Source organism: Streptomyces stelliscabiei (assembly GCF_014873495.1).
Classification (GTDB): Bacteria; Actinomycetota; Actinomycetes; order Streptomycetales; family Streptomycetaceae; genus Streptomyces; species Streptomyces bottropensis.
The window spans coordinates 7330522-7388192 of sequence record NZ_JADBGF010000001.1; the positions used below are offsets into that span (position 1 = coordinate 7330522).

General features: G+C 72.4%; 42 protein-coding genes and 1 pseudogene (1 of these 43 running past the window's edge). 30 read left to right on the forward strand and 13 right to left on the reverse strand.

Translation table 11 applies throughout. The features are described from left to right. The 7 genes from gatB to H4687_RS48170 all read left to right on the forward strand — a co-directional run. Positions 1-875, forward strand: partial view of an Asp-tRNA(Asn)/Glu-tRNA(Gln) amidotransferase subunit GatB gene (gene gatB, locus H4687_RS32625; protein WP_046917232.1) — the 3' portion only. Its footprint begins 640 nt before the window's first position; only the last 875 of its 1515 coding nucleotides appear in the window; the start codon falls outside the window, past its left edge; its stop codon occupies positions 873-875. A gap of 259 nt (positions 876-1134) precedes the next feature. Further along, positions 1135-3414, forward strand: coding sequence for an MMPL family transporter (locus H4687_RS32630; RefSeq protein WP_046917231.1), 2280 nt, complete (start codon positions 1135-1137; stop codon positions 3412-3414). Beyond that, on the forward strand, positions 3392-3967 hold the full coding sequence (locus tag H4687_RS32635; RefSeq protein WP_046917230.1) for a GNAT family N-acetyltransferase: 576 nt from the start codon (positions 3392-3394) through the stop codon (positions 3965-3967). Before H4687_RS32630 ends, H4687_RS32635 begins: the two co-directional genes overlap by 23 nt. Before the next feature lie 35 nt (positions 3968-4002). Further along, entirely contained in the window at positions 4003-4611 is a 609-nt protein-coding gene (locus H4687_RS32640; protein WP_046917229.1) for a hypothetical protein, read from the forward strand. A gap of 185 nt (positions 4612-4796) precedes the next feature. Further along, positions 4797-5012, forward strand: coding sequence for a hypothetical protein (locus H4687_RS32645; protein ID WP_046917228.1), 216 nt, complete (start codon positions 4797-4799; stop codon positions 5010-5012). 149 nt (positions 5013-5161) lie between these two features. After that, a complete protein-coding gene (locus tag H4687_RS32650; protein WP_050398687.1) occupies positions 5162-8257 on the forward strand; it encodes a helix-turn-helix transcriptional regulator in 3096 nt (1031 codons plus the stop codon). Positions 8258-8339: 82 nt separating this feature from the next. Then, positions 8340-8543, forward strand: coding sequence for a DUF6191 domain-containing protein (locus tag H4687_RS48170; protein WP_046914525.1), 204 nt, complete (start codon positions 8340-8342; stop codon positions 8541-8543). 8 nt (positions 8544-8551) lie between these two features. Here the strand turns inward: H4687_RS48170 and H4687_RS32660 are convergent, their stop codons facing one another. Then, positions 8552-9700, reverse strand: a complete 1149-nt coding sequence (locus H4687_RS32660) for a PQQ-dependent sugar dehydrogenase (protein WP_046914526.1) — start codon at positions 9698-9700, stop codon at positions 8552-8554. 166 nt (positions 9701-9866) lie between these two features. After that, entirely contained in the window at positions 9867-10865 is a 999-nt protein-coding gene (locus H4687_RS32665; protein ID WP_046914527.1) for an aldo/keto reductase, read from the reverse strand. 76 nt (positions 10866-10941) lie between these two features. On the opposite strand from H4687_RS32665, the gene H4687_RS32670 reads away from it, so the two are divergent. From H4687_RS32670 to H4687_RS32700, 7 genes and pseudogenes are all read left to right on the forward strand, one after another. Next, positions 10942-11943: a 2-hydroxyacid dehydrogenase gene (locus tag H4687_RS32670; protein ID WP_179860007.1), complete on the forward strand. Its 1002-nt coding sequence runs from the start codon at positions 10942-10944 to the stop codon at positions 11941-11943. Between the two features lie 196 nt (positions 11944-12139). After that, positions 12140-15494: pseudogene (locus tag H4687_RS32675) on the forward strand (EAL domain-containing protein). Between the two features lie 246 nt (positions 15495-15740). Continuing rightward, complete coding sequence (locus tag H4687_RS32680) at positions 15741-17603, forward strand: acetolactate synthase large subunit (protein WP_097251327.1); 1863 nt, start codon at positions 15741-15743, stop codon at positions 17601-17603. A 21-nt stretch (positions 17604-17624) separates the two neighbouring features. Beyond that, on the forward strand, positions 17625-18152 hold the full coding sequence (ilvN, locus tag H4687_RS32685; protein ID WP_005479969.1) for an acetolactate synthase small subunit: 528 nt from the start codon (positions 17625-17627) through the stop codon (positions 18150-18152). Positions 18153-18270: 118 nt separating this feature from the next. Beyond that, positions 18271-19272: a ketol-acid reductoisomerase gene (gene ilvC / locus H4687_RS32690; RefSeq protein ID WP_045562452.1), complete on the forward strand. Its 1002-nt coding sequence runs from the start codon at positions 18271-18273 to the stop codon at positions 19270-19272. A gap of 257 nt (positions 19273-19529) precedes the next feature. Further along, the gene (gene serA, locus H4687_RS32695; protein ID WP_046914530.1) at positions 19530-21119 is read left to right on the forward strand and encodes a phosphoglycerate dehydrogenase; all 1590 of its coding nucleotides are present in this window, start codon (positions 19530-19532) and stop codon (positions 21117-21119) included. A 187-nt stretch (positions 21120-21306) separates the two neighbouring features. Next, positions 21307-24231, forward strand: a complete 2925-nt coding sequence (locus H4687_RS32700; RefSeq protein ID WP_050398693.1) for a helix-turn-helix transcriptional regulator — start codon at positions 21307-21309, stop codon at positions 24229-24231. A gap of 105 nt (positions 24232-24336) precedes the next feature. On the opposite strand, the gene H4687_RS32705 is transcribed toward H4687_RS32700, so the two are convergent. After that, positions 24337-26049 carry a serine/threonine-protein kinase gene (locus tag H4687_RS32705; protein ID WP_078907344.1) on the reverse strand — a complete coding sequence of 571 codons (1713 nt, stop codon included), beginning with the start codon at positions 26047-26049 and terminating at the stop codon, positions 24337-24339. 139 nt (positions 26050-26188) lie between these two features. Beyond that, positions 26189-27373 carry a PucR family transcriptional regulator gene (locus H4687_RS32710; protein WP_046913513.1) on the reverse strand — a complete coding sequence of 395 codons (1185 nt, stop codon included), beginning with the start codon at positions 27371-27373 and terminating at the stop codon, positions 26189-26191. A gap of 145 nt (positions 27374-27518) precedes the next feature. On the opposite strand from H4687_RS32710, the gene H4687_RS32715 reads away from it, so the two are divergent. The 3 genes from H4687_RS32715 (at position 27519) to H4687_RS47600 (ending at position 30592) form a co-directional block, all read left to right on the forward strand. Continuing rightward, positions 27519-28445, forward strand: coding sequence for a proline dehydrogenase family protein (locus H4687_RS32715; RefSeq protein WP_046913512.1), 927 nt, complete (start codon positions 27519-27521; stop codon positions 28443-28445). Between the two features lie 52 nt (positions 28446-28497). Continuing rightward, positions 28498-30129 carry an L-glutamate gamma-semialdehyde dehydrogenase gene (pruA, locus tag H4687_RS32720; protein WP_046913511.1) on the forward strand — a complete coding sequence of 544 codons (1632 nt, stop codon included), beginning with the start codon at positions 28498-28500 and terminating at the stop codon, positions 30127-30129. A gap of 331 nt (positions 30130-30460) precedes the next feature. Continuing rightward, on the forward strand, positions 30461-30592 hold the full coding sequence (locus H4687_RS47600; RefSeq protein ID WP_005479955.1) for a hypothetical protein: 132 nt from the start codon (positions 30461-30463) through the stop codon (positions 30590-30592). 58 nt (positions 30593-30650) lie between these two features. Here H4687_RS47600 and H4687_RS32725 read toward each other — a convergent pair whose 3' ends face one another. Then, a complete protein-coding gene (locus H4687_RS32725; RefSeq protein WP_046913510.1) occupies positions 30651-32225 on the reverse strand; it encodes a purple acid phosphatase family protein in 1575 nt (524 codons plus the stop codon). 142 nt (positions 32226-32367) lie between these two features. Here H4687_RS32725 and H4687_RS32730 point away from each other — a divergent pair, with 142 nt between their 5' ends. After that, entirely contained in the window at positions 32368-33411 is a 1044-nt protein-coding gene (locus H4687_RS32730; RefSeq protein WP_046913509.1) for a 3-isopropylmalate dehydrogenase, read from the forward strand. A 261-nt stretch (positions 33412-33672) separates the two neighbouring features. After that, complete coding sequence (locus tag H4687_RS32735; protein ID WP_046913508.1) at positions 33673-34761, forward strand: branched-chain amino acid aminotransferase; 1089 nt, start codon at positions 33673-33675, stop codon at positions 34759-34761. A 112-nt stretch (positions 34762-34873) separates the two neighbouring features. Here the strand turns inward: H4687_RS32735 and H4687_RS32740 are convergent, their stop codons facing one another. Continuing rightward, on the reverse strand, positions 34874-36037 hold the full coding sequence (locus H4687_RS32740) for a serine hydrolase domain-containing protein (RefSeq protein WP_264086505.1): 1164 nt from the start codon (positions 36035-36037) through the stop codon (positions 34874-34876). 132 nt (positions 36038-36169) lie between these two features. Between H4687_RS32740 and H4687_RS32745 the strand changes: the two genes are divergently transcribed. From H4687_RS32745 to cimA, 6 genes are all read left to right on the forward strand, one after another. After that, a complete protein-coding gene (locus H4687_RS32745) occupies positions 36170-36634 on the forward strand; it encodes a hypothetical protein (protein ID WP_046913506.1) in 465 nt (154 codons plus the stop codon). Between the two features lie 151 nt (positions 36635-36785). After that, entirely contained in the window at positions 36786-37466 is a 681-nt protein-coding gene (gene ureA, locus H4687_RS32750; protein ID WP_046913505.1) for an urease subunit gamma, read from the forward strand. Then, the gene (locus H4687_RS32755) at positions 37463-39142 is read left to right on the forward strand and encodes an urease subunit alpha (protein WP_046913504.1); all 1680 of its coding nucleotides are present in this window, start codon (positions 37463-37465) and stop codon (positions 39140-39142) included. Before ureA ends, H4687_RS32755 begins: the two co-directional genes overlap by 4 nt. Positions 39143-39153: 11 nt before the next feature. Then, positions 39154-40200 carry an agmatine deiminase family protein gene (locus H4687_RS32760; protein WP_046913503.1) on the forward strand — a complete coding sequence of 349 codons (1047 nt, stop codon included), beginning with the start codon at positions 39154-39156 and terminating at the stop codon, positions 40198-40200. A 232-nt stretch (positions 40201-40432) separates the two neighbouring features. Further along, positions 40433-40969 carry a TetR/AcrR family transcriptional regulator gene (locus tag H4687_RS32765; RefSeq protein WP_046913502.1) on the forward strand — a complete coding sequence of 179 codons (537 nt, stop codon included), beginning with the start codon at positions 40433-40435 and terminating at the stop codon, positions 40967-40969. 352 nt (positions 40970-41321) lie between these two features. After that, on the forward strand, positions 41322-42926 hold the full coding sequence (gene cimA, locus H4687_RS32770; protein ID WP_046913501.1) for a citramalate synthase: 1605 nt from the start codon (positions 41322-41324) through the stop codon (positions 42924-42926). A 250-nt stretch (positions 42927-43176) separates the two neighbouring features. Here cimA and H4687_RS32775 read toward each other — a convergent pair whose 3' ends face one another. Then, positions 43177-43674 carry a lipoprotein gene (locus H4687_RS32775; protein WP_046913500.1) on the reverse strand — a complete coding sequence of 166 codons (498 nt, stop codon included), beginning with the start codon at positions 43672-43674 and terminating at the stop codon, positions 43177-43179. 159 nt (positions 43675-43833) lie between these two features. Here H4687_RS32775 and H4687_RS32780 point away from each other — a divergent pair, with 159 nt between their 5' ends. Next, the gene (locus H4687_RS32780) at positions 43834-45189 is read left to right on the forward strand and encodes a hypothetical protein (RefSeq protein WP_050398696.1); all 1356 of its coding nucleotides are present in this window, start codon (positions 43834-43836) and stop codon (positions 45187-45189) included. An 89-nt stretch (positions 45190-45278) separates the two neighbouring features. Here H4687_RS32780 and H4687_RS32785 read toward each other — a convergent pair whose 3' ends face one another. Beyond that, on the reverse strand, positions 45279-46064 hold the full coding sequence (locus H4687_RS32785; protein ID WP_050398699.1) for a S1 family peptidase: 786 nt from the start codon (positions 46062-46064) through the stop codon (positions 45279-45281). Between the two features lie 679 nt (positions 46065-46743). On the opposite strand from H4687_RS32785, the gene H4687_RS32790 reads away from it, so the two are divergent. Beyond that, positions 46744-47634: a hypothetical protein gene (locus H4687_RS32790; protein ID WP_306459011.1), complete on the forward strand. Its 891-nt coding sequence runs from the start codon at positions 46744-46746 to the stop codon at positions 47632-47634. Between the two features lie 22 nt (positions 47635-47656). Here H4687_RS32790 and H4687_RS32795 read toward each other — a convergent pair whose 3' ends face one another. Continuing rightward, on the reverse strand, positions 47657-48277 hold the full coding sequence (locus H4687_RS32795) for a YceI family protein (RefSeq protein WP_046916133.1): 621 nt from the start codon (positions 48275-48277) through the stop codon (positions 47657-47659). 148 nt (positions 48278-48425) lie between these two features. Between H4687_RS32795 and H4687_RS32800 the strand changes: the two genes are divergently transcribed. The 3 genes from H4687_RS32800 (at position 48426) to H4687_RS32810 (ending at position 52802) form a co-directional block, all read left to right on the forward strand. Continuing rightward, on the forward strand, positions 48426-50801 hold the full coding sequence (locus H4687_RS32800; RefSeq protein WP_046916134.1) for a polysaccharide lyase 8 family protein: 2376 nt from the start codon (positions 48426-48428) through the stop codon (positions 50799-50801). A 165-nt stretch (positions 50802-50966) separates the two neighbouring features. Next, a complete protein-coding gene (locus H4687_RS32805) occupies positions 50967-52550 on the forward strand; it encodes an acyl-CoA carboxylase subunit beta (protein WP_046916135.1) in 1584 nt (527 codons plus the stop codon). 57 nt (positions 52551-52607) lie between these two features. Then, entirely contained in the window at positions 52608-52802 is a 195-nt protein-coding gene (locus tag H4687_RS32810) for an acyl-CoA carboxylase epsilon subunit (RefSeq protein WP_046916136.1), read from the forward strand. 81 nt (positions 52803-52883) lie between these two features. On the opposite strand, the gene H4687_RS32815 is transcribed toward H4687_RS32810, so the two are convergent. The 4 genes from H4687_RS32815 to H4687_RS32830 all read right to left on the reverse strand — a co-directional run bounded on the left by H4687_RS32815 (position 52884) and on the right by H4687_RS32830 (position 56627). After that, on the reverse strand, positions 52884-54494 hold the full coding sequence (locus tag H4687_RS32815) for a hypothetical protein (RefSeq protein ID WP_159392203.1): 1611 nt from the start codon (positions 54492-54494) through the stop codon (positions 52884-52886). Further along, positions 54491-55270 (reverse strand): PP2C family serine/threonine-protein phosphatase, encoded by a 780-nt coding sequence (locus H4687_RS32820; protein WP_046917206.1) that lies wholly within the window; start codon positions 55268-55270, stop codon positions 54491-54493. The genes H4687_RS32815 and H4687_RS32820 overlap by 4 nt, the downstream gene beginning before the upstream one ends. Next, positions 55267-56055, reverse strand: coding sequence for a vWA domain-containing protein (locus H4687_RS48175; RefSeq protein ID WP_046917207.1), 789 nt, complete (start codon positions 56053-56055; stop codon positions 55267-55269). Before H4687_RS48175 ends, H4687_RS32820 begins: the two co-directional genes overlap by 4 nt. Positions 56056-56120: 65 nt before the next feature. Next, positions 56121-56627 carry a hypothetical protein gene (locus H4687_RS32830; protein WP_050398702.1) on the reverse strand — a complete coding sequence of 169 codons (507 nt, stop codon included), beginning with the start codon at positions 56625-56627 and terminating at the stop codon, positions 56121-56123. Positions 56628-57671: the final 1044 nt, after the last annotated feature.

Here is a 57671-nt window from a genome sequence, read left to right on the forward strand (position 1 = left end):
TGGGCCAGATGCGCTGCGACGTGAACCTGTCGCTGCGCCCGCACGGCCGCGAGAAGTTCGGCACGCGCTCCGAGACGAAGAACGTGAACTCGCTGCGCAGCGTCGAGCGCGCCGCCCGCTTCGAGATCCAGCGGCACGCCGCCGTCCTGAACGGCGGCGGGACGATCATCCAGGAGACCCGGCACTTCCACGAGGACACGGGGTCCACGACCTCGGGCCGTGTGAAGGAGGAGGCCGAGGACTACCGGTACTTCCCCGAGCCGGACCTCGTTCCGGTCGCCCCCTCGCGCGAGTGGGTCGAGGAGATCCGGGCCGCGCTGCCCGAGCTGCCGCTGGTGCGCCGCAGCCGGCTCCTCGCGGAGTGGGGCATCTCGGGCACCGAGATGCAGGCGATCCTCAACGCCGGCGCGCTGGACCTCATCGTCGCCACCATCGACGCCGGGGCGGATGCCGCCTCGGCCCGCAAGTGGTGGATGGGCGAGCTGGCCCGCAGCGCCAACGAGTCCGGCACGGCGCTGGACGAGCTGGCCATCACGCCGGAGCAGGTCGCCCGCGTCACCGAGCTGGTCACGAAGGGCGATCTGAACGACAAGCTCGCCCGCCAGGTCATCGAGGGCGTCCTCGCGGGCGAGGGCACCCCCGACGAGGTCGTCGACAAGCGCGGTCTGAAGGTCGTCTCCGACGAGGGCGCCCTGACGACGGCCGTCGAGGAGGCCATCGCCGGCAACCCGGGCATCGCCGACAAGATCCGCGGCGGCAAGGTCGCCGCGGCCGGAGCCCTGGTCGGCGCGGTCATGAAGGCCACCCGCGGCCAGGCGGACGCGGCCCGCGTCAAGGAGCTGATCCTGGAGAAGCTGGGCGTCTCCGAAGGCTGAGTCGAGGGCTGGGCCGAGGGCTGGGCCGAGGGGTGAACGGACCCCCGGCTCCCCGCGTATCCCTGAGGGCGGCACATCACTGCGATGGGCCGCCCTCAGGCGTGCGCACGGCGGTGACCCGGGGTGACAGAGTGCCGCGATCTGTCCTGTGAGGTGGCTCCCATCCCATGTGAGGAGACCCTCAAAGGGGCCAAACGATCACATTGTGGTGCAACAGTTGCCAGGAATTGCTCAGTCTCCCCCCTCAGGAGAACGATCCGTGGCCGCTCTTGCACGCTGGTGTGTCCGGCACCGCCTTGTCGCCGTCCTGCTGTGGCTTCTCGCCTTCGCGGGCACGGCCGCCGGAGCCGCCGTGGCGGGAGCCGCGTACTCCAACGACTACAAGACCCCCGGAACCGAGTCCAGCCGCGCCACCGAACTCCTGAGCGAGGGCTTCCCGGGCGTCGGCGGCGACAGTGCCGCCGTCGTCTGGCACACGAGCGACGGCACCGCGAGCGTGCGGGCCGCCGCTGTCGAGCAGACCATGACGAAGACCCTCGACACGATCGCCGGCCTGCCGGGCGTCGCCGGCGTCACCGACCCGTACGACGGCGCCGACGGCGGCCGGATCAGCGAGGACGGCCGTACGGCGTACGCCACCGTCACCTTCGACCGGCCGGCCGAGGACGTGACCGAGGCGCAGGCCGAGGCCGTCGTCGACACCGCGAAGGGCGCCGAGGGGGCCGGGCTCCAGGTGGAACTGGGCGGCACCTCGATCGGCCTCACCGAGGCCTCCGGCGGACATCTCGCCGAGATCGTCGGTGTACTCGTCGCCGCCGTGGTCCTCTTCCTGGCGTTCGGCTCGCTCGCCGCCAGCCTGCTGCCGATCGCGACCGCCCTGGTCGGTGTGGGCACCGCCTACGCGGGGATCACGCTGCTCGGGCACGCCATGACGGTGGCCGACTTCGCGCCCATGCTGGGCACCCTGATCGGCCTCGGCGTCGGCATCGACTACGCGCTGTTCATCGTGACCCGGCACCGCCGGGGGCTGAAACGTGGCCTGTCCGTCGAGGAGGCCGCGCGGAACGCGGTCGCGACCACCGGGCGGGCCGTCGTCTTCGCGGGCGCCACCGTCTGCATAGCACTGCTGGGCATGCTGATCCTGCGGCTCGGCTTCCTCAACGGCGTGGCGATCGCCGCCTCCCTCACCGTCGTCCTCACCGTCGCCGCCTCCGTGACGCTGCTGCCGGCCCTGCTGTCGTTCATCGGCATGCGCGCGCTCAGCCGCCGCGAGCGCCGCCGCCTCGCCGAGCACGGCCCCGAACCCGAGCTGCCCACCGGCTTCGCCGCCCGCTGGTCCGCCTTCGTGGAGCGGCACCCCAAGAAGCTCGGCGCGATCGCCCTCGTCGTCATGACCCTGCTCGCCCTGCCCACGCTCGGACTGCGCCTCGGCACCTCCGACCAGGGCAACGACCCGGCGGCGACGACCACCCGCCAGGCCTACGACCTCCTGGCCGACGGCTTCGGCCCGGGCGTGAACGGACCGCTCACCCTCGTCACCGAGGTCGACGGCGCGGCCGACAAGCTCGCGCTCGACAACCTCGACACCACGCTCAGGACCACCGAGGGCGTCTCCGCGGTGACCGCGGTGACGTACAACACCGGCGGCGACACCGCGTACCTCACCGTCGTACCGGCGTCCTCCCCGCAGTCGGCGAAGACCAGCGACCTCGTCGAACGGCTGCGCGACGAGGTGCTGCCGAGGGCCGAGACCGGCACCACGCTCGATCTGCACGTCGGCGGGGTGACCGCCGGATACGACGACTTCGCGGACGTCATCGTCGGCAAGCTGCCCCTGTTCGTGGGCGCCGTCATCGGCCTCGGCTGTCTGCTGCTCCTGCTCGCCTTCCGGTCCCTCGGGATACCGCTCAAGGCCGCCGCGATGAACGTCGCCGCCGTCGCCGCCGCCTTCGGTGTGGTCGTCGCGATCTTCCAGTGGGGCTGGGGGAGCGAACTGCTGGGCCTCGGCCGCGCCGGGCCGATCGAGCCCTTCCTCCCCGTGATCATGGTCTCGGTCCTCTTCGGGCTCTCCATGGACTACCAGGTGTTCCTGGTCAGCCGGATGTACGAGGAGTGGCTGGAGACCGGCGACAACCGGCGCGCGGTGCGGGTCGGCCTCGCCGAGACCAGCCGGGTGATCAACTCCGCGGCGGTCATCATGATCTCCGTCTTCCTCGCCTTCGTCCTCAGCGGCGACCGCGTGATCGCGATGTTCGGCATCGCGCTCGCCGCCGCCGTCGCCCTGGACGCCTTCGTCCTGCGCACGCTCCTCGTCCCCGCCCTCATGCACCTGCTCGGCGGCGCCAACTGGTGGCTGCCCCGCTGGCTCGACCGGCGCATGCCCCGCATCAGCATCGAGCCGCCCGAGTCCCGCGCCGCCCATGAGAGGCTGGCCGCCGCGACGGACGCCGAGGCGGCGGACGTACTGGCGGGGGACGCCGACGCGACGGACGTACGGGCGAAGGAGCGACAGCCGGATGTACGCGATATCCCTGGGTGACGACGGGGCCGAACTGCGGCCCCTGGAACCCTGGCACGCCGAGGAGTTCCTCACGCACCTGGAGCGGGGGCGGGACTTCATCAACACCTACGTCCCCTTCGGCCAGAGCGCCACGGACACCGACGGCGCGCGTGCCGTCCTCCAGCGGTACGCCGACATGCGCGCCGCCGACACCGGCTCCCTGCACGGCATCTGGCTCGACGGCACGCTCGTCGGCGGGGTGCTGTTCCTCAACTTCGACGCGGCGAACGCCAACTGCGAGGTCGGCTGCTGGCTGGAGCCCGCGGGCACCGGACGGGGGCTCGTCACCCGCGCGATGCGGATCCTCATCGACTGGGCCGTCGACGTCCGCGCGATCCACCGCGTCGAGTGGATCGCGTCCTCCGGCAACACTCCGAGCCTGAACGTGGCACGGCGGCTCGGCATGGTCAGGGACGGTGTGCAGCGGGAGCGGTATCCCCATCGAGGTGTCCGCCACGACGTGGAGATATGGTCCGTCCTGGCGCCCGAATGGCGCGGGGCACGTGATCGCGGCGCTCACAGCGATCATTAAGAGACCTCTCAGACAACATTCGTACGGTGCGAGGTATGGGAACCACAACAACTGACGAGACCGGTGCCGACACGGGCGCCGAGGCCAGGAACGACGACGAGTCGGTGAAGGCCGACGTCACCAAGGACGACGCGGCGAAGCAGGCGGACCACACCGCCGCGACGGACACCGGCGACACGGCCGGGGCCGACGGCTCCGAGGAGGCCGCGGAGTTCGAGGACGAGTTCCCGCCGGCCGTCGCCAGGACGCCGGGTGTGGGACAGGGTGCCGCCGGCATCGTGTCCGTGGTGCTGGGCCTGGTGTCGCTGACCGGCGGCTGGGTCGGCACGGTCGCCTCCGCGCGCGAGGGGATCGCGGGCCAGCTGGAGATGCAGGCCGCGACGAACGCCGACGTCGCCACACAGCTCCAGGCGGTCTACGGCGACGCCTGGCAGGCCTCCGCGCTGTGGGGCGGCATCTTCGCGCTGTTCGGGCTGCTCGTCGGCGTGGTCGTGCTGGTGCGGCCCGCGTTCGGTGACCCCGACCAGGTACAGGCACCGTGGATCAAGTCGGTGGCCTGGGCCGGCGTCTCGGTCGGCGTCATCGGGCTGGTGCTCGCCGCCCTGAAGTACACCGACCTGCTGCTGGCGCTGCCGAGCACCTGACGCCCGCTCCGCCAGGCCGGCTTCTGAGGGGCCTTAGGTCCGTCGTAGGCATCCCTACGACGGACCTAAGGCCCCTCGCGCGTTCAAGATGCGGAACTCTCCCGATGTGGCCACCCCGCCTGGGAGACGAAGGTTGAGGCATCGCAGCAAGCGAGCCCACACCGACTCTTCACCAGGGGTACGAGATGTTCGAGTACGAACTCCAGCAGATCCGGTCCGCGGAGATGATCCGCGAGGCGGAGCACTACCGCCAGGTACGCGAGGCCCGCCGCGCCCGCCGCGAGGCCGCACACGACTCCGGGACGGCGGCGAGGTCCGCCTCCGGGGAGGGGGACACGGACGCCGAACGGCCGGTACTCGGAGAACGGATACGCCGGCTCCGCTTCCCGCGCGCCGCGTGAGCGGGCAGCAGCGCCGCGAGGGCGGGAACGCCGACGGAGGCGCGGCCACCGGGCGCAGGAGCCCACAAGCCGGACGGGCGGCGGACGACCGCCGTCCGGCTCTCGGGGGCCTGCGGATAATCGGTGCCGGAGGGTCCGAGGGTCGTGCGATGCTCGGCGATGTGGAGACCAGGTCCGTCAGTCCCGTGTTCGTCGGTCGCGCCGACGAACTGGAGGTGTTGCGCGAGGCATTGACCCGCGCCGGGGAAGGCGCCGCGCGCGCGGCGGTGAGCGGGGGAGACGGGGGTGACGGGGGCGGGCCGCAGGCGCTGCTGCTCGGCGGTGAGGCCGGGGTGGGCAAGACCCGCCTGGTCGAGGAGTTCGCCGCCGAGGCCGCGCGCGGGGGCGCGGTCGTCGCGCCCGGCGGCTGCGTCGAGATCGGCGCCGACGGACTGCCCTTCGCCCCCTTCTCCACCGCGCTGCGCGCCCTGCGCCGCCGGCTGCCCGACGAACTCGCCGCCGCTGCCGCCGGACAGGAGCAGGAACTGGCCCGGCTGCTCCCAGAGTTGGGCGAGACCCCGCGCACACGGCACGACGAGGAAGGCACCGCCCGCCTCTTCGAACTCACCGCCCGCCTCCTGGAACGCCTCGCCGCCGACCGCACGATCGTGCTCGTCCTGGAGGACCTGCACTGGGCCGACGCCTCCACCCGGCACCTCCTCTCCTACCTCCTGCGCACCCTGCGCACCGGCCGCCTCGTCGTCCTCGCCACCTATCGCTCGGACGACATCCACCGACGCCACCCGCTGCGCCCCCTCCTCGCCGAACTCGACCGCCTGCGCACGGTCCGCCGCATCGAACTGCCCCGCTTCAACCGCGCCGAGGTCGGCCACCAGCTCGCCGGCATCCTCGCCGCCGAACCCGACCCGGACCGCGCCGACGAGATCTTCGAACGCTCCGACGGCAACGCCTTCTTCGTCGAGGAACTCGCCGCGGCCGCCCACGACGGCGGCGGCTGCCCCGGCCTCACCGACACCCTGCGCGACCTCCTCCTCGTCCGCGTCGAACGCCTCCCCGAGGAGGCCCAGCGGATCGCCCGCATCGTGGCCGAGGGCGGCTCCACGGTGGAGTACGCCCTGCTCGCGGCCGTCGCCCGGCTCCCCGAGGACGAACTCATCGAAGCCCTGCGGGCCGCCGTCGGCGCCAACATCCTGCTCGCCGCCCCCGGCGACGACGGCTACCGCTTCCGGCACTCCCTGGTCCGCGAGGCCGTCAGCGACGACCTGCTGCCCGGCGAACGCTCCCGCCTCAACCGCCGCTACGCCGAGGCCCTGGAAGCCGACCCCGCGCTCGTCCCCGCCGACGGCCGCGCCACCCGCCTGGCCAGCTACTGGTACCACGCCCACGACGCCGCCAAGGCCCTGCCCGCCGTCCTCGACGCCGCGGCCGAGGCCCGCTCCCGGCACGCCCACGCCGAGCAACTGCGCCTGCTGGAACGGGCGATGGAGCTGTGGGACGCCGCCCCCGACGCCGTACGGGCCGCACTGCGCCCCGTCGACCACACCGAGGTCTACCCGCCCTGCGGCTGCGCCCCGGGCACCCACCCCCTGCGCTACCTCGACCTGATGGCCGAGGCCGCCGTCGCCGGACGGCTGTGCGGAGAGCGTGAGCGGGCCCTGAGGATCACCCGGCGGGCACTCGACCGGCTGGCGGACACGGACAACCCCCTGCGGGCCGCCTGGTTCTGGGTGCAGCGCTCCATGCTGACCGAGGGCCTGGCCCGGGGCGACGGCTGGAAGGAACTCGCCACCGCCCAGGAACTGGTCCGCGGCCAGCCCCCGTCCGAGGTGCACGCCGAGGTCCTCTCCCGCGTCGCCTGCTGGTCCATGCTCCACGCCCCGGGACCCGAGGCGCTCTCCGACGCCCAGCGCGCCGTCGACTACGCCCGCATGGTCGGCGCCGAGGACATCGAACTCAACGCCCGCCTCACCCTCGGCGGCCTGATGGCCGACGCCGGTCACGTCGAGACCGGCATCGACGAGATGAAGGCCGTCCTCCAGCGCTCGCTCGAACGCGGTCCCGCCGCCGTCGTGGGCCGCGCCCATGTGAACCTCCCGTCCTGTCTGGAAGGCGTCGGCCGCTCACAGGAGGCCGCGCACCTGTTGCGCTCCGGCCTCGACGTCACCCGGCGCATGGGCCTGCGGGACTCCGAGGCATGGATCTGGGGCAACCTCTCCGAATCGCTGTTCTCCCTCGGCCAGTGGGACGAGGCCACGGAAGCCGCCGTGCAGGCCGGATGCGCCGGGAACAGCACCAAGAGCCGCGGCGGCAGCGCCCTCTCCCTCGCCGCCCTCGCCCTCGCCCGCGGCGACACCGTCGAAGCCCGGCGCCAACTGGCCGCCGCCCACAGCTACTTCGGCACACACAACCCCATGCCCCAGAACAACCTGCCGCTGTCCAGCCTCACCCTCGGCATCGCCGTCGCCGAAGGCCGCCTCCCGGAGGCCCGCGCCGAACTGGCCCGCGTCCTCGACACCGGCTTCCCCGTCGGCACCCAGCGCTACGCCTGGCCCCTGCTGCTCACCGCCGCCACCGCCGAGGCCGATGCCCGCGCCCTGCCGGCCGCCGGACCCGGCCGCGCCGAGACACTCGACCGGATCCTCACCGTGGTCAGGAAGCTCACCACCGGCGCACCGCTCTGGCACGCCCACGACCACTGGGTCCGCGCCGAACTCCAGCGCGCCGAGGGTCTGACGGATCCCGACACGTGGTCCGACGTCGTCACCGCCTTCGAGCCCCTGGAGCGGCCCTACGACCTCGCCCGCGTCCGGCACCGTCTCGCCGAGGCGCTGCTGGCCCACGGCGCGGACGACGAGGCCCGGGACCGCGCGACGGAGCTGCTGCGGCTGGCCGCCGCCGTCGCCGACCACCTCGGCGCCCGCCCGCTCGGCGACGAGGTCGCCCTCCTCGCCCGCCGCGCCCGCCTCACCCTGAGCCGCGCCCCCGAACCGGCTCTGGCCCCCGCCGACCCCGTCACCGCGCTCGGCCTCACCGGGCGTGAACACGACGTCCTGTGCCTGGTGGCCGTCGGCCGCACCAACCGCCAGATCGCCGAGGAACTCTTCATCTCCCCGAAGACGGCCAGCGTCCACGTCTCCAACATCCTCGCCAAGCTGGGCGTCTCGGGCCGTGGCGAGGCGGCGGCGGTGGCCCATCGGGTGGGGTTGTCCCCGGCGGGGTCCGGGGAACGGCTGGCAGCGGGATGATGGAAGGCAGGACCGCCGAGGCTCCGTCGCACGACAGGGACCGACCGCCCGCCGCCTCGCGGCCCCCGGGGGAGGGAGCACCGTGTTCAACGCCTTCGAGGAACTCTTCGCACCTGGCCGCAAGCACACGCGGGACGAGGAGAACCGGCTGGCACTGACCCGCGAGGACGTCGGGGACAACGACCCGGGACGCGGACCGATAGACCTCGCGTCCGGGAAGGTCGTCGTACGCCCGCCCGAGCCGGTCGAGGAGGAGGCCGGGACGGACCGGGAGGACGAGGAGTAGGCGGCGGGTCACTTCACCCGCAGCTCCAGGATCTTGTCGTCGCCGTCCTGCGGGGATCCCCGGCCGTCCGTCTCACTGGTCACCAGCCACAGCCTGTCACCACCGGCGGAGACGACCGTGCGGAGGCGTCCGTGGTCGCCCTCCAGGAACGCCTGGGGGGCGGCGGCCGTCTTCGTGCCGTCGAGGGGGACGCGCCACAGCCGCCGGCCCTTCAGCCCCGCCATCCAGACCGAGCCCTCCGCTATGGCGATACCGCTCGGGGAGGCCTCGTCCGTACGCCACACGGCCACCGGGTCGACGTAACCGGACTTGCCGCCCTTGCCCTCCACCTCCGGCCAGCCGTAGTTCCCGCCCGGCCGGATCTGGTTCAGCTCGTCCCAGGTGTTCTGGCCGAACTCCGAGGCCCACAGGCGCTGCTTGGCGTCCCACGCCAGGCCCTGGACGTTGCGATGGCCGTACGAGTACACGACCGAGTCGTCGAAGGGGTTGCCCGGGGCCGGCAGGCCCTCCGGGGTCATGCGGAGGATCTTGCCGCCGAGGGAGTCCTTGTCCTGGGCCAGGGGGCCCTCGTACCGCTCGCCGGTGCTCGCGTACAGCATCTGGTCCGGGCCGAAGGCGAGACGGCCGCCGTTGTGGTTCGTGCCCTTGGGGATGCCCCGGAGGATGGTGTCGGGGGCGCCGAGCTGCTCGCCCGCCGGCTTCTCGGGGTCGTACAGCATCCGCACGATCCTGTTGTCGGACGCCGAGGTGAAGTACGCGTAGATCATGTGGTCCGAGGCGTACTCCGGGGAGACCGCGAGGCCCAGGAGGCCGCCCTCGCCGGCCGGGGCCACGCCGGGGACCTCCCCGAGCACGGTCTTCTCGCCCGACTCCTCGTCGATCCTGCTGATCGTGGCATCGTCGCGGGAGGACACGAGGAGCCCGCCCTCGGGCAGGGGCGCGAGGCCCCAGGGGGTGTCGAGGTCCTCGGTGACGGTGCGCACCACCTTCACCGAGCCCTTGGCGGGGGGCGCCGTGTCCGCCGCCCGCTCGGGCGGAGGCGACTCGGCACTGCTGCTGCTCGGGGGTGAGCTGCCGGCCGTGTCCTTCTTCTCCCCGTCGTCGGAGGAGCAGCCGGTCGTCACCAGGAGAACGGCTGCGGCCAACGCGGCCGTCATCACTCGACGTTGCACCATCACGGTCCCTTCGGCGTGGAGCTTCTACCTGTCTTACACCGCGAGTGCCCCACAGGTTCCGCCTCCGCCCGATCAAGCAGATATTTCGCACGCCGCGCCGCGCCGGGCACCGCGGTGCACCGCCCGGCACACGGGCCGCCGCGTCCCCTCAGTCCCAGGATCCCCGGGCCGGAGGAAGGGCCGCCACCTCCGCCAGATCCGCGGCCGTGAGGCGCAGGGCGTGGGCGGCCGCGTTCTCCGTGGCCCACCGGGCCTGCTTGGTGCCCGGCACCGGCACCACGTGCGGGCCGAGGGACAGGATCCAGGCGAGGGCGACCTGGGCCGGGGTCACCTCCGCCCCGTGGCGGGCCGCGACGCGGCGCAGGCCGACGACCAGCGGCTGGTTGGCGGCCATCATGTCCGCGGTGAAACGGGGATGACGGGCGCGGAGGTCGTCGCGCTCGAAGCCCCCGCCGGGCGTCAGGGTGCCCGTGAGGAAACCGTTCCCCAGGGGCATGGCGGCGAGGAAGCCGATGCCACGGGCCACGCACCACGGAAGAAGGGAGTCCAGTGCCTCCCGCGACCAGACCGACAGCTCCGCCTGCACGGCGCTCACCGGGAAGATCTGCTGGACCCGCCGGAGCTGGCGGAGCGTGGTGTCGTACACGCCCGCGCCCGGCCGGCGCCCCGCCCGCGCGCCCACCGCGCACAGACCCAACGCCCTGACCTTCCCGGCCTGCACGAGTTCCGCCATGGCACCCCACGTCTCCTCCACGGGAACCTCGGGGTCCGCCCGGTGGAGCTGGTAGAGATCGATGACGTCGGTCTGGAGCCGGCGCAACGAGGCGTCGCAGGCACGCCTCACATAGCCGGGGCGTCCGTTGGCCACGATGTGCTGCTCACCCACCAGCAGACCCACCTTGGTGGAGACGAAGGCCTCCGCACGGCGTTCCCTCAGCACCCGGCCCACCAGCAGCTCGTTGGTGAAGGGGCCGTACATGTCGGCGGTGTCCAGCAGTGTGGTGCCGAGGTCGAGCGCCCGGTGCACCGTCCGCATCGACTCGTCGCCCCGTTGGCGCGACCCGGTGTACGCCCAGCTCATCGGCATGCACCCGAGTCCTACGGCCCCCACCTCGAGCGTCGCCGCGCCGATCGTCCTGCGCTCCACCTGGTCGTGACCCTCCCTCTCCCGAACCCCCAACCTAACCTCTGCCGTACCGGGTACCTGACATAGCCTCCGGAGCATGACTGCTGACGCGACTGGCGACCCGACCGCGGGCGTGACCGGCGATGTGTGGCTCTCCATCCCGCCGGACGAGATCGAGGGGCTCCCCAAGGGTCCCCGCTACCTTTTCTGGGACGGGGGCGACGACGGCACGGAGCCGTTCCCGGGCGACCCCGCGGACTGCGTCCTGTACGTGGTGCCCTACATGAAGCGCCGTCCGAGGAGCGTGAACCCGCTGGAGTCCATGCGCCATCTGCGGGTCGTCCAGACGCTCACGGCGGGTGTCGACGACGTCCTGGCCCGGATGTCCGTGCTCCCGCCCGGGGTCCAGCTCTGCAACGCGCGCGGGGTGCACGAGGCCAGCACGGCCGAACTCGCGCTCACCCTGACCCTCGCCTCGCTGCGCGGCGTCCCCGACTTCGTCCGTGACCAGCAACAGGAGCGCTGGCAGGGCGACTTCCGTCCCGCGCTCGCCGACAGGTCCGTCCTGATCGTCGGTTACGGCGCGATCGGTGCCGCCATCGAGGACCGGCTCGTGCCCTTCGAGGTGGCGCGGGTGGCGCGCGTCGCGCGCTCTGAGCGCACCACGGCGCGCGGACCGGTGCACTCGTTCACCGACCTGCCCTCCCTGCTGCCGACGGCGGATGTCGTGATCCTGTCCACTCCTCTCACGGAACAGACGAGAAAGCTGGTCGACGCCGACTTCCTGGCCCGTATGAAGAACGGGGCCCTCTTGGTGAATGTTGCCCGCGGAGGCGTCGTCGACACCAAGGCGCTGCTCGCGGAACTGGACGCCGGGCGCATCACCGCGGCCCTCGACGTCACCGACCCCGAGCCGCTGCCGCCCGGGCACCCGCTCTGGCGCGCGCCCGGGGTGCTCATCAGTCCGCACGTCGGCGGCCCCACGTCGGCCTTCCTGCCGCGTGCCAAAAGGTTGCTGGTGGACCAGTTGGGGCGATTCGTGAACCGGGAGCCTCTGCGCAACGTGGTCTTTACGACGGGCGGGACGGACGACGTGTAGTCCACTTCGGGCACCCTCCGCGTTCCTTCGGAAGCGGACCGTGCTCGTGTTGCCAGAGATGGTCACTGAGCGTAGAGGAACTATGTCCCTGAGTGACGAGACTGGTGTATCGTCCCGACAGGGGCTGCGCCGCGCACCGTTCGGCGCCGGGGACGAACTTGAGACAGCGAGGGGGGCGACGGGCGATGCACGGCCTATGGACGAACGATCCGACGCGGCGGAGCCGCCGACGACGGCCCTGGCGAGCTGCGACGCGGAGGCACCCGCACGGGAGCCACGGCGGCCACAGCGGTCAAGGTCATCACCGCGGGCACGGCAACCGCAGAAAGCACACCCACCCCGCACGCCGGGACCAGCAGGGCAGGGGAGTGGCGCTCACCGGGGAGACCCCGTGAGCCCCCGCCAGTCCTCCGCCCCCACACTGAGTCCCGCGCTGCGGGCGGCCAAGCCGCTGCCCGGTCCGCTGCCCGGCGGGCGGGCGCCCGACCGCGGTGGCGCGAGCCTGCGGGCCCAGATCGTCCTCGCCCTGCTCTGCGCGGCCTACGCCGTCGGCGCCGCGTTCGGCTGGGGCAATGAGCAAGTCGCCCTCGTCATGGGCGACTTCGGGCTCAGCGCCGCCGCCGCGGCGGCCGCCGTCTCCTGCTTCCGCTACGCGCGCAGCCGCCGCAGCCGCTTCCGGCCCGCCTGGCTGCTGTTCGCCCTCTCCTCCGCCATGGCCGCCCTGGGCAACGGCGTCTGGGGGTGGTACGAGGTCGTCCTGGAGCGGCCCGTGCCCGAGCCGAGCTACGCGGACCTGTTCTTCCTCTGCTTCGCGCCCCCCGCCATCGTCGGTCTGCTGGTGCTGGCCAAGAGGCCGGTGACCAAGGCCGGCTGGATCTGCCTCGCGCTGGACTCCTGGCTCATCGGCGGCTCCCTGGTCACCCTCTCCTGGAGCCTCGCGCTCGCGCAGAACGCCCAGATCGACGACAGCGACACCGCGCACACCGCGCTCTCGCTGGCCTACCCGCTGCTCGACATCGCCCTGGTCAGCATGGTGCTCGCGCTGCACTTCCGCCGCTCGTCGATGCATCGCTCCGCGGTGAACACCGCGATCGGCGCCCTCGCGCTCACCGTGATGTGCGACGCCCTGTTCACCTCCCCCCTGCTGCACACCAGCTACGAATCGGGCCAGCTCCTCGACGCCGGCTGGTTCGCGGGCTCCGTGCTCCTCGCCTACGCCCCCTGGGCCGGCCAGCGCCACGGACAGGGGGACGAGGGCGGGCACGCACGCGTGGTGCACGAACACATCCCGGGCCAGCGCCCCGACGTGCACCCGGGCCTGCGTCACGACGTACATCCGGGGCACCGCCACGAGGTCCACCCCGGGCACCGGCACGACAGCCCGCAGGGAGGGCACGCGCACGCGCTCCTCCAGGGCGGAGGCCACGGTCGGTATCCGGCCACCCGCCCCATCGCCGGATCCCTGGCCGCGCTCACTCCCTATCTGGCCGCCGCCGTCTGCACGCTGGGCATCCTCTACAACGTCCTCAACGGCCGCCGCGTCGACCGCGTGGTGCTCATCACCGCCTGCACCGTCGTGCTCGCCCTCGTGGTGCGCCAGGGCATCATGCTCCTCGACAACATCACCCTCACCCAGGAACTGGCCCAGAAGGAGAACCACTTCCGCTCCCTGGTGCAGGGCTCCAGCGACGTCATCATGATCGCCGCGCCGAACGGCATCCTCCGCTACGTCAGCCCGGCCGCCGCCGGGGTCTACGGACGCCCCGCGGAGGACCTGGTCGGCAAGGAGCTGGCCTCGATCATCCATCCCGAGGATCTCGGCTGCGTCGTCCACGAGGTGCGCCGCTTCCTCGCCGCCAGCCCCGCCGAGGAGCCCACCACCCGCATCGAGTGCCGCTTCAAGGCCGGCGCCGGGGGAGGCTGGCTGAACGTGGAGTCCACGGTCAACCGCCACCACGGCGGCCTCATCTTCAACAGCCGGGACGTCACCGAGCGCGTGCGCCTGCAGGCCCAGCTGCAGCACAACGCCGAGCACGACCCGCTCACCGACCTGCCCAACCGGGCCCTGTTCACCAAGCGCGTCCAGCAGGCGCTCTCCGGCCGTCGCTCCTCCGACCGCGGTGCCGCCCTGCGCAACACGGCGGTCCTCTTCATCGACCTCGACGGCTTCAAGGCCGTCAACGACACGATCGGTCACCAGGCCGGGGACGAACTGCTCGTCCAGGCCGCCCGCAGACTCCAGGACGCCGTAAGGCAGGGGGACACCGCCTCCCGCCTCGGCGGTGACGAGTTCGCCGCACTGATCGTCGGGGACGGCACCCACGACCGCGTCGCCCGGGAACGGCACATCGTGGAGCTGGCGGACCGGCTCCGGATCGCCCTCTCGCAGCCGTACACCATCGACGGCAACGATGTCCGGGTCGCCGCCTCCATCGGCGTCTCCTTCGCCGAGCCCGGCCTCGGCGCGGGCGAGCTGCTGCGCAACGCCGACCTGGCCATGTACCGGGCCAAGGCGTCCGGCAAGGGCCGCGTCGAGCTGTACAAGCCACAGATGCAGCAGGACGTCGTCCGCAGGGCCGAGCTGGCCACCCGGCTGCGGGCCGCGCTGCACGACGGCGAGTTCATGCTGCTCAACCAGCCCGTCGTGGAGCTGGCGACCGGCCGGATCTCGTCGGTCGCGACCGCCGCCCGCTGGCGCTCGTCCCAGGGGGTGCTGTTCACGCCCGCCGAGTTCCTGCGGGTCTCCGAGGGCAGCGAGAAGACCGCCGAGCTGGGCCGGTGGATGCTCGAACAGGCCGTCGAGCAGGCCGCCGACCGCCTCACCAGCGGGCTGAACGTCCCGGTGTCCGTCCGGATGAGCGCGAGGCGTCTGCTGGACCGCTCACTGCCCCCGGGCTCGCTGGAGACGCTCCTCACCCGCCACGGGCTGCCCTCCGGCTCCCTGGTCGTCGAGCTGTCCGACACCGAGCTGAAGGGCCCGCCGGACGAGCTGGAGCGCCGGCTGAACCAGCTGCGCCGCCTCGGCGTCAGAATCGCCCTGGACGGCCTCGGCAGTGGGCACGCGGCCATCACGGCCCTGCGCCGGCTCCCCGTCGACGTACTGAAGCTGGACCGTGGCCTCGTCGAGGGGATCGTGGAATCCACCCGGCTGCAGAAGATCACTCGCGGGCTGCTGCACATCGCCGACGACCTGGGGCTGCAGTCCGTCGCCGACGGGGTGGACCTGCCCGAGCAGGTTCTCGCCCTGCGTGCGATGGGCTGCACCCACGGTCAGGGCGCCGCGTTCTGCGGACCGCTGGACGAGTACCGCCTCCGCCGGGCCCTGTCCCTCGGCCACTTCCCGGTGCCCTCCGGACCGGCGGAACCCGCCTTCGCGGGCGGCACGAGAGAACAGGAGGGCCGCGTCGTGGCCTCGGCGCCGACCCTGGCGCCGCAGGGGTGAAGGAGCAGTGACGGGTGCGGGGGTGTACACAAGTGGTGTCACCGCTGTCCACCACGGAGCCGGACGTGCCCGTCGCTCACATGTTGAGACTCCCGTCCCACCCGCTTGACACGTGGTGCGCGCCGGAGAGAGGGTCATTGCCATGCGCACCCGAATCCTCGTACTTGGAAAGCGCGTCGGCTGAAGCTGGGACCCACCGGACGACGATCCGGAATCCCCAGCGACCGTACCCGACGCGCTCCCCTCGCTTGCCCTGTGGCAAGGAGGGGTTTTTTGTTGCACGGGCACCGGTCGGCGTGAGCCGCACACCGCACGAACCTCGCAAAACACCCTCAGCATCGAGAAGAGAATGCCGATGACCGAGCAGGCCACCGGGGCCCACCATCCGCAGCCGCGGCCCCGATCCGGAGGACCGTCCACCCCCGTCGAGCACGTCACGGGTGCGCAGTCCCTCATCCGCTCTCTCGAGGAGGTCGGGGCCGACACGGTGTTCGGCATTCCCGGGGGCACCATCCTGCCGGCGTACGACCCGATGATGGACTCCAAGCGGGTGCGCCACGTGCTGGTCCGCCACGAGCAGGGCGCCGGCCACGCGGCCACCGGTTACGCGCAGGCCACCGGCAAGGTCGGGGTGTGCATGGCGACCTCAGGGCCGGGCGCCACCAACCTGGTCACCCCGATCGCGGACGCGCACATGGACTCCGTGCCGCTCGTCGCGATCACCGGGCAGGTCGTGTCGAAGGCGATCGGCACGGACGCCTTCCAGGAGGCGGACATCGTCGGCATCACCATGCCGATCACCAAGCACAGCTTCCTGGTCACCAAGGCGGAGGACATCCCCCGGGCGATCGCGCAGGCGTTCCACATCGCCTCCACCGGCCGCCCGGGACCGGTCCTGGTCGACATCCCCAAGGACATCCTCCAGGCGAAGACCACCTTCAGCTGGCCGCCCACCATGGACCTGCCCGGCTACCGGCCCGTCACCAAGCCGCACGCCAAGCAGATCCGCGAGGCCGCCAAGCTGATCACCGCCGCCCACCGGCCCGTCCTGTACGTCGGTGGCGGTGTCCTCAAGGCGCACGCGACAGCCGAGCTGAAGGTGCTGGCCGAGCTGACCGGCGCGCCCGTCACGACCACCCTGATGGCGCTCGGCGCGTTCCCCGACAGCCACCCGCAGCACCTGGGCATGCCCGGGATGCACGGCTCCGTGGCCGCCGTCACCGCACTGCAGAAGGCCGACCTGATCGTCGCCCTCGGCGCCCGCTTCGACGACCGCGTCACCGGCAAGCTGGACAGCTTCGCGCCGTTCGCGAAGATCGTCCACGCGGACATCGACCCGGCCGAGATCGGCAAGAACCGCGCCGCCGACGTCCCGATCGTGGGTGACGCCCGCGAGGTCATCGCCGACCTGATCCAGGCGGTGCAGAGGGAGCACGGCGAGAGCGGACGGGACGAGGCCGAGGGCCCCCGCTACGCGGCCTGGTGGAAGGACCTCAACCGCTGGCGCGAGACCTACCCGCTCGGCTACGACCAGCCGGGCGACGGCTCGCTCTCCCCGCAGCACGTCATCGAGCGCATCGGACAGCTCGCCCCCGAGGGCACGATCTTCACGGCGGGCGTCGGCCAGCACCAGATGTGGGCCGCCCACTTCATCCAGTACGAGAAGCCCGCCACCTGGCTGAACTCCGGCGGCGCCGGGACGATGGGGTACGCGGTCCCGGCCGCCATGGGTGCCAAGGCCGGAGCCCCGGCCAACACCGTCTGGGCGATCGACGGCGACGGCTGCTTCCAGATGACCAACCAGGAACTCACCACCTGCGCCCTGAACAACATCCCGATCAAGGTCGCCATCATCAACAACGGCGCCCTCGGCATGGTCCGCCAGTGGCAGACCCTGTTCTACAACCAGCGCTACTCCAACACCGTCCTGCACAGCGGCCCGGACGACGTCAACCCCAACGCCCGCGGCACCCGCGTCCCCGACTTCGTGAAGCTGTCGGAGGCCATGGGCTGCTACGCGATCCGCTGCGAGTCCCCGGACGACCTCGACAAGGTCATCGAGGAGGCGAACTCGATCAACGACCGTCCGGTCGTCGTCGACTTCGTCGTGCACGAGGACGCGATGGTGTGGCCGATGGTCGCCGCCGGCACCTCGAACGACACCATCATGGCCGCCCGGGACGTCCGCCCCGACTTCGGCGACAACGAAGACGACTGAGCGAGAGAGACCGAACCAGACATGTCCAAGCACACGCTCTCCGTCCTGGTGGAGAACACCCCCGGCATCCTGGCCCGGATCGCCGCGCTGTTCTCCCGTCGCGGCTTCAACATCGACTCGCTCGCGGTCGGTGTCACCGAGCACCCCGAGATCTCCCGTATCACCATCGTGGTGACGGTGGTCGAGGAACTGCCCCTGGAGCAGGTGACGAAGCAGCTCAACAAGCTCGTCAACGTCCTGAAGATCGTCGAGCTGGAACCGGGCTCCGCCGTTCAGCGGGAACTCGTTCTGGTGAAGGTGCGCGCCGACAACGAGACGCGCTCCCAGATCGTCGAGATCGTCCAGCTGTTCCGCGCCAAGACCGTCGACGTCTCCCCGGAGGCCGTCACCATCGAGGCCACCGGGTCCAGCGACAAGCTGACCGCCATGCTCAAGATGCTGGAGCCGTTCGGCATCAAGGAACTGGTCCAGTCCGGCACGATCGCGATCGGCCGCGGCTCCCGTTCGATCACGGACCGCTCGCTGCGCGCCCTGGACCGTTCGGCCTGACACACGACACGGGCGGCCGACGACGCGCGGCCGCCCGTATGCCGAGACCCGCGGACTTTCATCCCGCCCGCCGTCATACGGTGGGACGCAACACCTGCACTCAAGGAGAGAACCCAAAGTGGCCGAGCTGTTCTACGACGCCGACGCCGACCTGTCCATCATCCAGGGCCGCAAGGTCGCGGTCATCGGTTACGGCAGCCAGGGCCACGCCCACGCGCTGTCCCTGCGCGACTCGGGTGCGGACGTCCGCGTCGGTCTGCACGAGGGCTCCAAGTCCAAGGCGAAGGCCGAGGAGCAGGGCCTGCGCGTGGTGACTCCGGCGGAGGCCGCCGCCGAGGCCGACGTCATCATGATCCTCGTCCCGGACCCGATCCAGGCCCAGGTCTACGAGGACCACATCAAGGACAACCTGAACGACGGCGACGCGCTGTTCTTCGGCCACGGCCTGAACATCCGCTTCGGCTTCATCAAGCCCCCGGCCGGCGTCGACGTCTGCATGGTCGCCCCCAAGGGCCCCGGCCACCTCGTCCGCCGCCAGTACGAGGAGGGCCGCGGCGTTCCGTGTATCGCCGCCGTCGAGCAGGACGCGACCGGCAACGCCTTCGCGCTGGCGCTGTCGTACGCCAAGGGCATCGGTGGCACCCGCGCGGGTGTCATCAAGACGACCTTCACCGAGGAGACCGAGACCGACCTGTTCGGTGAGCAGGCCGTGCTCTGCGGTGGTACGGCCGCGCTGGTCAAGGCCGGTTTCGAGACGCTGACCGAGGCCGGCTACCAGCCGGAGATCGCGTACTTCGAGTGCCTGCACGAGCTGAAGCTGATCGTCGACCTCATGTACGAGGGCGGCCTGGAGAAGATGCGCTGGTCGATCTCCGAGACCGCCGAGTGGGGCGACTACGTCACCGGCCCCCGGATCATCACGGACGCCACCAAGGCCGAGATGAAGAAGGTCCTCGCCGAGATCCAGGACGGCACCTTCGCCCAGCAGTGGATGGACGAGTACCACGGCGGTCTGAAGAAGTACAACGAGTACAAGACCCAGGACTCCGAGCACCTGCTGGAGACCACGGGCAAGGAGCTGCGCAAGCTCATGAGCTGGGTCAACGACGAAGAGGCGTGATCCGGGGGGCCGGTCACGGCGGGGTTCACCCGGTGCCGTGACCGGCCTCGCTCTCACGTCCGGGTGACCTTTCCGCGGTGGCGTGGGACGACGCCTCCGGCGCCACTACACTGCTGCACTACATACGCGTCAGGCCCACAGCGTCGTGCGTCTTCCACGCGGCCAAGCGACACCGGGGGGATCCCGGGTGTCACTCCCCTCCACCGCCTGCGGCCGTCGGGACGGCCGTCCGCAGCATTGGACTTGTGAGGACTCACGTGAGCGCGAAACCAGTCGTACTGATCGCTGAAGAGCTGTCGCCCGCCACCGTCGACGCGTTGGGCCCGGACTTCGAGATCCGGAACGTCAACGGAGCGGACCGAGCCGAACTGCTCCCGGCCATCGCCGACGTCGACGCCATCCTGATCCGCTCGGCCACCAAGGTCGACGCCGAGGCGATCGCCGCCGCGAAGAAGCTGAAGGTCGTCGCGCGCGCCGGCGTCGGCCTGGACAACGTGGACGTCTCCGCCGCCACCAAGGCCGGCGTGATGGTCGTCAACGCCCCCACCTCGAACATCGTGACCGCCGCCGAGCTGGCCTGCGGTCTGCTCCTCGCCACCGCCCGCCACATCCCGCAGGCGAACACGGCGCTGAAGAACGGCGAGTGGAAGCGCAGCAAGTACACGGGTGTGGAGCTGGCCGAGAAGACCCTCGGCGTCGTCGGCCTCGGCCGCATCGGCGCCCTGGTGGCCCAGCGCATGTCCGCCTTCGGCATGAAGGTCGTCGCCTACGACCCCTACGTGCAGCCCGCGCGGGCCGCGCAGATGGGTGTCAAGGTCCTGTCGCTGGACGAGCTGCTGGAGGTCTCCGACTTCATCACCGTCCACCTGCCGAAGACCCCCGAGACGGTCGGTCTGATCGGCGCCGAGGCGCTGCAGAAGGTCAAGCCCTCGGTGCGCATCGTCAACGCCGCGCGCGGCGGGATCGTCGACGAGGCCGCCCTGTACTCGGCGCTCAAGGAGGGCCGGGTCGCGGGCGCGGGCCTCGACGTGTACGCCAAGGAGCCCTGCACCGACTCGCCGCTGTTCGAGCTGGACGAGGTCGTCTGCACCCCGCACCTCGGTGCCTCCACCGACGAGGCGCAGGAGAAGGCGGGCATCGCGGTGGCGCGGTCCGTGCGGCTCGCCCTCGCCGGTGAGCTGGTCCCGGACGCGGTGAACGTGCAGGGCGGGGTCATCGCCGAGGACGTCAAGCCGGGCCTGCCGCTCGCCGAGCGGCTCGGCCGGATCTTCACCGCGCTGGCCGGTGAGGTCGCGGTCCGCCTCGACGTCGAGGTGTACGGCGAGATCACCCAGCACGACGTGAAGGTGCTGGAGCTGTCCGCGCTCAAGGGTGTCTTCGAGGACGTCGTCGACGAGACGGTGTCGTACGTCAACGCTCCGCTGTTCGCGCAGGAGCGTGGCGTCGAGGTGCGGCTGACCACCAGCTCCGAGTCGCCCGACCACCGCAATGTCGTCACCGTGCGCGGCACGCTCGGCAGCGGCGAGGAGGTGTCGGTGTCCGGCACGCTCGCCGGGCCGAAGCACCACCAGAAGATCGTCGCGGTCGGTGAGTACGACGTGGACCTCGCGCTGGCCGACCACATGGTCGTCCTCAGCTACGTCGACCGGCCCGGTGTCGTCGGCACCGTGGGTCGCGTCTTCGGCGAGGCCGGGATCAACATCGCCGGCATGCAGGTCGCGCGGTCCGCCGCGGGCGGGGAGGCGCTGGCGGTGCTGACGGTGGACGACACCGTTCCCCCGGTGGTGCTCGCCGAGGTCGCCGAGGAGATCGGCGCGACGTCGGCGCGGTCGGTCAACCTGGTCTGAGGTTCGTTCCGTCCTGAAGGCGGGGTCCGGTCACCTGGGGTGGCCTGGGCCCCGCCTCCTTTTGGTGCGTTGTCGGGCGCAGCCCCTGCTTTTCAGGGGCCGCGGGGAACTGCGCGAGAAGCCCCACCGGACCCGCACCCGACAACGCACCCCCGGGGGGCGTACGCGGGCGTGCCAGGATGGCGGGGTGGCTCAGAGCATCGTGTACGCGCCGTTCGTCGGGCGGGACTCCGAGATGGCCCGGCTGAGGGACGTGCTGGACCGGGCCGGGGCCGGGGAGCCCCGGGCCGTGCTGGTCGCAGGGGACGCGGGGGTCGGCAAGAGCCGGACCCTCGCGGAGGCCGCGGCGTACGCGACGCGCAACGGCACCGTCGTGTTCACCGGCCACTGCGTGGACCTCGGCGACGTCGGACTGCCCTATCTGCCGTTCACCGAGATCCTCGGCGCCCTGGCCGCGGACGAGCGGTTCGCGCCGCTCCTTCAGGCGCACCCGGCGACCGGCCGTCTCCTCGGCGGCGGAGCCGACGGCGGCGACCGGCTCCAGCTCTTCGAGGGCATCGCCGCCCTGCTGACGGACCTCGCCGAGACGACCCCCGCCCTGCTCGTGCTGGAGGACCTGCACTGGGCCGACCAGTCCTCACGGGACCTGCTGCGTTTCCTGCTCAGCCGGGGTGTCCTCCAGCGCCCCACCCCAGGCGTGGCGCCCCACCGCCTCGCCGTCTTCGCCTCCTACCGCGCCGACGACCTGCACCGCCGCCACCCGCTGCGCCCGCTGCTCGCCGAACTGGTGCGGCTGCCCGCCGTGGAGCGGCTGGAGCTGCGGCCGATGCCGGACAAGGAGGTCGCCCGGCTGGTGCGTTCGCTGCGCGCCGAGCCGCTGTCCGAGGCCACGGTCGGCCGGATCGTCGAGCGGGCCGAGGGCAACGCCTTCTACGCGGAGGAACTGCTGGCCGCGACGACGGACGAGCCGGGGGCGGTCCTGCCGAGCGGGCTGGCCGACCTCCTGCTGATCCGGATCGAGCAACTGCCCGGCCCCGCCCAGCAGGTGCTGCGCACGGCGGCCGTGGCGGGCCGCCGGGTCGGGCACGACCTGCTGCGGGAGGCCGTCCAACTCCCCGACGAGGAGCTGGAGTCGGCGCTGCGGGAGGCGGTCGGCCGGCAACTGCTGCTGCCGGGTGAGGGGTCGACGTACGAGTTCCGGCACGCCCTCACCCGGGAGGCGGTCTACACGGATCTGCTGCCGGGCGAACGGGTGCGCCTGCACGGGGTGTTCGCGAAACTGCTGGCCCGCCGGGGCCGGCCGGGGGAGAGCGCCGAACGGGCGCACCACTCGCGCGAGAGCCATGACCTCGCCGACGCGCTGACCGCCTCCGTCGAGGCCGCCGATCACGCGCACGGCATCGGGGCGCCCGCCGAGGAGCTGCGGCATCTGGAGGCCGCCCTCGATCTGTGGTCGTCCGTGGAGTGCGCGGCCCTGCCCCGGGACCTCGACACGGTCACCCTCACCCTGCGCGCCTCGTCCGCGGCCGCGCGCGCCGGGGAGAACCACCGTGCCGTCTCCCTCTCCCGCTCGGCGCTCGCCGGAACCGGCCCGGACGCCGGCTCCGAACTGGCCGCCCGGGTGCGCTACACCCTCGCCGGTGACCTGATGCGCGTGGACAACCTGGAGGCCGCGTTCCGGTACAGCAGCGAGGCGCTGGCGATGATCCCCGCCGAGCCCCCGTCCCGTACCTGGGTGTGGGCGGCGGCCACGCATGTGATGGCGGCGCGGTACGTGGGGGAGGACGAGGAGGCCGGGCGGGTCGCGGAGGCGGCGCTGGGCGTCGCCGGGCGGCTCGGACTGGCCGACGCCGAGGCAGACCTGATCGTCTCCGTCGTCGGCCTCGACCCCCGGAGCAACCGGCGTACCCGGGCGGGCCGTGCGCGGCTGAAGGACGCCCGTGAGCTGGCCGGGCGGGCGGGGAACGTCCCGGTGGAGATGCGCGCCCTGTTCAACCTCGCCGTCGGCTGCTTCGAATCCGGCGACCTCGACGAATGCCTCGGCTGGCTCTCCGAGGGGCTGGACCGGGCGGGTCGCACCGGGCTGCTCTCCTCCCCGTACCCGGTGGAGATGCGTTATCTGCACTCCCTGTGCCTCTACACGCTGGGCCGCTGGGACGAGTGTGTCCGTTCGGCCGCCGAGGCCGACCGGCTCCCCGTGGCTGGCGGTTACGCGGTCGGTCCCGCCCTGTACGTGGGCCTCGCGCGCGGCGACGAGGGTGCCGCGGAGCGGGCACGGGCGCTCCTGGACGGGCCGCCCGACTTCATGACCTGCCTCGTCGGGGGCATCGTCCTCACCGAGGCGGCCCTGCTGCGGCACGACCCCGAGGCCGCGGTCGCCCAGTACCGTTCGAGCGTCGCCACCCTCACCGAGCTGGCCGGGGTCCGGCCCGACGCGACGGTCCGGCTGGCGGCGCTCACCCTGGGGGCGATCGCGGACGCGGTGGCGCGGCTGCGGTCGGCCGGCGACGAGGAGGGCGTACGGCGCTGGGCCGCCACCGGCGAGGAACTGGTGCGGGCCGCGCGGGTCACCGCCGCCGAGGGAGAGGACGGGGGCCGGCAGGGGCCGGAGGGGCTGGCGTGGCTCAGCCGGGCCGAGGCGGAGTGGACGCGGGTGCGGACCGGGCCCGATGTCGAGGCATGGCGCGCGGTGGTGACCGCGTTCGCGTTCGGTGATCCGTACGAGCGGGCGCGGTGCCGGCTGCGGCTGGCGGAGGCGTTGGCGGAAGCGGGCGAGCGGGAGGAGGCCGGGGCCGAGGCGCGGGCGGCGGGGGAGACCGCCGACCGGCTGGGGGCCGTGGCGTTGCGCGCCGACCTGGACGACCTGGTCCGTCGGGGGCGGCTGGCGCGGGTCCCGGCGGCCGGGGCCGTACCCGCGCTCACCGCGCGGGAGGGGGACGTCCTGCGGCTGCTCGCGCTCGGGCGCACCAACCGGCAGATCGGCGACGAGCTGTTCATCACCGGGAAGACAGCGAGTGTGCACGTGTCCAACATCCTGGCCAAGCTGGGCGCGGCCAGCCGTACCGAGGCGGTGGCCATCGCGTATCGGGAGGGGTTGATCACGACGGGGTGACGGAGACCGGGCAGGGTGCACCCCCGGCCCGTCGGCCGGACCGTCGGGTGTGCCCCCGGACCTTCGGGTGTGCTCCCGGCCCGTCGGCCGGACCTTCGGGTGTGCCTAGGTCTTCGGCCAGACCGTCATGTCCGCGGTGACGAAGCTGGCCTCGTGGTCCCCGAGCGCGGTCGACTTGACCTGTATCACCAGCAGGGCGATGTCTCCGGAGGGGTGCTTGACGCAGAACTCGCTGCCGGCCGCCGCTCCCGAGAGCGTGAAGCTGTGGCTCTTGGCGCCGGTGAGGGCGATACGGCACGTCTCCAGGGTGGCGCCGGGGTCGGCGTACATCATCGTGATCACGCTCTTGTCGCTCTCCAGCGCGCAGATGATCTCCTTGCAGGCAAGACGGACGTCGCCCTTGCGGTCCTCGCGTGTCTTGCCGCTCCGGATGTCGACGGAACTCGTCTGTGACAGGAACTGCATGGGATAGGCGGTGGGTTGGGGGTCCCGGGGCGCGGTCGGGGAGGGGTTCGCCTTCCCGGACGTCCGCTCGCCGTCGGCCCCCGCGTCCGCCGTGCCCTTCGTCCCCGGGTCCGCCGCGGACCGCGACGGGGACGCCGACGACCGTGCGGACCTGTCGCCACCGGAGGTCGAGGCGGAGGTCGTCTCCCGGGTGCGATACCGGTCCACGCCCTGCTTGAGCGTCCACCCCAGGCCGGCGAGCAGCAGGGCGCCTCCCGTCACGGCGGCGACCGTGAGCAGCGCGGTGCGCCGCCGCCGGGCACGCCGCTGCTCCGGCCGCTCCGGCCCTGCCGGACCGTTCGGACCCATCGCCCTCATCGGCCCGTTCAGCACCAACGGCCCGTACGGTCCCAGCGGCCGGGTCGGCGACAGCAGCGGCATCGGGTGCGGGACGGTGGCCCCGTGGGCCGCCGCCGGGGGCGGCACCGAGACCTCCGGGCCCGTGACCTCGCGCCAGACGGCGGGCCCGCCGCCCGTGTCGGCGTCCCGGCCCAGCCGACCGCGGCACCATGCGACGACCTCCGCCGGGGTGGGCCGCTCTGCCGGGTCGAGGGCGAGACAGCGGGCCATCATCGGGCGGAGCGGTTCGGGCAGCAGCGACAGGTCGGGTGCCGAGTGCACGATCCGGTACAGCACGCCGACCGAGGGGCCGTCGCCGTACAGCGGCTCGCCGAGGGCCGCGAACGCCGCCGTCTGGCCCAGCGCGAAGACATCGGTCGCCGTCGTGACCGCACCGCCGGTCGCCTGCTCGGGGGCCATGAACTGGGGCGTGCCGACGGCCGTGCCGGTGGCCGTGTTCGAGGTGAGGTCGGCGGCCAGCGAGATGCCGAAGTCGATGACCCGGGGCCCGTCGGCGGCGAGCAGCACGTTGGAGGGCTTCAGGTCGCGGTGCACGATGCCCTCGCCGTGGATGGCCTGCAGCGCCTCCGCCACGCCCGCCATCAGCCAGAGCACCGCGGGCACCGGCAGCGGTCCGCGCCGGGCGACGGCCTCCGCCAGGGAGGGGCCGGGCACGTAGAGCGTGGCCAGCCAGGGCGGTACGCCGTCCGCGTCGGCGTCGATCAGTTCGGCGGTGTAGGCGCCCCGGACCCGCCGGGCCGCCTTGATCTCCCGGCCGAACCGCCGCCGGAAGGCCGGGTCGTCGGCCAGCTCCGGGCGGACCACCTTGATCGCCACCGGCCTGCCACCCTGGGTGTGCGACAGATAGACCCGGCCCATGCCGCCCGCGCCCAGCCGGGCGGCGAGACGGTAGCCCGCCATCTGCGGTGGGTCGTCGGCCTGGAGCGGCTGGAACACCTCGGTCGCGTCGTTCAACGGCGCACGTCCCCCTGATTTCCTGATCTCCCCCGATGCGTCGGTCCGATGATCCGACCGACGGAAACAGCCTAAAGGTTGTTGTGAGCATGCTGTTCGGAGTGGTGCCAGAAGTGCACGCGGCCGACCGGACCGGAGGTCAGAGCCGCGCCCCCTTGAGCGCCATGTGCAGCAGCAGCCGGTCCTCGCCGTCCGTCAGACGCAGGCCGGTGAGCTGTTCGACGCGGGAGAGCCGGTAGTAGAGGGTCTGGCGGTGGATGCCCAGCTCGGCGGCGGTGCGGCCCGCCTGGCCCGCCCGGTCGAGGAACACCTCGGCGGTGTGGGCGAGTTCGCGGTGGGCCGGGGTGAGGAGGAGGCGCACACAGGGGTCCTGCGGGGTCCCGGGAGGGAGTGCGGTGAGCAGCCGGTACGGGCCGATGGAGTGCCACTCGGCGACCGGGCCGAGGCGCGGCTCCGCCAGCGCCGCCCGCGCGGCCGCCGAGGCCTCCCGCCAGTCGGTGCCCAGCTCGGCGAGGCCCGCACGGGCGCCCGAGACGCCCGCCGCCGCGTGCGCGCCCGCGCGCTCCAGGAGCCGGGCGGCGGCCGAGAGCGCCGGCGCCGGTACGTCCGCCGAGCGCAGCCGTACCAGCAGGGCCAGGCCCCGGCCGGCCGTGCTCCAGGGCACCGTGCACAGCGCGGTCGCCCCCGGCACCGTACGGAAGGAGGGGGCGTCGTCCGGGTCGGCGGACGGCCAGGGGGCCACGCACACCATCGCGTGGACGCCGTCGCCGCGTGGGCCGAGAGCCGTGCGCAGCTCCGCCACCGCCATGTCGCGCTCCCAGTCGCGCTCGGCGGTCAGGACCGCGCGCAGCTCCCGGGTGAGGTCGGCGCCGGCCTGGGCCTCGTCCGCGAGGAGGGCGCCGATGCGGGCGGCGACCGCCATCGCGGCGGCGAGCTGGGCGTCGGTCGGGCCCGGGTCGCCGTCCAGGAGCCAGACGTAGCCGAGCACGACACCGCGATGGCGTACGGGCAGGCAGACGCGGCCCCGGAGCACCCCCGCCGCCGGGGTCGGCGGGATACGGACCGGGGCCGTCGCCCGGGTGATGCCGAAGCCCTCGAACCACTCCCGCACCGCCGTCGTCGAGCGGCGGGTCAGGATCGAGCGGGTGCGGACCGGGTCCAGGTCGGACGGATCGAGGTCGCCCTCACTGTCGTACGCGCCGAAGGCGATCAGCTCGAAGTCGCGGTTCTCCAGCGTCGCCGGGGCGCCGAGCAGCTCGGAGATCTCGTCGACGAGGTCCTGGTAGTCGCCCACGGGGTGCGGCGATGCGGGTTCCGGCGTCACCCCGGCATTCTCCCGTACAGGTCGAGGTCTTCATACATCTGTCTGAGATCTGCGGCACGGATGCGTGACAGCTGTCGATGGCCGACGATCGGCGGGATCCTTAGGTTTCACGGTGGTTCTGTCTGCTGGTCTGTGGAGGTGCCCCGTGCTGGGTCCCGTGATTCTCGCCGCGTCGCGCAGCGGCCGGATACGACGCCTGATCTCGGCGGCGCCGGTGACCAGGCAGGTCGTCGACCGCTTCATCCCCGGGGAGCGGGTCGAGGACATCGTCCCGGTCGTCCGGGACCTCACCGCCAAGGGCCTCGACGTGACCCTGGACGTCGTCGGCGAGGACATCACCCGACCGGAGCAGGCCACCGCCGCCCGCGACGCCTATCTGGAGCTGATCGCCCGGCTGAAGGAGCTGGAGCTCGGCGAGCGCGCCGAGATGTCCGTCAAGCTCTCCCTCTTCGGCCAGGCCCTCCCCGGCGGCCACGAGCTGGCCCTCGCGAACGTCCGGTCGGTCGTCGAGGCCGCCGCCGCGATCGGGACGACGGTCACGCTCGACGCCGAGGACCACACCACCCTCGACTCGATGTTCGCCGTCCACGAGGAGCTGCGGCGGGACTTCCCGCAGACCGGCTGCGTCATCCAGGCCTACCTCTTCCGCACCGAGGCCGACGCCCGCCGCCTCGCCGCGAACGGCAGCCGGGTGCGGCTGGTGAAGGGCGCCTACAAGGAGCCCGCCGAGGTCGCCTTCCAGCAGAAGGCCGAGATCGACAAGGCGTACGTACGCGTCCTGAAGATCCTCCTGGAGGGGGAGGGGTACCCGATGATCGGGTCCCACGACCCGCGCCTCATCTCCATCACCCAGGAACTCGCCCACCGCGCCGGGCGCAAACCGGACGAGTACGAGTTCCAGATGCTCTACGGCATCCGCGGCGACGAGCACCTGCGGCTCGCCGCCGAGGGGCACCGCATGCGCGTCTACACCGCGTACGGCACCGACTGGTACGGCTACTTCATGCGCCGCCTCGCGGAGAAGCCGGCGAACCTGCGCTTCTTCGTCCGCTCGATGATCAGCAAGGGCTGAGCCGACCACCGCCCGCTCAGGACACCGCTCACGTCAAGGAGTTACGGAAATCATGGACGCTGTGACCCAGGTCCCCACCCCCGTCAACGAGCCGGTGCACGGCTACGCCCCCGGCTCGCCCGAGCGGGCCCGGCTGGAGGCCAGGCTCAAGGAGCTGGCCGAGAACCCGGTCGACCTGCCGATGACCATCGGCGGCGAGCGGCGGATGGGCGGCGGCGACCGCTTCGACGTGGTGCAGCCGCACAACCACAAGGCCCGCCTCGGCACCTACGCCAACGCGACCCGGCAGGACGCCCAGGACGCCATCGACGCGGCCCTCGCCGCCGCGCCCGCCTGGCGCGCGATGTCCTTCGACGACCGCGCGGCGATCATCCTGCGCGCCGCCGAGCTGCTCGCCGGCCCCTGGCGCGAGACGCTGGCCGCCTCCACGATGCTCGGCCAGTCGAAGACCGCCCAGCAGGCCGAGATCGACTGTCCCTGCGAGCTGGTCGACTTCTGGCGCTTCAACGTCAAGTACGCCCGTGACCTGCTCGCCGAGCAGCCCCCGGCCAACTCCCCGGGCGTCTGGAACCGTCTCGACCACCGTCCGCTCGAAGGCTTCGTCTACGCGATCACCCCCTTCAACTTCACCGCCATCGCGGGCAACCTGCCGACCGCCCCGGCCCTCATGGGCAACGTGGTGGTCTGGAAGCCGAGCCCCACGCAGACCCACGCCGCCGTGCTGCTCATGCGGCTGTTGGAGGAGGCGGGCCTGCCCAAGGGCGTCATCAACCTGGTCACCGGCGACGGCATCGAGGTGTCCGAGGTCGCGCTGGAGCACCGCGACCTCGCCGGCATCCACTTCACCGGCTCGACGAAGACCTTCCAGTACCTGTGGAAGACGGTCGGCGCGAACATCGAGAAGTACCGCTCGTACCCGCGGCTGGTCGGCGAGACCGGCGGCAAGGACTTCGTGGTCGCCCACCCGTCCGCCGACCGCGCGATCCTCAAGACCGCCCTGACCCGGGGCGCCTTCGAGTACCAGGGCCAGAAGTGCAGCGCGACCTCCCGGGCCTACATCCCGGCGTCGATCTGGAACTCGGGCTTCAAGGAGGAGTTCGCCGCCGAGGTCGAGTACCTGACCATGGGCGACGTCACCGATCTGTCCAACTTCGTCGGCGCCGTCATCGACGAACGCTCCTTCGCCAAGAACAAGGCCGCCATCGACCGCGCCAAGTCCGACCCGGCCTGCACGATCGTCGCGGGCGGCTCCTACGACGACTCCGTCGGGTACTTCGTCCGCCCGACCGTCGTCGAGTGCACCGACCCGGCCAACGAGGTCTTCACCACCGAGTACTTCGGCCCGTTCCTCGCCGTGCACGTCTACGAGGACGACCGCTACGAGGAGATGCTGACCCAGATGGAGTCGGTGTCCGCCTACGCCCTGACGGGTTCGGTGATCTCGGGCGACCGCGCGGCCGCCGCGTACACCATGGACAAGCTCCGCTACGCGGCCGGCAACTTCTACATCAACGACAAGTCCACCGGCGCCGTCGTCGGCCAGCAGCCCTTCGGCGGCGGTCGCGCCTCGGGCACCAACGACAAGGCCGGGGCCCCGCAGAACCTGATGCGCTGGACCCTGACCCGCGCCATCAAGGAGACCCTGGTCCCGCCGACCGACTACACGTACCCGCACATGGGCTGACCCGGACATCCGGTCCGCCGCTCGTCGCGCCCCCGTTCCCGTGACCCGGGACCGGGGGCGCGGTCATGTGACGGATGGGAAAAGCCCAGGTCAGCGATGTGTGACCCAATCCATCGTCTCAGATAGTAGGAAGTCCGACTAACTGTGGAGACAGATGCGCCGACCTCGCCTAGCTTTGTAGGAGCCGAACGTCTCGCTCGATCCAGCGAATGGCGGTCGTGAGCCGGAGCCCTAGGCAGGCAACCCCTGCGGCCCCGCTCCCCGCCCCTTCCGGCGTCTCGTACACCTCCCGTTTCCGAACTCCGGAATGCCTCGAAGGAGTCGATTTCCCATGGCCGAGACGACCGTCCGCCGCCGAGTCCGTCACGTTTCCCGGACCACCGAGTCCGACCGCAAGAACGCCGCCGCCGCCCTCCAGCGCGCCCTCGACCGCAGGGACAACGGCGGTTCGACCGGGCACTGAGCCCCCTGCCGGGAGCCGCACCCGTGTTCGGGGTGCGGTGCGGCCGTGAGCGGACGGCTCACGCGCCGCGCCGCACCTCGAAGTGGTCGATCCGCCTGCCGTCCTCGGCCAGTGCCGACACCTTCAGGGCCGGACGCGCGCCGCTCTCCGCCTCCACCGAGAGCAGCGAGAAACCCCGGTAGCGCACCCGCGACCACTCCACCGTCTCCGCCTTCGACCTGCGGGACTTGGTCCACTCGAACGTCTCGACGGCGTCGTGGCGGGTGACGTGTCCCTCGTAGCTCTCCTTGACGCCGGACGGGAAGCCGTACAGATCGCGCCCGCCGCCGCCCGCTGTGACGTACACGATCCCGTCCCGGGTCGGGTCGGTCGACGCGCCGATGGGGACCGCCCGGCCGACCTCGCCGCCCTTGACGGCGTCGGTCCGCTCGTAGACGTGGTTGTGGCCGTTGATCACCAGGTCCACCTGGTGCTTCGCGAACAGCGGCAGCCAGGTGTCGCGGATGCCGCCGTCGGAGGCGTGCGAGGACGTCGAGTAGGCGCAGTGGTGGAAGAAGACGACGACGAAGTCCACGCCCTTCGCGGTCCGCAGCTCACCCAGCGTCCTGTCCAGCCATCTGGTCTGCCGGCCGCCCGTGTAGCCGAAGTTGGCGGGGATCTCGTACGACACGTCGTTGGCGTCCAGTGCCACGAAGGCGACGTTTCCGTAGGTGAACGCATACACGCCCGGTGCCGTGCGCGGATCGAAGCCGTTGTCCGGGAGGGACCAGCGGGCGAGCTGACCGCCGTAGCCGTCCGGCGAGTACCAGGCCTCCATGTCGTGGTTGCCGGTCGTCACCATCCACGGCACGGACCTGGCCACCGGCTCGTTCTGCTTGAGGAACAGGTCCCAGAACCCGGGGTCGTAGCCGTCCGACGTGACGCCCTTTCCGTTGCCGTTCGCGTAGCAGATGTCGCCGGCGTGGAGGTGGAAGGCGGGCTTGCGACGGGCGATCAGGTTGTCGTTGGCCGCGGCCGCACTGCCGACGCCCTGGTCGCCGAACGCCGTGAACACGAACGTCTCGGGGGCCGCGGGCGCCGTGCGGAAGGTGGCGATCGTCGAGCGGTGGGCCGGGGAGGCCGGGTCGAATCCCTCGTGGCCGACGCCGTAGTAGTACGTCGTGCCGGGGCGCAGGCCGTCCAGGGCCGCGTGCACGTAGTACTGCTCCAGCTCCAGGCGCACGCCCTCGACCCCCGGCGTGTGCAGGTCGCGGATCTCGGCGTCGATCTTCCGGCTCAGTTCCTCGGGCTTCAGCCCCACCCGCACGTACGGCTTCCGCACCGCCACCGGCACCTGCCAGGAGATCCGCATCTCCTTCTTGGGGTCGCCGCCGAAGGCCAGATGGCGGCCGAAGGGGACGGCCGCGGAGCCGGGCAGCCGGGAGGTGGCGGGCGAGGGGGCGGAGGTCGTCGAGGGCGTCGAGTTCGGCGAACCGGAGCCGCCGCAGCCGGCCAGCAGCCCGCCCGCCGCCAGCGAGCCCGCCGTCACCAGCGTGCGGCGCCGCGTCAGCTTCGTACGCAGGTACTCGTGCTGCTCGGCCATGCTCATCCGGCGCGCGAGCTGCGGCGGGATGCCGAAGTCGGGTATATCCATGGTGATGAAGTTCCCAGTGAATCCCAACGCCCGCCCCGCATACGGGTGAACGCGTGGTGACGTGTGGGCAGCGTCGCCGCACCGCACGTCCGCATCGCGGACAGCGCATGTCATCCCCTGGGACAAGGAGTACGGTGCCGTCATGTCTCGCAGCCTCAATCTCGCAGTGATCCCCGGTGACGGCATCGGTAGGGAAGTCGTGGCCCAGGGGCTCAAGGTCCTCTCCGCCGTCCTTCCGCAGGATGTGAAGCTGGAGACCAAGGAGTACGACTTCGGCGCCCAGCGCTACCACGCCACCGGTGAGACCCTCACCGAGGCCGACCTCGACGCGCTGAAGCAGCACGACGCGATCCTGCTGGGCGCGATCGGCGACCCGAGCGTCCCCTCCGGGGTCCTGGAGCGCGGCTTCCTGCTCAAGCTCCGCTTCGCCTTCGACCACCACGTGAACCTGCGCCCGTCGAAGCTGCTCCCCGGTGTCGCCACCCCGCTCGCCGGTCAGCCCGAGATCGACTTCGTCGTGGTCCGCGAGGGCACCGAGGGCCCGTACACGGGCAACGGCGGCACGATCCGCAAGGGCACCGAGCACGAGGTCGCCACCGAGGTCTCGGTCAACACGGCCTTCGGGGTCGAGCGGGTCGTCCGCGACGCGTTCGCCCGCGCCCAGGCCCGCCCGCGCAAGAAGCTCACCCTCGTCCACAAGAACAACGTGCTGACCTTCGCCGGTCACCTGTGGACGAACGTCTTCAACAAGGTGGCCGAGGAGTTCCCCGAGGTCACCACCGACTACATCCACGTGGACGCGGCGACGATCTACCTCGTCACCGACCCCGCCCGCTTCGACGTGATCGTCACCGACAACCTCTTCGGCGACATCATCACCGACCTCGCCGCGGCCGTCTCCGGCGGCATCGGCGTCGCGGCCTCCGGCAACATCAACCCCTCCGGCGAGTTCCCGTCCATGTTCGAGCCCGTGCACGGCTCGGCCCCGGACATCGCCGGCCAGGCCAAGGCCGACCCCTCCGCCACGGTCCTGTCCGTCGCCCTGCTCCTGCGCCACCTCGGCTTCGAGGCCGAGGCCGCGGCGATCGAGGAGGCCGTCTCCGCCGACCTCGCGGAGCGCGTCGGCAAGCCGGCCCGTTCGACGGACGAGATCGGCGACGCCCTCGCCGTACGCGTAGCCGGCTGACCCGCCGCGCCACTCGAATTCTCTCGAAGCCGCCGGGTCGCATCAGCACCCGGCGGCTTCCGTATGGCTTCCCCATGGTCCCGCCGGGTGTCACCATCATCCCTGGGTCGCATTCACGCCGTTTTCTTCCGCGGACTCCGCTTGCGATAATCGAACGCGGAGCCGCTGAATGAGGCAATGCTCGGACGTCCAAGCACTCGCCACCGGCAGTGCGGATGTGAGCGCGGCCCGTCACACACAACCGGTGAAGGACAACCACTCATGACGACGCCCACGATCGAGCTCAAGCCCTCGGCCTCGCCACTCTCCGCCGCGGAGCGCGACGCGGTCCTGGCCGCCCCCGGCTTCGGCCGCCACTTCACCGACCACATGGTCGTGATCAAGTGGACCGAGGGCCGGGGCTGGCACGACGGCCAGCTCGTTCCGTACGCGCCGCTCTCCCTCGACCCGGCCACCATGGTCCTGCACTACGCGCAGGAGATCTTCGAGGGACTGAAGGCCTACCGGCAGCCGGACGGCTCCGTCGCCACCTTCCGGCCGGAGAAGAACGCGGCGCGCTTCCAGGCCTCCGCCCGCCGGCTCGGGATGCCGGAGCTGCCGGTCGAGACGTTCATCGAGGCCTGTGACGCGCTGGTGCGGCAGGACCAGGCCTGGGTCCCGGCCCACGGCGGCGAGGAGTCCCTCTACCTGCGCCCCTTCATGATCGCCACCGAGGTGGGCCTGGGCGTCAAGCCCGCAGGCGAGTACCTCTTCCTGGTCATCGCCTCCCCGGCCGGCGCCTACTTCCCCGGCGGTGTGCGGCCCGTCTCCATCTGGGTCTCCGAGGACCACGTCCGCGCCGTCCCCGGCGGCATGGGCGACGCCAAGACCGGCGGCAACTACGCGGCCTCCCTGCTCGCCCAGGCCGAGGCCGCCGCCGAGGGCTGCGCCCAGGTCTGCTACCTCGACGCGGTCGAGCGCAAGTGGGTCGAGGAGCTGGGCGGCATGAACCTGTACTTCGTGTACGGCGACCGGATCGTCACGCCCAAGCTCACCGGCTCGATCCTGGAGGGCGTCACCCGTGACTCCCTGCTGACGGTCGCCGCCGACCTCGGTTACGGCGCCGAGGAGGGCCGGATCTCCATCGACCAGTGGCAGGCCGACTCCGAGAGCGGCGCCCTCACCGAGGTCTTCGCCTGCGGTACGGCCGCCGTCATCACCCCCGTCGGAACGGTCAAGCGCACCGGCGCCAGCTGGCAGCAGTCCGCCGGCGAGCCCGGCCCCGTCACGCTCAAGCTCCGCGAGGCGCTGCTGAACATCCAGCGCGGCACCGTGGAGGACAAGCACGGCTGGATGCACGAGCTGGGCTGAGCAGCTGAGTACGCGGAGTTCATGTCTCCCGTGGCGGCCGGGCCCTGCCCGGCCGCCACGCGGCGCTCCCTGGCCGCCACCGGGCTCTCCTCGGCCTCCTCGGCGCGGCTTCTCATGCCCCCTCCGCCCGTACCCGCTCCACCAGCCCCAGGGTCAGCTCCTGCGCCACGTCCTCCAGGTTCCACTCCCCGTCCCGGTACGCCTGGTTGCTGATCCAGAAGACGAGGACACCGTCGGCCGGTGAGCGGCCGAGGAGGCCGAGGGACCAGTCGTTGCCGCCGTCGTGCCAGGCGAAGGGGCCGTCCGGGGTGTCCCGCACGCTCCAGCCGTAGCCGTACGAACTCGTCGAGCCGGGCTCCCGGACCCGCGGCTCGAACAGCTTGTCCCGGGCCCGCGCCGGCAGGATCTTCTCGCCCAGCAGCGCGCGGTGCCAGCGGAACACGTCCTCGGCGGTCGAGAGCATCCCGCCGTTGCCGCGCAGGTTCCAGTGGGGCCCGTCGGCGGCCCAGGGGTGGTCGAAGGGCCTGCCCATGCTCCGCCCCCGGTCGTCGTACTCCACCGCGACGAGCCGCCGTGGCCACCGGGGCAGCACGTACCCGGTCCGCTTCATCCCGGCCGGAGCGAACAGATGCCGGGCCAGGAACTCCTCGTAGCCCTCCGAGGACGCCTTCTCCACGATCGCGGCGAGCAGGCTGTAGCCGGTGTTGGAGTAGTGGAAGCGCGTACCCGGCGCGGAGCGGAGCTTCGATGCCAGCGCCCCGCGCACCAGCTCCTCGCGCGACACGGGAGCGTAGTCGTCACCGAGCCCCTCCACGAGACCGGAGGTGTGGGTGAGCAGCTGCTCGACCGTGATCCCGCGTTTGTCCTCCGGCACCGGTCCCAGGTGACGGTCGATGCGGTCGGACACCCGGAGCCGGCCCTGTACTTCCAGCTTGAGGATCGCGGCGGCCGTGAACTGCTTGGTCATCGACATGACGTCGTACACCGTGCGACAGCTCGCCGCGGTCCCGGCCTCGCGGTCGGCCGTGCCGAAGCCCGCGCAGTAGGCCAGTTGGTCGCCGCGCGCGGCGACGACGGTGCCGCCTGCGCCCTGGGGCAGGGTGCGGCGGACGAAGTCGGCGATCGAGGCGTCGGCGCGGGGCGGTGCGGCGTCGGCGTCGGCCACCGGGCCGTCGCCGGACAGGGGGGCGAGCACCCCGAGTGCCAGTGCCGCCGCGAGCAGCGCGGCGCTCCCGACCCTCGTACGGGGCTGAGGTGAACGGCGGGGCGGACCCATGTGACCTCCCTGTGGTCTCCGAGCGGGGCGGTGCGCACCGAGGTTGACCGCCGATCTCCCGCCTCCTCAAGCTGTGGGGGTGTTCGAGCTTGTACGAGTTCGTGTCCGTCCAGCTCAGCGAGGGGGACCCCGATGACCACCGCACCGCCCACACCGCCCGACACCGATCCCGCCGCGTTCGTCGCGGCCCTCCGGCGCCTCAAGGCCTGGTCGGGTCTGAGCTATCGCCGCCTGGAGCGCCTGGCGACCGAGGCGGGTCACGTCCTGCCCCACTCCACGGCGGCGACCATGCTCGGCCGCGAACGCCTTCCCCGGGAGGAACCGCTCGCCGCGTTCGTCGCGGCCTGTGGACTGCGCGGGGCCGAGGCCGAGGCATGGACGGACGCGCGGCGCCGTATCGCCTGCGGCCAGCCCGGGCCCCCGTCCCTGGCGCGGCCCGTCTCGCTGCCGCGGCCCGGACGTCGGCGCGTCCTCGCCGTGGCGGCGCTCTCGCTCACCGCGCTCCTGGGCGGGGCCCTGACCTCCGGCGCGCTCACCGAGGACGAGGAGGTACGGGACACACGGACCGTGCACTACGACGCGTCCCGCGACCGTTAGAGCGATACTCGAATCACGCCGTCCTGGTCACCCGCTCGCATTCACGCAGCCGGGTGCGGCTGTCTCGATGTGTGGTCACATGCTTCCGCTTTCCCGCGAACCATGTTTAGAGTGGCGCTCAAAGTGAGGGATCGCAAGGAGGTGTCGCCGCATGCGACTGACCCCCACCGAACGCGACCGCCTGCTCCTCTTCGGCGCCGCCGAACTGGCCCGGGCCCGTCGTGCGCGCGGACTGCGGCTGAACGTGCCCGAGGCGACCGCGCTGGTCGCGGACGCCGTGTGCGAGGCGGCGCGGGACGGGCTGCGGCTCGCCGAGGCGGTCGAGCGGGCGCGCGGCCTGCTCGGACCCGACGACGTGCTGCCGGGCGTGGCGGACATCGTGCGGGAGGTGCATGTCGAGGCGGTGTTCGAGGACGGGTCACGGCTGGCCGTCGTCCCGGACCCGATCGGCGGCGCACCGGGGGATCCCGCCCCCGGTGCGCTCCTGCCGGGCCCGGCGCACGCGGACCCCGAGGCCGTCGTGCGGCTGACGGTGACCAACACCGCCGGCGTGCCCGTCTCGGTCACCTCCCACTTCCACTTCTTCGAGGCCAACCCGCGGCTGGACTTCGCGCGGGCGGCGGCCTACGGGATGCGGCTCGCCGTCCCCGCCGGGTCGTCGGTGCGGTTCGGGCCGGGGGAGCGGGTCGAGGTCGGGCTCCTGCCGGTCGGGGGCGAGCGGATCGCGATCGGGTTCGCCGGCCTCGTCGACGGGGAGCTGGACGCGCCGGGCGCCAAGGCCGAGGCCCTGCGCCGGGCCGCCGCCTGCGGATACCTGGGGGCGGACCGATGAGCGTCGATCCGTACGGGTACGCCGCCACCCACGGCCCGCGTGCCGGCGACCGGATCCGGCTCGGCGACTCGGGGCTCGTGATCCGGGTCGAGTCGGACTCCCAGCGGTACGGCGACGAGTTCCTGGCCGGCTTCGGAAAGACCGCGCGGGACGGACTGCACCTCAAGGCGGCCGCCGTCCGGGAGACCTGCGACGTCGTGATCAGCAATGTCGTGGTGATCGACGCGGTCCAGGGCGTCCGGAAGGTGTCGATCGGCATCCGGGAGGGGCGGATCAGCGCGATCGGGCGGGCCGGGAACCCCGACACCCTCGACGGGGTCGAGGTGGTCGTCGGCACGGGTACGTCCATCGTGTCCGGCGAGGGGCTGATCGCCACCGCCGGAGCCGTCGACACCCATGTCCATCTGCTGTCGCCGCGGATCATGGAGGCCTCGCTGGCCTCCGGGGTGACGACGATCATCGGGCAGGAGTTCGGGCCGGTCTGGGGCGTCGGGGTCAACTCGCCCTGGGCGCTGCGGCACGCGTTCAACGCGTTCGACGCCTGGCCGGTCAACATCGGCTTCCTCGGCCGGGGTTCGTCGTCCGGTGACGCCCCGCTGGTGGAGGCGCTCGCCGAGGGCGGGGCCTGCGGCTTCAAGGTGCACGAGGACATGGGCGCCCACACCCGGGCGCTGGACACGGCGTTGCGCGTCGCCGAGGAGCACGACGTCCAGGTCGCCCTGCACAGCGACGGACTGAACGAGTGCCTGTCGGTCGAGGACACCCTGCGGGTCCTGGAGGGCCGCACGGTCCACGCCTTCCACATCGAGGGCTGCGGCGGCGGGCATGTGCCGAACGTCCTGAAGATGGCCGGGGTCCCGAACGTCATCGGCTCCTCCACCAACCCCACCCTCCCCTTCGGCCGGGACGCCGTCGCCGAGCACTACGGGATGATCGTGGCCGCCCACGGTCTCAAGACCGACCTGCCCGGCGACGCGGCCCTGGCCCGCGACCGCATCCGCGCCGGGACGATGGGCGCCGAGGACGTCCTGCACGACCTGGGCGCGATCGGCATTACCTCCTCCGACGCGCAGGGGATGGGCCGTGCGGGGGAGACCGTCCGCCGGACCTTCGCGATGGCGGGGAAGATGAAGGCCGAGCGGGGCGCCCCGGACGACGGTCACGACAACGAGCGCGTGCTGCGGTACATCGCCAAGCTGACCGTCAACCCCGCCATCGCCCACGGCCTCGCGCACGAGATCGGTTCGATCGAGGTCGGCAAGCTGGCCGACCTCGTGCTGTGGCGGCCGGAGTACTTCGGGGCCAAGCCCCAGCTCGTGCTCAAGTCCGGCTTCCCCGCGTACGGCGTCGTCGGCGACCCGAACGCGGCCACCGACACCTGCGAACCCCTTGTGCTCGGGCCCCAGTTCGGGGCGTACGGCGCCACCCCCGCCGACCTCTCCGTCGCTTTCGTCGCGCGGGCCGCCCTCGACCGGGGCGGCGACTCGATGCCGACCCGGCGGCGCAGGGTCGCCGTGCGCGGCACGCGCGGGATCGGCCCGGCCGACCTGCGCCTCAACTCCCGCACCGGATCGGTCGACGTGGACCAGCGCACCGGCCTGGTCACCCTCGACGGCGAACCGCTGCGCTCCGAGCCCGCCGAGTCGGTCCCGCTCAACCGCCTGTACTTCCTCTGAGGAGCCGTCCCATGACCACACCCGCCGCCGACGGTTTCCGGATGCCGCCCGAGTGGGCCCCGCACGAGCGCACCTGGATGGCGTGGCCGGGACCGAACCCGACCTTCGAGGACCCGGCGGACCTCGCGGACTCCCGTCGGGCCTGGGTGGCGGTCGCCCGTGCCGTCCGCAGCTTCGAACCCGTGACCGTGGTGTGCGGGCCGGGGCAGTCGGAGGAGGCGCGCACCCTGCTGGGCGACGGCGTCGACACGGTCGAACGCGCGCTGGACGACGCCTGGATGCGGGACATCGGGCCGACCTTCGTCACCGACGGGCGTGAACTCGCCGCCGTCGACTGGACGTTCAACGGCTGGGGCGCCCAGCCCTGGGCCCGCTGGGGGCACGACGCCGGGATCGCCGGGCAGGTGGCGGACCTCGCGGGCGCGCGAACGTACGCCTCGAAGCTCGTCAACGAGGGCGGGGCGATCCATGTCGACGGCGAGGGGACCGTCCTGCTGACGGAGACCGTCCAGCTCGGCCCGGAGCGCAACCCCGGCTGGACCCGTGAGGAGGTCGAGGCGGAGATCCACGCCCACCTCGGCACCCGCCGGGCGATCTGGCTGCCGCGCGGCCTCACCGGCGACTACCCCCCGGGCGGCTTCGGCACGCTCGGCCATGTCGACATCGTGGCCGCCTTCGCCCGCCCCGGCGTGGTCGTGGCCCATTCCCAGCCGGACCCCGCCCACCCCGACCACGAGATCACCCGGGAGATCATCGGCCTGCTCCGGTCCGCGACCGACGCGCGCGGGCGGCGCCTGGAGGTCGTCGAGGTCCCCGCCCCGACCGTGCTGGAAGCGGACGGCCGCTGGGCCGACTACTCCTACATCAACCACTACCTCTGCAACGGCGGAGTCGTCCTGTGCGGCTTCGACGACCCGCGCGACGAGACCGCCGCCGACATCTTCCGCCGGCTGTTCCCACGACGGACGGTCACGCTCGTCGACGCCCGCACGATCTTCGCGGGCGGCGGAGGCATCCACTGCGTCACCCAGCAGCAGCCGCGGACGGGCGTCAGGTAGAAACGTACGGATGACCACGCCACCGCATCCGCCACCGGACACGCACCCACCCGCGACACACCCACCGGACGCGCACCCGTCACCGGACCCGGACGCGCCGCCGGACCCGGACGCGCCGCCGGACCCGGACGCGCCGCCGGACCCGGACGCGCCGCCGGGTCCGCCCGCCCGTCCGGTGACCGCCCGTCGCCGCAACACAGCCCCGCCCCGCGAGGACGTGCTCGGAGCCGCCATGAGCATGATCGCCGAGCGGGGTCTGGAGAAGCTCACCATGGCGGCGCTCGGCCGGGAGGTCGGCATGAGCAGCGGCCATCTCCTCTACTACTTCCACTCCAAGGACGAGCTGCTGCTGCGGACCCTGGAGTGGAGCGAGGGCCGGCTCGGCGCGGAGCGCGCCCGGCTGCTCACCCGCACGGGCACCGCCCGTGAACGGCTGACGGCGTACGTCGACCTGTACGTCCCCGACGGCCACCGCGACCCCCACTGGACGCTCTGGCTGGAGGTCTGGAACCGCTCGCAGAACGCCGACGACGACGCCCGTGAGCGTCAGGCCGCCATTGAGGGCGCCTGGCACCGCGACCTGGTGGCCCTGCTCGCGGAGGGCGTGTCGAAGGGGGAGTTCCGGGCGGTCGACCCGGACCGGTTCGCCGCCCGGCTGCGGGCTCTGCTCGACGGCTTCTCCATCCATGTGGCCATCGGGCTGCGCGGCACCGACCGCGCCCAGATCCTGGCCCACGTGCGGGAGTTCCTCGACGAGTCGCTGGGGTGAGCGCGACGCGCGGACTCGTACGCAGCACGCGGTGACCGCGCGATGATCAGCGCGCTGTTCGCATCCTGAGACGGACGGTGAGCGCGGGCCCGGTCTGTGCCAGACTGTCCCCGTGCTCTCGTTCGCCATGATTATTGGCAGCAGGCGCGCCGGTCCGCAGTGACCGCCTCGTACGACCAGGTACGGGCGGACACCGTCGTTCTCGACCCGCGCGCAGACCTCTCGCACCCGCGAGGGGTTTTTCGCTTTTCTGGCCCACCTTCAGCCGGGAGCGCAGCGCGAGGGATCATTGGAGGACGGTGGAGCCGGTCATTCCGGTACGACCGAGATCCAACACAGGAGCCTTGAGATCATGACGGACACCAGCGAGCTCGACGACTCGTTCCACGTCTTCGACACCACCCTGCGCGACGGCGCCCAGCGCGAGGGCATCAACCTCACGGTCGCGGACAAGCTGGCCATCGCACGGCACCTGGACGACTTCGGCGTCGGCTTCATCGAGGGCGGCTGGCCCGGCGCGAACCCGCGCGACACCGAGTTCTTCGCCCGTGCCCAGAAGGAGATCGACTTCAAGCACGCCCGGCTGGTCGCGTTCGGCGCCACCCGCCGCGCGAACGGCAAGGCGAGCGAGGACCCGCAGGTCAAGGCCCTGCTCGACTCCGGCGCCCCGGTCATCACCCTTGTCGCCAAGTCCCATGACCGGCATGTCGAACTCGCCCTGCGCACCACTTTGGACGAGAACCTGGAGATGGTCCGCGACACCGTCTCCCACCTGCGCGCGCAGGGCCGCCGGGTCTTCGTCGACTGCGAGCACTTCTTCGACGGCTACCGCGCCAACCCCGAGTACGCCAAGGCCGTCGTCCGCGCCGCCGCCGAAGCGGGCGCCGACGTCGTGATCCTCTGCGACACCAACGGCGGCATGCTCCCCGCGCAGGTCCAGGCCGTCGTCGCCACCGTGCTCGCCGACACCGGCGCCCGCCTCGGCATCCACGCCCAGGACGACACCGGCTGCGCGGTCGCCAACACCCTGGCCGCCGTCGACGCCGGCGCGACCCACGTCCAGTGCACCGCCAACGGCTACGGCGAGCGCGTCGGCAACTCCAACCTCTTCCCGGTCGTCGCCGCGCTGGAGCTGAAGTACGGCAAGAAGGTCCTCCCCGAGGGCGCCCTGCGGGAGATGACGCGGATCTCGCACGCGATCGCCGAGGTCGTCAACCTCACCCCCTCCACCCACCAGCCGTACGTCGGTGTCTCCGCCTTCGCGCACAAGGCGGGCCTGCACGCCTCCGCGATCAAGGTCGATCCGGACCTGTACCAGCACATCGACCCCGAGCAGGTCGGCAACACCATGCGGATGCTGGTGTCCGACATGGCGGGCCGTGCCTCCATCGAACTCAAGGGCAAGGAGCTGGGCGTCGACCTCGGCGACGACCGCGAGCTGGTGGGCCGCGTCGTCGAGCGGGTCAAGGAGCGTGAGCTGAAGGGCTACACGTACGAGGCCGCGGACGCGAGCTTCGAGATCCTGCTGCGCGACGAGGTCGCGGGCAAGCCGCAGCGCTACTTCCGCACCGAGTCCTGGCGGGCCATCGTCGAGGACCGCCCCGACGGCAGCCACGCCAACGAGGCCACCGTCAAACTGTGGTCCAGGAGCGAGCGCATCGTCGCCACGGCCGAGGGCAACGGCCCCGTCAACGCGCTCGACCGCGCCCTCCGGGTCGCCCTGGAGAAGATCTACCCCCAGCTCGCCAAGCTGGAGCTGGTCGACTACAAGGTCCGCATCCTGGAGGGCAAGCACGGCACCAACTCCACGACCCGCGTCCTCATCTCCACGACGGACGGCACGGGCGAGTGGTCCACGGTGGGCGTCGCCGAGAACGTGATCGCCGCCTCGTGGCAGGCGCTGGAGGACGCGTACACGTACGGCTTGCTGCGCGCGGGCGTCGAGCCGGCGGAGTAGGCCCGGGTGGCTCGCGCACCCCTACGGCACCCCGCGCCCCCTGCTGGTCAGGGGCGCGGGGAACCGCGCGAGAAGCCCCACCGGACGCCCCACCGGACGCCCCACCGGACGCGCCACCGGACGCGCCACCGGACCCGCCCCCGCACCCGACAGCCCCACCGGACCCGGACCCGGACCCGCACCCGACAGCCCCACCGGACCCGGACCCGGACCCGCACCCGACGTCCCACGCACCCCTACGGCGCGACCGTCAACACGCACGCTCGGCCAGATCCTCGAACGCCTGTGTGCCCATCACCCGGTCGTCGGCCCACACCCGCCCCGGCTTCAGCCGCGCGAGATCGGCCGGAGTGAAGGAGACCGAGCCGTTGGCCTGGTCGTCGGTGTGGCCGTAGAACACGAACGCGTAGGTGTGGCCCGACCGGAGCCGCTGCTCGCCCCTCGCCTCGGCGTCCCACGCGGCCGGCGGCGAGAAGAGCGGGAAGTCCGCGTCCCCCGACCACTCGCCGTCCGTCTCCCAGACCGTCGTGTCCGTCTCGTCCTCGCCGGGCTCGTCCTCGTAGGAGCCGGCCCAGCCCATGAGCGTCGGCGCCGTGTACGGGGCGTCACCGCACGGCCGGACCAGCACGCGGGGTGACCCGTCGCCGTCCACGGTCACGCCGGCCAACGGCCGGATCTCCGGTGTGCACCCGCTCAACAGCACCGCCCCGCTCACCGCGCACACCACCGCGAGAACTCTCCGCAGCATTTTGTTCGCCCCCCGCAATCCCGTCGCCCCCGCGTGCACCGCACCCGTCTCGAACGGTTGTACAGCCATCCGGGTGACCGCCCAAGTCGACAGTCGGCTCCCATCAGGTCACGAACGGGGATCGTCCGTTCGCGCGCCGATCGAGGTAGCTTCGAAGGTATGAAAGGCGCACCGGTCCGACGTCTGTTCCGCCTCCTCATGATGCCGCTCGCCGCGCTCACGCTCGCGGCCCTCGCGGCCCTGACCCTCGGCGCGCCGGGCGCGCACGCGGCCACCGACCTCTCGACCGTGGCCGCGGCCCTGCGCGAGAGTCCCGTCTACGTCGACCCGGCCGCCTCCGACCTGCTCTCCGCGGCGGACGCCGAAGCCCTCGCCGACACGATCGAGGACGCGGACGAGCCGATCTTCGTGGCGGTGCTCCCGGCCGGCCACCCGACCCAGGACCTCTTCCGCAACCTGCGTACCGAGACCGGCGTGACCGGCCTGTACGCCGTCCGTCTCGGCGACCGCTTCGACGCCCGCGCCGACAGCAGCGTGCTGAGCCGCCAGACCGTGGCGAACCTGGTCTCCGCGGTCCAGGGCGCCGGCGACCCCAAGGCCCAGCTCAACGACTTCGTGGACGACGCGCTGCGCAGCAACCCCGGCGGCACGGCCCCGTCCAGCTGGAGCGGTGGCGGCGGCGACCAGGGCGTGGACGCGGGCGGGCTGGCGGTGGCGGGCGCGGTCGTGGCGGCGGGCGGCGTGGGCGCGTACGCGCTGGTGCGCCGCAACCGCCGCCGCAAGGAGGAGGAACGCCGCGAGGCGCTGGCCCGGCTCGCCGTCGTGGTGGACGAGGACATCACGGCCTTCGGCGAGGAACTGGACCGCCTGGACTTCCACCCCGCCGAGCTGGGCGCGGACGACGCGATGCGCGCCGACTACGAACGCGCCCTGGACGCGTACGAGCAGGCCAAGTCCTTCATGGCGGCGGCCACCCGGCCCGAGGAGGTGCGAGCGGTCACCCAGACCCTGGAGGACGGCCGTTTCTCCCTGGCGCAGCTCGCCGCCCGCCGGGAGGGCCGCCCCCTGCCCGAACGCCGGGCCCCCTGCTTCTTCGACCCCCGCCACGGCCCCTCCGTCGCGGACGTGCTGTGGACCCCGGGCGTGGGCACCGAACGCGAGGTCCCGGTCTGCGCCGCCGACCGGGCCCGCCTCTCCGACGGCCAGGACCCTCTGATCCGGGAGGTGGACACGGTGTCCGGCGGGCGCCGCCCCTACTGGGACGCGGGCCCGGCCTACGGCCCGTGGGCGGGCGGCTACTACGGCGGCGGCCTCCTCCCCGGCCTCCTCGTCGGCACGATGCTCGGCAGCATGATGGCCACCCCCTCCTACGCGGCCATGTACGGCTCCGGCTACGGCGACTTCGGCGCGGCTTCCGGTTACGGGGGCGGCGACGTCTCGGGCGCCGACTTCGACCCGGGCGATTTCGGCGGCGGGGACTTCGGGGGCGGCGGGGACTTCGGCGGCGGTTTCTGAGAGCCGGCCCCGGCCGTACACGGGCACGGGCCCGGCGCTGGACGGCGCCGGGCCCGTGCCCGTCGTACGGGAGAGGGTGCGGGCTCCGCTCAGAGAGTGGCGGCGGCCGAGGCGATCTGGGACGCGAAGGTGGACACCTCGGAGTAGACACCGGGGGCGTTGCGCTGGGCGCAGCCGTCGCCCCAGCTGACGATGCCGACCTGGATCCAGGCTCCGGCGTTGTCCCGGCGGAACATCGGGCCGCCGGAGTCGCCCTGGCAGGTGTCGACGCCACCGGCGGCGAAGCCGGCGCAGATCTCGTCGCCCGGGACGAGACCGCTGTACAGGCCGCCGAAGGCGCGGCAGGTGGCGTCGCTGATGAACGGCACCGTGGCCTTCAGCATGTACCGCTGCTGGGCACCGCCCTCGACGGCCGCGCCCCAGCCGGCGACCGTGAAGTCACCGGTGTTGTACTGCGTGGTGGTGGCGATCTTCAGCGTCGGCAGGTTGATCGGCTGGGCGAGCTTGATGAGGGCCCAGTCCTTGCCCGTGCCGTTGTAGCCGGGGGCCCGGTACACCTTGGTCGAGCGGACCTGGACCCGGCCGCTGGTGCTCTGCAGGTCCACGACACCCGCCGTGGCGGTGATGCCGGTGTTGTTGCCGGTCGCGCCCACACAGTGCGCGGCCGTGAGCACGATCTGCTGGGTGTACAGCGCGCCGCCACAGCCCATCGACAACCGGACCATGAAGGGGAACTCGCCCTGCGCGGCACGCGTACCGCCGACGACCGGCGAGGGAGCGGCCTCGGCCGGTGACACGGGCTGCAGACTGGCGATCGCGAGCGCGGCGGCACCGACGACCGCGCATCTCTTCAGGGCGGTGATGAGTCGCTTCAACGTGATGCCTTCCGTGGGGGGTTGACATGCGATGACTCGTACGGCCGAACCGCAGATATGACGCAGGCATGCCAAAAGTCGACGGGAACTCCCCTTTGATGGCATGCCCAGGTCAATTTCTGTTGCAGGATTATGAGAACGCCGAAAGCCCCCGCACAAGAGGCGTGAACCAGCCAGCCTCACGGCACGGAGCCGGGCGCCGGGCCGCTCCAGGTCGGCGCGGCCTCCGCGCGCGGCCCGGCTGGGGCGGTGTCGGCCGAGCTGGGGCCCGGTCCGTCGGGCAGGGCGCCGGGGATGCCGCCGCGCACGCGACGGCCCCGTCGCAGTGCCGCGTCGGCCGAACCGGGCCGCGGCGGTACGACAGAACCCCATCGGTTCGGCGCCGAGCCGCCGGTCGGGGCCGCGCAGGGCCGCGCACCTGCCACCCGGCCGCGCAGGGGGCGCTCGTCGCAACCGGAGACTGGGGATCGACCCCCGCCCGCTCGGCTCGCAGCCGAGCGGGCGGGCAGGCCGGGGACCGGGGCCCGAGTGCGGGTCGCCAGGCGCGGGATCCGACCCGCTGCCCCCGACCGGCGGTCGAGCCGACCGCTGCCGTAGGCCGGAGTCGCTGACGCGAAGGGCGGTGCGGTGTCAGAACACGGCGCGGCCGGTGTCAGACCCCCGTGCCACACTCCGTCCCATGTCTCCTGACGCCCCAGGCACCCCCGGCTCCTTCGCCTCCTCCGGTGCCGCCGCGGACCCGTCGGCCTCCCTCGCCGACGGCGGTCCTCTCGCCGCTCTCACGCTCGACCGGTGGCGCTCCTTCGAGGCCGCCACCGCGCGGCGCGTCGCCCTTGAGGCGGCCGATCTGGTGGGGGGCCGACTGGTCGGCGTCGAGGCCGTCGAGCACCTCGGAGAGCCGTCGCACCGGGTGCGGATCGAGCGGGACGGGCAGGAGTTCGCGCTGATACCCGGCGGCCGGGTGACCCTCGGCTTCGACGCGGCGACCTGGCGCCCGACGCCCGAGCAGACCGCCGACTACGAGGCCAGCCGGGAAGAGGGGTTCGGATACGGCGCCGACCTGCGGGAGCACCTGGCGCGGGTGCTCAGCCCCCGCCGCACCGTCGTCCTGCCCACGGTGCTCATGGCGGTGGAGGGAGAGCCACTGACCGAAGCACCGGCCGACATGCCGGCCGTCCTCGCGGCGCGCGGACTGCGCATGCCCACCTCCGACGAGTGGGAGCACGCCTGCGGCGCCGGGGCCGGCACCCTGTTCCGGTGGGGCGACGAGTGCCCCCTCGACCGCGTCCCGTACGGGGACCACACCGGCCCGCACAACGAGCCCAACGCCTTCGGCCTACGGATCGCCCACGACACCTACAGCACCGAACTCACCAGCGACACCAGGGAGGTGCGCGGGGGTGACGGCGGCGAGTCGGTCTGCGGCGGCTACGGTCACCTGCTGGCCTGGCTGCCGCTGGCCACCGCCCACACCCACCCCGACACGGCCGAGTTCGTGTACGGCGAGGACGGTGAAGGTCTCTACGACGACTTCACCGTCCGCCCCGTCCTCGCGCTCCGCACCACCTGACGTCCCAGGCGTCCCGGGCGGCTCAGCCGGCGTTCCGGATCGCCGAGATGTCGAAGGTCAGCTTGATCTTGTCCGACACCAGGACGCCGCCCGTCTCCAGCGCCGCGTTCCACGTGAGGCCCCACTCGGAGCGCAGGATCTCCGCCTTGCCCTCGAAGCCGACGCGCTCGTTGCCGAAGGGGTCCTTGGCCGCGCCGTTGAACTCCAGGCCGATGGTGAGCGGCCTGGTCGTGCCGAGGATGGAGAGGTCACCGGTGATGCGGTAGTCGTCGCCGCCGAGGGCGACCGCCTCGGTGGAGCGGAAGGTCATCGTCGGGAACTCCTCCGTCTTGAAGAAGTCCGCGCTCTTCAGGTGACCGTCGCGGTCGGCGTTGCCGGTGTCGATGCTGTCCATCTTGACGTCGATGGAGGCGGTGGACCGGGACGGGTCCGAGCCGTCCAGGTGCAGGCTGCCGGTGAAGTCGAGGAAGCCGCCCTTGACGTTGGTGACCATGGCGTGGCGGGCCGTGAAGCCGATCGTGGTGTGGGACGCGTCGATCGTGTAGTCACCGGTCAGCGCGGCCAGCCCGGGGTTCACCGCGGAGGTGGTCGCCGTGGCGGCGGCGGTCTCGGTGGTCGTGTTGCTGCGGCCGAAGATGCCCATGACGTCTCTCCTTGGGTAATGTTGTTCAACGTTCAATGAACTGAACACGTCCCACCGTAGACCTATTCCGTTCAACATTCAACTGTGTCGTCCACGTGATCGACACGTCACGCATCGTTGATCCCGCGCGGGTGGAATGGTAGACGCCATGGGCATGACCCCCACCCGCCGGAACGTCCTGCTCCTCGCCGCGACCCTGGCGGCGGCGCCCACCCCCACCGCGCACGCCGCCGACCGGTCCGCTGCCGACGACGACGAGTACGACACCCTGCGCCGCCGCTGGCTGGCCATCGCACTCGGCGCCGGATACGACCCCACCGCCGAGCCCTACGCCACCCGCCTGCGCGAGACCGGCGACCTCGCCCACGCCTTCCGCGCGGCCATGGAACCCACCGCGGACTCCCTCTGGCCCGGCCACCACTTCGACCCGCCCGCGGGAATCACCCAGAGCTACAGCCGCCTGTGGACGATGGCCCAGGCCTACGCGCAGCCGGGCACCGGCTCCACCGGCGACGCCGGTCTCCTCGCCGACATCCTGCGCGGCCTCGACCACCTCACCGCGACCGTCTACCACCCCTCCACCACCCGCTACGGCAACTGGTGGGAGTGGCAGATCGGCAGCCCCCGCCTCCTGCTGGACATCGTGGCCGCCCTGTACGCCGAACTCACGCCCGCCCGGCGGGCCGAGGCCTGCGCGGCGGTCGACCACTTCGTCCCCGACGCGCTGCTCCGCGAGTACACCGGCACCTCCACCGGCGCCAACCGCGTCGACCTCTGCCGCTCCGTGGCCCTGCGCGGCATCCTCGGCCGCGCCCCCGAGAAGATCGCCCTGGCCCGGGACGCCCTCTCACCGGTCTTCCCGTACGTCACCCGGGGGGACGGGCCGTACGCCGACGGTTCGTTCGTGCAGCACACCTGGGTCGCCTACTCGGGGACGTACGGACAGGTCATGCTCGACGGACTGGGCAGGCTCTTCGCGCTGCTGGCCGGGTCGGCCTGGGAGGTGACCGACCCGAACCGGCAGATCGTCCTCGACGGTGTGGAACGGGCGTACGCGCCGCTCATCCACGACGGACTGGTGATGGACAGCGTCAACGGCCGTGCCATCAGCCGGGGTTACCTCAAGGGCGACGACCGGCACATCATGCGCGGCGACCACTTCCACGGCCAGGGGATCATCGCCGCGATCGCGCTGCTCGCGCTCGGCGCGACCACCGCCGAGCGCGAGCGCTGGCACGGGCGGATCAAGGGGTGGATCGCCCGCGACACGGTCACCCCGATCCTGACCGCGAGACAGTTCGGCGTCGCGGACCTGTCCCGGCTGCACGCCGTCGCCGCGTCCCCGGTCGCCGCCGCGCCCGAACCCGTCGGTCACCGTCTCTTCCCCGCCATGGACCGTGCCGTCCACCGCCGGCCGGGCTTCGTGGTGAACATCGCCATGGCCTCCGACCGCATCGCCCACTACGAGTGCGGCAACGGCGAGAACCCGCGCGGCTGGCACACGGGCGCCGGGGCCACCCTCTGGTGGGCCGCCGGGCACAGTGACCAGTACACGGACTGGTTCTGGCCCACCGTCGACTGGTACCGCCTCCCCGGCACCACCGTCTCCACCCGACGGCTCGCCGACCGGGAGGGCGGCGAGTGGGGCGAGCCGAAGCCGGCCGTACGGTGGGTCGGCGGCACCACGGACGGCGAGTACGCGGCGATCGGCCAGCACCTCAGGGGGCTCGGCTCCACGCTGGAGGCCCGCAAGTCGTGGTTCTGCCTCGCGGACGCCGTGCTCTGCCTCGGGGCGGGCATCACCTGCGCGGACGGGGTGCCGGTGGAGACGGTGGTCGACAACCGGAACCTGGGTGGGGGCGGCGGCAGGGCTCACCCGCCGCTCGTACGGGGCCGGCTCTGGGCACACCTGGAGGGCCACGGCGGCTGGGTCTTCGCGGACCCGTCGGCGGGCAGCACCGGCAGCCCGGCCGGAGCGCCCGTCCCGCGCACCCTCCGGGAGGACCGCACCGGCGCCTGGTCCGACATCAACACCGGCGGTACGACCGAGCGCCGCACCCGTCGCTGGCAGACCCTCTGGCTGGACCACGGCACCGATCCGGTGAACGCCGGTTACGCCTATCTGCTCATGCCCGGGGCGTCCCGCCACGCCGTCGAGGCCCGTGCCGCCGACCGGCGCTGGTTGTCGATCCTCGCCAACGACAGCGCCTGCCAGGCGGTTCACGTCCCCTCGCTCGGGCTGATCGGCGCCACCTTCTGGCACGCCGGTACCGTGGGCCCGCTGACCGCCTCCGCCGGGGCGAGCGTGCTGATCCGCCGCCGGGGCGGGACCGCTACCCTCTGCGTGAGCGAACCACCGCGCACGGGCGAGTCGCTGGAGATCATCTGGCGTGGTCCGGTGCGCGGGGTGGTCCGGGCGGACGAATCCGTCGAGGTGCTGGAGTCCGCGCCCGGTCGGCTACGGCTGCGCATCACCCCCGGCACGGCCTGCGCCACCCACGCCTGTGAGCTGTCTCTCCCCTGAGGGCGCCGACACCGCTTTGTGCGACCCCTACAAGCCCCACACCCCCTGAGCAGTCGATTCGCCTGCATGCCGACGAGGTTCTGTTCAGGGGTACCAGGAAAACACGCCGGAGACTGTACGGAGTCGACGGACCGCTTTCCTCGCTCGGCTTCGTATGGTCGCTACATGACCGTTTTGGATGAGGCACCGGGTGAGCCGACGGACGCGCGCGGGCGAGTGGCCGAACTGCACGAGATCCGTGCCCAGGCTCTGGCCGGCCCCAGCGAGAAGGCGACCGAGGCGCAGCACGCCAAGGGCAAGCTGACCTCCCGGGAGCGCATCGAGCTGCTGCTGGACCCGGGCTCCTTCAACGAGGTCGAACAGCTGCGTCGGCACCGGGCCACCGGATTCGGTCTGGAGGCCAAGAAGCCGTACACCGACGGTGTGATCACCGGCTGGGGCACGGTGGAGGGCCGTACGGTCTTCGTCTACGCCCATGACTTCCGTATCTTCGGCGGCGCGCTGGGCGAGGCCCACGCCACGAAGATCCACAAGATCATGGACATGGCCATCGCGGCCGGCGCCCCGCTGGTCTCGCTCAACGACGGCGCGGGCGCCCGTATCCAGGAGGGCGTCTCCGCCCTCGCCGGGTACGGCGGCATCTTCCAGCGCAACACCCGGGCCTCCGGTGTCATCCCGCAGATCAGCGTGATGCTCGGCCCCTGCGCGGGCGGCGCGGCCTACAGCCCCGCCCTCACCGACTTCGTCTTCATGGTCCGCGAGACGTCGCAGATGTTCATCACCGGCCCGGACGTCGTCAAGGCGGTCACCGGCGAGGAGATCACACAGAACGGCCTCGGCGGCGCGGACGTGCACGCCGAGACGAGCGGTGTGGCCCACTTCGCCTACGACGACGAGGAGACGTGCATCGCCGAGGTGCGCTACCTCCTGTCGATGCTCCCGCAGAACAACCGCGAGAACCCGCCGCGCGTGGAGGTCTCCGACACGCCCGACCGCCGCAGCGACGTCCTGCTCGACCTGGTCCCGGCCGACGGCAACCGGCCCTACGACATGACCAAGGTGATCGAGGAGATCGTCGACGACGGCGACTACCTGGAGGTCCACGAGCGCTGGGCCCGCAACATCATCTGCGCCCTCGGACGGCTCGACGGCCAGGTGGTCGGCATCGTCGCCAACCAGCCGCAGTCCCTCGCGGGTGTCCTGGACATCGAGGCGTCGGAAAAAGCTGCGCGCTTTGTCCAGATGTGCGACGCTTTTAACATTCCGATCATCACGCTGCTGGATGTCCCCGGGTTCCTCCCGGGCGTCGACCAGGAGCACGGCGGAATCATCCGCCACGGCGCCAAGCTGCTGTACGCGTACTGCAACGCGACCGTGCCCCGGATCTCCCTGATCCTGCGCAAGGCGTACGGAGGTGCCTACATCGTCATGGACAGCCAGTCCATCGGTGCCGACCTCACGTACGCCTGGCCGACCAACGAGATCGCCGTCATGGGCGCCGAAGGTGCCGCCAACGTCATCTTCCGCCGTCAGATCGCCGAGGCCGAGGACCCCGAGGCGATGCGGGTCCGCATGGTCAAGGAGTACAAGGCCGAGCTGATGCACCCGTACTACGCGGCCGAACGCGGCCTCGTCGACGACGTGATCGACCCCGCGGACACCCGCGCGGTCCTCATCCGCTCCCTCGCGATGCTCCACACCAAGCACGCGGACCTGCCGTCCCGCAAGCACGGCAACCCGCCGCAGTAACCCGCCCGTTCCCTCGCGGTACCCCTGCGGAAACCTCATCCACGGAGACTGACTTCCATGAAGCTGCCTGATATTCGCGTCGAGAAGGGCCACGCCGAGCCTGAGGAAGTGGCCGCGATCACCGCGCTGCTCCTGGCCCGTGCCGCCGCGCAGCCCACCGAGGCCACCCCGGTCCACCGGGGCCGCCTCCGTGCGGGCTGGCGCCGTCTGGAGCGCGAGCCCGGCTTCCGGGCGCCGCACAGCTGGCGCTGAGCGGATCCGTCCGCCGGACCTCAGGAGGGCCGGAACCCGTCGCGGGTTCCGGCCCTCCGGCGTTCCCTCCTCGTCCGCCGGTCAGACGAGGGCGACGATCCCCCAGATGATCAGTCCGAGCACCAGGAGCACCACGAGGAGTGTGCCGCAGGCGGCGGCCACGACGAAGAGGTCGTCGTTCCCGGACGAGGAGCCGGTGCCGGCTTTCGGCGGTGGCGAGCCGGGCGCCCGGCCGGGCTTCTGCGGCGGAGGCGCGGAGGCCGGTGGTGGTGTGGGGGTCGGTGGCTGTGTGGGGGGTGCCGCCGATGGCTGGGGTCGAGTGGACGCGGACGCGGACGCGGACGTGGAGGTGGACGCGGACGTGGAGGTGGGCGAGGCCGTCGGCGTGGCGGTTCGGGAGGGCGCGCCGCTGGAGGGCGGGGGGCCGGAGGGCGCCGGGCGGGACGGGCCGGCGGTGCGCGGGGCGCCGGTACGGGGAGGCGCGGTCCCGGAGGGGACGGTGCGGGACCTTCCGGCGGGGGACGACATGGGTCGTGACATCGAGGCGGACGCGGTCGCCGAGGCCGACGCGGACGCCGCCCCCGCCCCGCCCGCCCGGCCGGGCGAACGTGTGAACGGGTCGGTCCGCCCGTCCGCGAGCCGGCGGCACCACGGACAGGCGTCGAGATGGCCGCCGTAGGAGTGCGCCGACACCCGGGCGCACCGGGTGATGTCCTCCCGGACGTCGTCGAGCGCGGCCAGCCACGCCGCCGAGCTCGGCCGGCGGGCCGGCTCGCGCAGCCCCGGCCCGAACGTGGCCTTCGCCAACCGCAGCACCTTGGGCGGCACCACCTCGGCCGACAGCAGCTGCGCGGGCACCACCACACGGTCGGGATGCACCAGGAACGAGGTCCCGCTGAGGATGTTGTCCTTGCGCGTGGACTCCTCGGCGCCGTACTTCGGGGCGCCGTCGAAGGGGTGGTTCCCGGCGGTGACCAACTGGTAGACGAGGACCGCGAGGGCGAAGTCGTCCGAGTGCCGGGTCGGCTCGGTGCCGTCGTAGCGCTCGGGGCAGGCGTAGTCGTCCGTGAACGCGTCGGAGCCGAACTCCTCGTCCGTCAGCGCGTCCCTGAACGCGAACGAGTCGCAGTCGAGCAGGGTGATGTAACCGCTTCGGTCCGCGACCGCGTTCGCGCTGGACAGGTCGCCCACGACGAACCCCTCGACATGCAGCCGGGCCGTCATGTACGCCAGGTTCGCGGCCACCCCGACCAGGAACTTCCAGTCGGTGGCCCCGTCGAGGCGGAGCCGCACCTGCTTCTGGAGCAGACCCTTGAGCGGGGTCTGCGCCGACGGCTCCAGGCGGGGCATCCCGTAACCGACCGGCCGGCCACCGGACTCGACGAGATCCGTCGGCCACGCCAGCAGCGGCGGCTGGTCCGGCTGCAGCTCCTCCTCCGCCAGCGGGGCCGCCCGCAGCATCGCCGTGAGCCGCCGCAACTGCTCCTCGCCCGGGGCGCGTTTGTAGATCTTGGCGGCGAGATCGGGGCGCTCGCGCAACGCCCACACGTCGCCGTAACCGCCCTCCCCGAGCGGCTGCCCCTCGCGGGTGACCGGCGTACCGTCGCCGAGGGTCAGTTCGGCGGTGTCGTCCACGCCGTTGCCGTGGCCGGGGCCGCTGCTCTTGTCGTTGCCGTCGTCGTTCGTTCTCATGTCCGGACCGCCCACAGAAGAGTCTTGTCGTCACCGGTCACCCGGGTGATCTGGTCCGAGGCCAGGAAGGAGGACAGCCACCGCTCCTCCTCGGCGTGGTCGTACGCGGGATCGCCGAGCCGTGCGAAGAGGTGGCCCACGAACGCGTCGTGCGGCAGCGGCGGGCCGGCCGGGGTGCGTTTCAGCAGTGCGTTGGTCAGCCCGTCGGTGGACAGCAGGACCCCGTCGATGCCGCCGTCCCGCACACAGTCCACCCGGAGGTGCTCCTCCGCCCCGGGCGAGCCGACGAACACCGTCTCGTTGGCGTACTCGCTGCGGACGTGGGGGCGGGGCAGCAGATGGTACGAGCCCGGGGCGCCGCCGGTGCGCAGCAGCACCAGGCCGTCACCGATGGACAGTTGCCCGAGCCAGCCCTCGGCGACCACCGCCACCGTCAGCGTCGTCGCGTACGGACCGGGGTCCGCGCCGCACCAGCCCAGGAAGGCGCTGCGGACCTGGTGGAAGGCCTCGGTCAGGCGGTTCTTGCGGGCGTGGACGTCCGGGAGGTCCGCCCAGGGGGTCGCCACCGTGGCGAACGCGTCCATCGCGAGGGTCACGACCTGCCGGGACCCCTCCCGCGAACGGGAGGCGCTGCCCGCCCCGTCCGCCACCGCCAGCACCAGACCCGTGGGGGTCTGCCGGTGGTCCATGGCGTCCTGGCACGGCAGCTGTTCCTGGAGGTGCCGGTAGCCGATCACACTCGTGCCGTGCACCCGCCAGTCGGCGGCGGCGCTCACGCGGGCACCTGCCCGCCGCCGCGCCGGCTCTTGAGCCGGGCGAAGATCTCCTGGAACTCCGCCTCCGCGGCGCCGCCCTGGGCCGCGCGGGCGCTGTGCGACATGGCGGCGAGCAGTTCCTTGAACGGGAACCCGTCCAACCAGGCGTGGTAGCTGGGCGCGAGCTCCTGCAGAACGGCCTCCGCGCCGCTGTGCCGCTCCCCGACGCCCACCGCGAACAGGCGGAAGCGGCGCTCCTCCTCGGCCTTGCGCAGCTCGGGCAGCAGATCGCGGTAGGCGTGCGAGAACTGGCCGCGTTCGTTGCTGGGGAAGCCGTCCGTGACCACGCAGATCTGCGGGCGGTAGTAGGTCAGTCCCGAAGTGCGCAGCCCCGCCTTGTAGTCCGCGACCACCTCCATCGCCAGGCGCAGGGCCCGGTCCAGGAGGGTCACCCCGTGGGCGCGCAGCTGGGGCGGACGGAACTCGTGGGCCGGGACGAACGGACTGTGCGGCCACACCGGCGCGGTCGCGCCGAGCGGGACGTCGCCCTGCCACACGGTGATGTTCTCCGGGCCGCCGAACGTGATCACGGCCACGTCGACCGCCGCGCTGAGGGCCATGTCGTCCACCAGGCTCTCGGCCCACGAGGCCAGCGCCGCGTTGAGGGAGGTGATGGCGCCGTTGGCGGCGAGCGAACTGGAGGCGTCCAGGCAGAGCAACAGCGGCAGCCGTTGGGCGCTGTCGAACTCGAAACCCGTGTAGGGAACGGGGAGCTGGGTCTCTTCGGAACCAGGAATGTGGGTCACGGCTTCTCCGTGGTGCTGTGGGAAGAACAGGACGTCGTGCGAAAGAGGGACGGGGTGGGCGGGGGTCAGCGGAGCGGGCGGGCGTCCAGGACCGGAGGGTCGGACAGGGGTGCCGTGCCTGCGGTGGTGGCAGGGGATGTGGCTGCGGCTGTCGTCGTGACCGTGACGCGTACGGGACTGCCGGGCTGGGGGAACGCGTCGGTCGGACCGTGCCAGTGGGCTCGGCGCAGGACGCCCTCCCACTCGACGTACCCCTGCGGACGCAACCAGGTGACCGCGGTCGCGATCCTGGTGCCCGAGCCGAGATAGAGCGTGTCCAGTCCGTCGCCGCCGGCGTCGTCCCGCACCGGGGACGGGGGGACGGCGCGATCGGGGGCGCCGATCGTGATGGGCGGGGTGTGGGGCGCCGGCTGGTCGGCGGCCCGGGCCGGACCGGGACCGGTCGGCCGGGGCGGAGCGTGCTCGTCGGGGTCGGGAGGGCTGTGCGAGCCGGACGGGTCGCCGTGACCGGGCGGCTCGTTCGCGTCGGGGGGCGCCGAAGTCGTGGGCGGCGCGGAGGGATGGGGTCCCATCGGGGCTCTGGGAGGCGTCGGAGAATGCGGTGACGCCGCGGGGAGGTGCGAGACGGGGGACTGGGGCCGCGCCTCGGGCCCGTGCGGCGCCGAGGACCTTGACGACGGCGATGACCTGGGCGACCGCGACGACCCAGGAGGTACCGAAGGCTCCGGGGACCTGGGGCGCGGCGGGGTGACCGCCGGGGGTTCGGTCGGAGCCCGGTGGTCGGGCGGCGCGACGGACGAGGTGTACGGACTCTCGCGCGAGGGCAGGCCGGGCTGGGTCAGGTCGCCGGGACGGCTTCCGTGCCCGGGGAGACCCGCGGGACCCTGGGCTCCACCCACCTCCCCGCGCTCGCCGAACCGCCCGGACCCCCTGGGCTGCGAGGACCGGCTGCCGCGTGCGGGTTCCCGGCGCGGCTCGGGCCTGCCGGGGGTGTGGGGTTCGCCGCGTTGCTGAGGCTCGCTGCCGTGTGGGGGTTCCCCGTATCGGTCGGCTTCCTGGTGTCCTGCGGGCCTGCCTGGGTTTCCGGGTTCGCCGTGCCGTTGGGGCTCGCTGCCGCGTGCGGGTTCCCCGCGTCGCTCGGCTTCCTGGTGTCCTTCGGGCCTCCCGGGTTCGCCGCGCCCTTGAGGCTCGGCGCCCCGCGCGGGCTCCCCGCGTCGCTCCGGTGCGACGCGTCGCTCGGCTTCCTCGCGTCGCGCGGGCCGGGCCGGGCCTGCTTCTCCGCGGTGCTCGGCTTCCCCGCCCGCGCCGGACTTGCCGTACCACCCAGGCCCGCCAAGAGGTCCGGGTCCCGTGTGCTGCTCAGCTTCTCGGCGCCGTCCCGGCTCGCCGCGCCTGCCGGATACCTCGCGTCGCTCGGCTGTACCGCGCCGCTCGGGCTCATCGAGAAGCCCGGGCACGCCGGGCCTCTTGAACACACCGAACCTCCCGGACGCACGGCGCTTCCTGGACTCACCGCGTCGCTCGGGATCGCGGTGCCTTCCGAAGGCACGACGCCCGTCGCGCCCCTCCGACTCCCCGCGCCGGGCGACAGCTCCGCGCCCCTCGGACCCCCCGCG

Coding starts and splice junctions, on each gene's coding strand:
- H4687_RS47600 (WP_005479955.1), top strand. CDS start 30,461: ATGGCCGAGACGACCGTCCGCCGCCGAGTCCGTCACGTTTCCCGGACC.
- H4687_RS32830 (WP_050398702.1), bottom strand. CDS start 56,627: ATGGGACCCCATCCCTCCGCGCCGCCCACGACTTCGGCGCCCCCCGAC.
- H4687_RS32740 (WP_264086505.1), bottom strand. CDS start 36,037: ATGGGTCCGCCCCGCCGTTCACCTCAGCCCCGTACGAGGGTCGGGAGC.
- H4687_RS32680 (WP_097251327.1), top strand. CDS start 15,741: ATGACCGAGCAGGCCACCGGGGCCCACCATCCGCAGCCGCGGCCCCGA.
- H4687_RS32790 (WP_306459011.1), top strand. CDS start 46,744: ATGTCTCCTGACGCCCCAGGCACCCCCGGCTCCTTCGCCTCCTCCGGT.
- cimA (WP_046913501.1), top strand. CDS start 41,322: ATGACGGACACCAGCGAGCTCGACGACTCGTTCCACGTCTTCGACACC.
- H4687_RS32645 (WP_046917228.1), top strand. CDS start 4,797: ATGTTCGAGTACGAACTCCAGCAGATCCGGTCCGCGGAGATGATCCGC.
- H4687_RS32810 (WP_046916136.1), top strand. CDS start 52,608: ATGAAGCTGCCTGATATTCGCGTCGAGAAGGGCCACGCCGAGCCTGAG.
- H4687_RS32725 (WP_046913510.1), bottom strand. CDS start 32,225: ATGGATATACCCGACTTCGGCATCCCGCCGCAGCTCGCGCGCCGGATG.
- H4687_RS32805 (WP_046916135.1), top strand. CDS start 50,967: ATGACCGTTTTGGATGAGGCACCGGGTGAGCCGACGGACGCGCGCGGG.
- H4687_RS32660 (WP_046914526.1), bottom strand. CDS start 9,700: ATGACGGCCGCGTTGGCCGCAGCCGTTCTCCTGGTGACGACCGGCTGC.
- H4687_RS32730 (WP_046913509.1), top strand. CDS start 32,368: ATGTCTCGCAGCCTCAATCTCGCAGTGATCCCCGGTGACGGCATCGGT.
- H4687_RS32670 (WP_179860007.1), top strand. CDS start 10,942: ATGACTGCTGACGCGACTGGCGACCCGACCGCGGGCGTGACCGGCGAT.
- H4687_RS32765 (WP_046913502.1), top strand. CDS start 40,433: ATGAGCATGATCGCCGAGCGGGGTCTGGAGAAGCTCACCATGGCGGCG.
- H4687_RS32815 (WP_159392203.1), bottom strand. CDS start 54,494: ATGAGAACGAACGACGACGGCAACGACAAGAGCAGCGGCCCCGGCCAC.
- pruA (WP_046913511.1), top strand. CDS start 28,498: ATGGACGCTGTGACCCAGGTCCCCACCCCCGTCAACGAGCCGGTGCAC.
- H4687_RS32745 (WP_046913506.1), top strand. CDS start 36,170: ATGACCACCGCACCGCCCACACCGCCCGACACCGATCCCGCCGCGTTC.
- H4687_RS32760 (WP_046913503.1), top strand. CDS start 39,154: ATGACCACACCCGCCGCCGACGGTTTCCGGATGCCGCCCGAGTGGGCC.
- H4687_RS32755 (WP_046913504.1), top strand. CDS start 37,463: ATGAGCGTCGATCCGTACGGGTACGCCGCCACCCACGGCCCGCGTGCC.
- H4687_RS32775 (WP_046913500.1), bottom strand. CDS start 43,674: ATGCTGCGGAGAGTTCTCGCGGTGGTGTGCGCGGTGAGCGGGGCGGTG.
- H4687_RS32650 (WP_050398687.1), top strand. CDS start 5,162: ATGCTCGGCGATGTGGAGACCAGGTCCGTCAGTCCCGTGTTCGTCGGT.
- H4687_RS32735 (WP_046913508.1), top strand. CDS start 33,673: ATGACGACGCCCACGATCGAGCTCAAGCCCTCGGCCTCGCCACTCTCC.
- ilvN (WP_005479969.1), top strand. CDS start 17,625: ATGTCCAAGCACACGCTCTCCGTCCTGGTGGAGAACACCCCCGGCATC.
- H4687_RS32640 (WP_046917229.1), top strand. CDS start 4,003: ATGGGAACCACAACAACTGACGAGACCGGTGCCGACACGGGCGCCGAG.
- H4687_RS32635 (WP_046917230.1), top strand. CDS start 3,392: ATGTACGCGATATCCCTGGGTGACGACGGGGCCGAACTGCGGCCCCTG.
- H4687_RS32795 (WP_046916133.1), bottom strand. CDS start 48,277: ATGGGCATCTTCGGCCGCAGCAACACGACCACCGAGACCGCCGCCGCC.
- ureA (WP_046913505.1), top strand. CDS start 36,786: ATGCGACTGACCCCCACCGAACGCGACCGCCTGCTCCTCTTCGGCGCC.
- H4687_RS32800 (WP_046916134.1), top strand. CDS start 48,426: ATGGGCATGACCCCCACCCGCCGGAACGTCCTGCTCCTCGCCGCGACC.
- H4687_RS32780 (WP_050398696.1), top strand. CDS start 43,834: ATGAAAGGCGCACCGGTCCGACGTCTGTTCCGCCTCCTCATGATGCCG.